This window comes from Phaeobacter sp. JH20_02 (assembly GCF_048056915.1).
Taxonomy (GTDB): Bacteria; Pseudomonadota; Alphaproteobacteria; order Rhodobacterales; family Rhodobacteraceae; genus Phaeobacter; species Phaeobacter bryozoorum.
The window spans coordinates 169,900-227,025 of record NZ_JAYMVP010000001.1; the positions used below are offsets into that span (position 1 = coordinate 169,900).

General features: G+C 61.1%; 47 protein-coding genes (1 of these 47 only partly in view). 28 read left to right on the plus strand and 19 right to left on the minus strand.

Going from position 1 to position 57,126, the window contains the following annotated elements:
• The 4 genes in view from VWY34_RS00820 to VWY34_RS00835 are tightly spaced (at most 3 nt apart) and all read right to left on the minus strand, a layout consistent with a single transcriptional unit that may run on beyond the window.
• On the minus strand, window positions 1-198 hold the start of the coding sequence (locus VWY34_RS00820; protein ID WP_416541783.1) for a dimethylarginine dimethylaminohydrolase family protein. 585 nt of this gene lie to the left of the window's left edge; 198 of the gene's 783 nt are visible here — the first part of the coding sequence; it begins with the start codon at window positions 196-198; its stop codon lies beyond the left edge, outside the window.
• 3 nt (window positions 199-201) lie between these two features.
• Window positions 202-1,857, minus strand: coding sequence for a 5-guanidino-2-oxopentanoate decarboxylase (locus VWY34_RS00825; protein WP_416544875.1), 1,656 nt, complete (start codon window positions 1,855-1,857; stop codon window positions 202-204).
• Window positions 1,854-3,041, minus strand: a complete 1,188-nt coding sequence (locus VWY34_RS00830; RefSeq protein ID WP_416544876.1) for a pyridoxal phosphate-dependent aminotransferase — start codon at window positions 3,039-3,041, stop codon at window positions 1,854-1,856. The genes VWY34_RS00825 and VWY34_RS00830 overlap by 4 nt, the downstream gene beginning before the upstream one ends.
• Window positions 3,038-3,685 (minus strand): TetR/AcrR family transcriptional regulator, encoded by a 648-nt coding sequence (locus VWY34_RS00835; protein ID WP_416535356.1) that lies wholly within the window; start codon window positions 3,683-3,685, stop codon window positions 3,038-3,040. Before VWY34_RS00835 ends, VWY34_RS00830 begins: the two co-directional genes overlap by 4 nt.
• A 104-nt stretch (window positions 3,686-3,789) precedes the next feature.
• Here VWY34_RS00835 and VWY34_RS00840 point away from each other — a divergent pair, with 104 nt between their 5' ends.
• From VWY34_RS00840 to VWY34_RS00855, 4 genes are read left to right on the plus strand one after another with little or no spacing between them, the layout of a single operon-like run.
• Complete coding sequence (locus tag VWY34_RS00840; RefSeq protein WP_416544877.1) at window positions 3,790-4,635, plus strand: ABC transporter ATP-binding protein; 846 nt, start codon at window positions 3,790-3,792, stop codon at window positions 4,633-4,635.
• A gap of 43 nt (window positions 4,636-4,678) precedes the next feature.
• A complete protein-coding gene (locus VWY34_RS00845) occupies window positions 4,679-5,458 on the plus strand; it encodes a transporter substrate-binding domain-containing protein (RefSeq protein ID WP_340547738.1) in 780 nt (259 codons plus the stop codon).
• Window positions 5,459-5,467: 9 nt separating this feature from the next.
• Window positions 5,468-6,220 carry an ABC transporter permease gene (locus tag VWY34_RS00850; protein ID WP_416544878.1) on the plus strand — a complete coding sequence of 251 codons (753 nt, stop codon included), beginning with the start codon at window positions 5,468-5,470 and terminating at the stop codon, window positions 6,218-6,220.
• Complete coding sequence (locus tag VWY34_RS00855; RefSeq protein WP_340547740.1) at window positions 6,217-6,993, plus strand: ABC transporter permease; 777 nt, start codon at window positions 6,217-6,219, stop codon at window positions 6,991-6,993. Before VWY34_RS00850 ends, VWY34_RS00855 begins: the two co-directional genes overlap by 4 nt.
• Window positions 6,994-7,075: 82 nt before the next feature.
• Here the strand turns inward: VWY34_RS00855 and VWY34_RS00860 are convergent, their stop codons facing one another.
• A complete protein-coding gene (locus VWY34_RS00860; protein WP_416535360.1) occupies window positions 7,076-7,759 on the minus strand; it encodes a DnaA N-terminal domain-containing protein in 684 nt (227 codons plus the stop codon).
• Between the two features lie 579 nt (window positions 7,760-8,338).
• Here VWY34_RS00860 and VWY34_RS00865 point away from each other — a divergent pair.
• The 3 genes from VWY34_RS00865 to VWY34_RS00875 all read left to right on the plus strand — a co-directional run bounded on the left by VWY34_RS00865 (window position 8,339) and on the right by VWY34_RS00875 (window position 12,506).
• Window positions 8,339-9,643 (plus strand): AAA family ATPase, encoded by a 1,305-nt coding sequence (locus tag VWY34_RS00865; RefSeq protein WP_416539646.1) that lies wholly within the window; start codon window positions 8,339-8,341, stop codon window positions 9,641-9,643.
• Window positions 9,640-10,782, plus strand: coding sequence for a ParB/RepB/Spo0J family partition protein (locus tag VWY34_RS00870; protein ID WP_416544879.1), 1,143 nt, complete (start codon window positions 9,640-9,642; stop codon window positions 10,780-10,782). Before VWY34_RS00865 ends, VWY34_RS00870 begins: the two co-directional genes overlap by 4 nt.
• Window positions 10,783-11,207: 425 nt before the next feature.
• The gene (locus VWY34_RS00875) at window positions 11,208-12,506 is read left to right on the plus strand and encodes a family 16 glycosylhydrolase (RefSeq protein WP_416544880.1); all 1,299 of its coding nucleotides are present in this window, start codon (window positions 11,208-11,210) and stop codon (window positions 12,504-12,506) included.
• A gap of 21 nt (window positions 12,507-12,527) precedes the next feature.
• Here VWY34_RS00875 and VWY34_RS00880 read toward each other — a convergent pair whose 3' ends face one another.
• Window positions 12,528-13,427: a sulfotransferase domain-containing protein gene (locus VWY34_RS00880; RefSeq protein ID WP_416541789.1), complete on the minus strand. Its 900-nt coding sequence runs from the start codon at window positions 13,425-13,427 to the stop codon at window positions 12,528-12,530.
• A gap of 177 nt (window positions 13,428-13,604) precedes the next feature.
• Between VWY34_RS00880 and VWY34_RS00885 the strand changes: the two genes are divergently transcribed.
• Genes VWY34_RS00885 through VWY34_RS00895 form a run of 3 tightly spaced genes read left to right on the plus strand, consistent with a single transcriptional unit; the run spans window position 13,605 to window position 17,440 of the window.
• Entirely contained in the window at window positions 13,605-14,870 is a 1,266-nt protein-coding gene (locus VWY34_RS00885; protein ID WP_416544881.1) for a glycosyltransferase family 2 protein, read from the plus strand.
• Complete coding sequence (locus VWY34_RS00890) at window positions 14,863-16,176, plus strand: glycosyltransferase family 2 protein (protein ID WP_416544882.1); 1,314 nt, start codon at window positions 14,863-14,865, stop codon at window positions 16,174-16,176. The genes VWY34_RS00885 and VWY34_RS00890 overlap by 8 nt, the downstream gene beginning before the upstream one ends.
• Window positions 16,160-17,440 carry an O-antigen ligase family protein gene (locus VWY34_RS00895; RefSeq protein ID WP_416548963.1) on the plus strand — a complete coding sequence of 427 codons (1,281 nt, stop codon included), beginning with the start codon at window positions 16,160-16,162 and terminating at the stop codon, window positions 17,438-17,440. Before VWY34_RS00890 ends, VWY34_RS00895 begins: the two co-directional genes overlap by 17 nt.
• A gap of 15 nt (window positions 17,441-17,455) precedes the next feature.
• On the opposite strand, the gene VWY34_RS00900 is transcribed toward VWY34_RS00895, so the two are convergent.
• Together VWY34_RS00900 and VWY34_RS00905 are read right to left on the minus strand one after the other, a co-directional pair.
• A complete protein-coding gene (locus tag VWY34_RS00900; protein ID WP_416544884.1) occupies window positions 17,456-18,238 on the minus strand; it encodes a hypothetical protein in 783 nt (260 codons plus the stop codon).
• A gap of 8 nt (window positions 18,239-18,246) precedes the next feature.
• Window positions 18,247-20,325, minus strand: a complete 2,079-nt coding sequence (locus VWY34_RS00905) for a GumC family protein (protein WP_416544885.1) — start codon at window positions 20,323-20,325, stop codon at window positions 18,247-18,249.
• 181 nt (window positions 20,326-20,506) lie between these two features.
• On the opposite strand from VWY34_RS00905, the gene VWY34_RS00910 reads away from it, so the two are divergent.
• Genes VWY34_RS00910 through VWY34_RS00920 form a run of 3 tightly spaced genes read left to right on the plus strand, consistent with a single transcriptional unit; the run spans window position 20,507 to window position 23,703 of the window.
• Window positions 20,507-21,577 (plus strand): glycosyltransferase family 2 protein, encoded by a 1,071-nt coding sequence (locus VWY34_RS00910; RefSeq protein WP_416544886.1) that lies wholly within the window; start codon window positions 20,507-20,509, stop codon window positions 21,575-21,577.
• Entirely contained in the window at window positions 21,574-22,524 is a 951-nt protein-coding gene (locus tag VWY34_RS00915; protein WP_416544887.1) for a glycosyltransferase family 2 protein, read from the plus strand. The genes VWY34_RS00910 and VWY34_RS00915 overlap by 4 nt, the downstream gene beginning before the upstream one ends.
• A gap of 3 nt (window positions 22,525-22,527) precedes the next feature.
• On the plus strand, window positions 22,528-23,703 hold the full coding sequence (locus tag VWY34_RS00920) for a glycosyltransferase family 1 protein (RefSeq protein ID WP_416544888.1): 1,176 nt from the start codon (window positions 22,528-22,530) through the stop codon (window positions 23,701-23,703).
• On the opposite strand, the gene VWY34_RS00925 is transcribed toward VWY34_RS00920, so the two are convergent.
• On the minus strand, window positions 23,650-24,696 hold the full coding sequence (locus VWY34_RS00925) for a glycosyltransferase (protein ID WP_416544889.1): 1,047 nt from the start codon (window positions 24,694-24,696) through the stop codon (window positions 23,650-23,652). The two genes, VWY34_RS00920 and VWY34_RS00925, sit on opposite strands and share 54 nt — an antisense overlap.
• Window positions 24,697-24,907: 211 nt before the next feature.
• Between VWY34_RS00925 and VWY34_RS00930 the strand changes: the two genes are divergently transcribed.
• A complete protein-coding gene (locus VWY34_RS00930) occupies window positions 24,908-26,068 on the plus strand; it encodes an ABC transporter substrate-binding protein (RefSeq protein WP_416544890.1) in 1,161 nt (386 codons plus the stop codon).
• A gap of 100 nt (window positions 26,069-26,168) precedes the next feature.
• Window positions 26,169-28,874, plus strand: coding sequence for a methyl-accepting chemotaxis protein (locus VWY34_RS00935; RefSeq protein ID WP_416544891.1), 2,706 nt, complete (start codon window positions 26,169-26,171; stop codon window positions 28,872-28,874).
• A 207-nt stretch (window positions 28,875-29,081) separates the two neighbouring features.
• Here VWY34_RS00935 and VWY34_RS00940 read toward each other — a convergent pair whose 3' ends face one another.
• Together VWY34_RS00940 and VWY34_RS00945 are read right to left on the minus strand one after the other, a co-directional pair.
• On the minus strand, window positions 29,082-30,380 hold the full coding sequence (locus tag VWY34_RS00940; RefSeq protein WP_416544892.1) for an MFS transporter: 1,299 nt from the start codon (window positions 30,378-30,380) through the stop codon (window positions 29,082-29,084).
• A gap of 123 nt (window positions 30,381-30,503) precedes the next feature.
• Complete coding sequence (locus VWY34_RS00945; RefSeq protein ID WP_416541802.1) at window positions 30,504-31,409, minus strand: LysR substrate-binding domain-containing protein; 906 nt, start codon at window positions 31,407-31,409, stop codon at window positions 30,504-30,506.
• Between the two features lie 139 nt (window positions 31,410-31,548).
• On the opposite strand from VWY34_RS00945, the gene VWY34_RS00950 reads away from it, so the two are divergent.
• The 3 genes from VWY34_RS00950 (at window position 31,549) to VWY34_RS00960 (ending at window position 34,743) form a co-directional block, all read left to right on the plus strand.
• A complete protein-coding gene (locus VWY34_RS00950; protein WP_416544893.1) occupies window positions 31,549-33,159 on the plus strand; it encodes a GMC family oxidoreductase in 1,611 nt (536 codons plus the stop codon).
• On the plus strand, window positions 33,156-34,325 hold the full coding sequence (locus VWY34_RS00955; RefSeq protein ID WP_416537928.1) for a mandelate racemase/muconate lactonizing enzyme family protein: 1,170 nt from the start codon (window positions 33,156-33,158) through the stop codon (window positions 34,323-34,325). The genes VWY34_RS00950 and VWY34_RS00955 overlap by 4 nt, the downstream gene beginning before the upstream one ends.
• 172 nt (window positions 34,326-34,497) lie before the next feature.
• Complete coding sequence (locus VWY34_RS00960; protein WP_416544894.1) at window positions 34,498-34,743, plus strand: DUF1289 domain-containing protein; 246 nt, start codon at window positions 34,498-34,500, stop codon at window positions 34,741-34,743.
• Between the two features lie 54 nt (window positions 34,744-34,797).
• Here VWY34_RS00960 and VWY34_RS00965 read toward each other — a convergent pair whose 3' ends face one another.
• The 4 genes from VWY34_RS00965 to VWY34_RS00980 form a co-directional block, all read right to left on the minus strand.
• On the minus strand, window positions 34,798-35,271 hold the full coding sequence (locus tag VWY34_RS00965) for a Dps family protein (protein WP_340547561.1): 474 nt from the start codon (window positions 35,269-35,271) through the stop codon (window positions 34,798-34,800).
• 106 nt (window positions 35,272-35,377) lie between these two features.
• Window positions 35,378-35,818, minus strand: a complete 441-nt coding sequence (locus VWY34_RS00970) for a hypothetical protein (RefSeq protein ID WP_416544895.1) — start codon at window positions 35,816-35,818, stop codon at window positions 35,378-35,380.
• Between the two features lie 140 nt (window positions 35,819-35,958).
• A complete protein-coding gene (locus tag VWY34_RS00975; RefSeq protein ID WP_340547563.1) occupies window positions 35,959-36,627 on the minus strand; it encodes a GntR family transcriptional regulator in 669 nt (222 codons plus the stop codon).
• 93 nt (window positions 36,628-36,720) lie between these two features.
• Window positions 36,721-37,746: a trans-3-hydroxy-L-proline dehydratase gene (locus VWY34_RS00980; RefSeq protein WP_416544896.1), complete on the minus strand. Its 1,026-nt coding sequence runs from the start codon at window positions 37,744-37,746 to the stop codon at window positions 36,721-36,723.
• Window positions 37,747-37,901: 155 nt separating this feature from the next.
• Here VWY34_RS00980 and VWY34_RS00985 point away from each other — a divergent pair, with 155 nt between their 5' ends.
• The 8 genes from VWY34_RS00985 to VWY34_RS01020 all read left to right on the plus strand — a co-directional run bounded on the left by VWY34_RS00985 (window position 37,902) and on the right by VWY34_RS01020 (window position 48,387).
• A complete protein-coding gene (locus tag VWY34_RS00985) occupies window positions 37,902-38,582 on the plus strand; it encodes a helix-turn-helix domain-containing protein (RefSeq protein WP_416549206.1) in 681 nt (226 codons plus the stop codon).
• 197 nt (window positions 38,583-38,779) lie between these two features.
• Window positions 38,780-40,366: an ABC transporter substrate-binding protein gene (locus VWY34_RS00990; RefSeq protein ID WP_416544897.1), complete on the plus strand. Its 1,587-nt coding sequence runs from the start codon at window positions 38,780-38,782 to the stop codon at window positions 40,364-40,366.
• Between the two features lie 70 nt (window positions 40,367-40,436).
• Complete coding sequence (locus VWY34_RS00995) at window positions 40,437-41,378, plus strand: ABC transporter permease (protein ID WP_416544898.1); 942 nt, start codon at window positions 40,437-40,439, stop codon at window positions 41,376-41,378.
• Entirely contained in the window at window positions 41,375-42,241 is an 867-nt protein-coding gene (locus tag VWY34_RS01000; RefSeq protein WP_340547568.1) for an ABC transporter permease, read from the plus strand. The genes VWY34_RS00995 and VWY34_RS01000 overlap by 4 nt, the downstream gene beginning before the upstream one ends.
• Window positions 42,242-42,254: 13 nt before the next feature.
• Window positions 42,255-43,253, plus strand: coding sequence for an ABC transporter ATP-binding protein (locus tag VWY34_RS01005; RefSeq protein WP_374015656.1), 999 nt, complete (start codon window positions 42,255-42,257; stop codon window positions 43,251-43,253).
• Complete coding sequence (locus tag VWY34_RS01010) at window positions 43,250-44,248, plus strand: ABC transporter ATP-binding protein (RefSeq protein WP_416544900.1); 999 nt, start codon at window positions 43,250-43,252, stop codon at window positions 44,246-44,248. The genes VWY34_RS01005 and VWY34_RS01010 overlap by 4 nt, the downstream gene beginning before the upstream one ends.
• A gap of 1 nt (window position 44,249) precedes the next feature.
• Complete coding sequence (locus VWY34_RS01015) at window positions 44,250-46,043, plus strand: aminopeptidase P family protein (protein WP_416558494.1); 1,794 nt, start codon at window positions 44,250-44,252, stop codon at window positions 46,041-46,043.
• A gap of 190 nt (window positions 46,044-46,233) precedes the next feature.
• Window positions 46,234-48,387, plus strand: a complete 2,154-nt coding sequence (locus tag VWY34_RS01020) for a methyl-accepting chemotaxis protein (RefSeq protein ID WP_416544904.1) — start codon at window positions 46,234-46,236, stop codon at window positions 48,385-48,387.
• Between the two features lie 830 nt (window positions 48,388-49,217).
• On the opposite strand, the gene VWY34_RS01025 is transcribed toward VWY34_RS01020, so the two are convergent.
• Window positions 49,218-50,762 (minus strand): lipopolysaccharide biosynthesis protein, encoded by a 1,545-nt coding sequence (locus tag VWY34_RS01025; RefSeq protein ID WP_340547573.1) that lies wholly within the window; start codon window positions 50,760-50,762, stop codon window positions 49,218-49,220.
• Window positions 50,763-50,848: 86 nt separating this feature from the next.
• Window positions 50,849-51,532: a sugar transferase gene (locus tag VWY34_RS01030; protein WP_416544906.1), complete on the minus strand. Its 684-nt coding sequence runs from the start codon at window positions 51,530-51,532 to the stop codon at window positions 50,849-50,851.
• A gap of 319 nt (window positions 51,533-51,851) precedes the next feature.
• Here VWY34_RS01030 and VWY34_RS01035 point away from each other — a divergent pair, with 319 nt between their 5' ends.
• A complete protein-coding gene (locus tag VWY34_RS01035; RefSeq protein WP_416544908.1) occupies window positions 51,852-52,910 on the plus strand; it encodes an aldose epimerase family protein in 1,059 nt (352 codons plus the stop codon).
• 91 nt (window positions 52,911-53,001) lie between these two features.
• Window positions 53,002-54,255, plus strand: coding sequence for a cytochrome-c peroxidase (locus VWY34_RS01040; RefSeq protein WP_416544910.1), 1,254 nt, complete (start codon window positions 53,002-53,004; stop codon window positions 54,253-54,255).
• 17 nt (window positions 54,256-54,272) lie between these two features.
• Here the strand turns inward: VWY34_RS01040 and VWY34_RS01045 are convergent, their stop codons facing one another.
• Both VWY34_RS01045 and VWY34_RS01050 read right to left on the minus strand, forming a co-directional pair.
• A complete protein-coding gene (locus VWY34_RS01045) occupies window positions 54,273-55,829 on the minus strand; it encodes a CRTAC1 family protein (protein WP_416544912.1) in 1,557 nt (518 codons plus the stop codon).
• Window positions 55,819-57,033, minus strand: a complete 1,215-nt coding sequence (locus VWY34_RS01050) for an ROK family transcriptional regulator (RefSeq protein WP_340547578.1) — start codon at window positions 57,031-57,033, stop codon at window positions 55,819-55,821. The genes VWY34_RS01045 and VWY34_RS01050 overlap by 11 nt, the downstream gene beginning before the upstream one ends.
• Window positions 57,034-57,126 lie beyond the last annotated feature (93 nt).

The window sequence follows — 57,126 nt, forward strand, 5'->3', positions numbered from 1 at the left end:
ATCGGGAAAGGCCTCAAGCGGAGGCAGCTCGATCACCTCGGCGCCCGTGCTTTTCAGTGCGGCAACATAATCGGCATGAGCGGCCAGCATCCGGTCCAGATCGGGCGTACCGATATCCTCGGCCCGCAGGCCGTCGGTGATACTGGACGCGGGACGGCGGGTGATGGCGCGGGAGAATTCATATGTTGGGTTTGTCATGTCTCAGTCCTTTGTAGCCTGTGTCGGCACGTATTTGGGCGTGATGATCTCGATGATGCTGGGGCCTGCCTGCGCGGCGCGGTCTTTGATGGCCGCGGCAACCTCTTGCGGATCGGCGGAAACCGCCCGATGCAAGATCCGGAAGGACCGCGCCGCCGCAGCGAAATCCGGCGGTGTCGGATCACAGCCCACCACAGCCACGCCGACCTCCTGCATCGAGCGGGCAATTTCCTGATAACCGTGGTTGTTCCAGACGACGAACGTGATCGGCAAGGCTTCATCCACGGCTGTCATGATCTCGGGCAGGGAAAACTGCGCGCCACCATCGCCGACGATACAGATAACCGGCGTCTGCGGTGCCGCAACGGCGGCGCCGATCGCGGCCGGAATGCCATAACCAAGCGCACCATAGCCGGTGGCCGCATTGAACCAGCCCCCTGGGCGGTCATGATCGTAGTAGAGATTGCCCGCATAGATCGGTTGCGCAGAATCGCCAACGATGATTGCCCCCGGAACTGCTGCGCGCAGCGCATTCAGCACCTCGACCTGCGCGCGGTAACCCTCGCCGATTTCCTCCCAGGCTGCCGCGCGGGTCAGACCCGCCTGTGTGAGGCCCCAGTCGCCGGAGGGGCTGGCAACTGACGGCAGATCGGCGAGAACCGCAGAAAGAACATCCGCCACATCCGCATGGATCGCCAGCTCAGCCGGGTGTCGGGCCAACTGCTCAGCGCAGAGATCAACCCGGATCAACCCCGGCATCTGTGGCATCACTCCGGTGGCATACATATCGTAATCGGTCGGCCCCAGCTCGGTTCCCAGCGCCAGCACCATATCCGCCGTCTCGATCAGCCCCCGCACCGAGGCGAGGCTGGGGCTTGCGGGCACCGACAGCGGATGGTCAAACAGCACCCCACGCGCATTAACGGTCTGGATCACCGGCGCGCCCAGATGCTGCGCCAGCTGGCGCAACTGATCGGCGCAGAACCGCGCGCCTCCGCCTGCCAGGATCACCGGGCGCTGTGCTGTCGACAGGCGCTGCTTGATTGCGGCCAGATCCGCGGCGGACGGCCCTGCCCTGTTCACATCAGTTGCCGACGACTGGCCGGTTTGGACCGCCGCCGCCCCTGCAACATCCAGCGGAACCTGCAGATGGGTCGGTCCCGGGCGTGACAACGCGCTGCCGTCAACCGGTGCAAAAACCTGATCGAGCGCCCGCGCCAGACCCTCCGGCGCCGCCACATGCTCCGACCTCAGCGCAACCAGCTGCGCCAGCGCATGTTGATCCGGCAGCTCGTGCAGATGGCCCAGCCTCTGACCGAGAGAGCCGCTTGCGTTGACCCCGGATATCACCAGCATCGGCACCGAATCCCCCCGCGCCTGCGCCATCGGCGTCAGCGTATTGGTCAGCCCCGGTCCGGTGATCACAAAAGCCACACCCGGTCGGCCGGAAACCCGCGCATAGCCATCGGCCATGAACCCGGCCCCCTGCTCGTGACGCGGTGTGATATGGCGCAGGTCCGAGAGCGCCAGCCCACGGTAAAGCTCTACCGTATGCACACCGGGAATGCCGAAAACATGGCGCACGCCCCGTGTTGCCAGCGCCTCAACCAGCGCTTCGCCGACGGTGTGCGGTGCCGCGTCTTGGGCGGGCCTGCTCATGCCACCTCCGCCGATCGCTGGCTGGCATGATCGACGATCCGCGTCAGCGCGCGGTCAAATGCCTCATCCTCAATCGTCAACGCCACCCGGACCCAGCTCCGCAGACTGTCACCAAATGAGGATCCCGGCATCACCGCAACCCCACCCCGTCTGAGCAGATCCTGCGCATAGGCATCGCCATCCATACCGGTGGCCGAGACGTCAATCATCGCAAACATTCCGGCCTGCGGGCTGTGAATCCGCAATGCCGTGTCGCGGTGCAGCCGCTCTGCAAGTTTCGCCGCACGCATGGCAAATCGCCTGCGCATCCCCGCCGCCACCGGTGATCCGTCGCGCACGGCCTGCTCGGTCATATCCGCGATGAAGGGCTGGTTACCAAACAGCATTGTTTCCGACAGCGGCAGCAAGCCGTCGCAGAAGGCTTTACTGGCAATGCACCAGCCACTGCGGAATCCGGGAGCGGCATGGGATTTGGAAATCGAGGAGACAACGATCACCCGCTCCGAGAAGGCCGCCCGCGCCAGCGGCGAGACAAACTCCGCCGCTTCAAACACCAGCTGTTCGTAGACCTCATCAGAGATGATCCAGAGATCATGCGCCTCGGCCAGTCGTCCAATCGCATCAAGGTCCTCAACTGTCAGAATTGACCCGGTCGGATTATGCGGTGTCGTCAGCAGGATGGCGCGACAGCGCGGCGTGATTTTCTCGGCGATATCATCGGCCTGCATCCGAAAACCATGCTCGGCCCGAAGCGTTACGGGCACCATATCGGCACCGCTTGCCCGGATCACTCCTTCGTAGGTGGCATACATCGGATCGCCGACAAGAACCTCGTCCCCGTGCTGGGCCACACCCATCAGCACCGCATAAAGCGCGGTCTGCGTGCCGGGAAAACACAGGACGTTATCCGGCCCTATAGGCCGCCCCGTGCTGGCGCTATAACGCGCAGCAAGCGCCTGGCGCAGGTTCGCTTCACCACGACCGTCCGAATAACCGGTCCGGCCAGACACCATCGCAGTGCTAGCGGTACGCATCAGCACATCCGGGGGTGGCACGTCAGGTTCGCCGATGGTCATTTCGATGATATCGGCCCCCGCGGCGATCATCTCCCGCGCGGTCAGATGCACAGCCCATTTGGCCCCGCCAAGCCCCGCAAGCCGCTTGGTCACATCGGTCATTCTCATGGCTCTTCCGCCTTATGCTGCAAATTCAGTCCCAGAATTGCGCTGACGGATTCCAATCCGATGGCAGGCAATTCGCCCTCGTCAAAGGCCTCCGGCAAGGCACCGCCCTCCATCCACAGCCCGTCGATCACCGCGTTGCAGGCCACCGCAAGATGATGCAGCCGCGCCGTATCCACCGGCCGCCCTGCCTCGTTCAGCGCGGCGGCGATCAGCTCGCCCAGCTTGTCGCGGAAATAATCATAGGTGCGCTGGTGGATCTGCCGCATGTCGGGATCCTGCTGCACCTTGTTCAAAAACCCCGCCCAAAGCGCCACGGCGGTCGGCTCTACAACGGGCGGGCGCAGCGATGACTCGACGAACCCCGCCAGACGCGACCGGGCATCGCCTTCGATCCCGGCGATCGGCGCATAGGTGAGATCGCTGATGGTGACCATGTGGTGTTCATAGGCCGCGGTCATCAGCTCTTCCTTGGAGGAGAAATAGTGTCGGATCAGCCCCTGGGTCACATTCGCGCGCTCGGCTATGTCGCGCACGGTGGCACCGCGCACGCCTTTTTCGGCCACCAGCTCCAGCGTTGCGGCAATCAGCGCGTCCTTGCGCTCCTCTGCGGTCGCACGCTTAAACTTCCGGCGTTCACCTGACACGGGCTCTCCAATGGCTGAATGGTTGCTGGGATGCAGTAATTATACACTTGCATAATTACGCCAAGTCAGCCTTACTACAAGCCGAAATATGAGGACAATAGAAAATGCCCGATCCGGCTGCCGCTGGCCCTGCCCCGCTTTCAACAGCCCCTTTCCTCGCGTCGGATGCCGGTGCCGCGAACATCCGGGCCACGGAACGGACCGAGGCGATCCGGGTGAGCGACCTGCACAAATCCTTTGGGTCTCTGGAGGTCTTGAAGGGTGTCTCCCTGACCGCCCGACAGGGTGATGTGGTGGCGATTATCGGCGGCAGCGGGTCCGGCAAATCCACCATGCTGCGCTGTATCAATTTTCTGGAAACACCCAATTCCGGCGAAATCGTCATCGCGGGCGAAACCATCACCATGCGCCCCGATGGAAGCCCCGCCGACCGCCGCCAGATCGAACGTATCCGCACCCGGCTGGCGATGGTCTTTCAGCAGTTCAACCTGTGGACCCATCGCACCCTGCTGGAAAACGTGATCGAAGTGCCGGTTCATGTGCTGAAAGTGCCCCGGTCGCAGGCCATCACCCGCGCCCATGAGCTGCTCGCCCGCGTCGGGCTTGGTGACAAGGCGGATGCCTTTCCCGCTTTTCTGTCCGGCGGCCAGCAGCAGCGCGCCGCCATCGCCCGCGCCCTTGCCGTGGATCCCAGCGTGATGCTGTTTGACGAGCCGACATCCGCATTGGACCCCGAATTGGTGGGCGAAGTGCTGACGGTCATCCGCGATCTGGCGGCCGAAGGGCGCACCATGCTGCTGGTCACCCATGAGATGAAGTTCGCCCGCGAGGTTGCCAGCCATGTTGTCTATCTCTTTGAGGGCCGCATCGAAGAGCAGGGCCCGCCGGCCGAAGTCTTCGGCAATCCAAAGTCGGAGCGGCTCAAACAGTTCCTCAGCTCAGTCGGATGATTTCGCCATTCGAACAAACAAATAACAAAACAGGGAGACAGTCATGTCCATGAAATCAAACCTCAAACGCACAGCTCTTGCTGCGACTCTGCTGGCGGCTAGCGGGGCAATTGCCCAGGCCGAACCGGTGAAGATCGGTGTCGCCGCAGAACCCTATCCGCCTTTTGCCTCGCTGGATTCATCCGGCCAGTGGGTGGGCTGGGAAATCGACATTATCAATGCCGTCTGCGCTGCCGCCGAACTGGACTGCGTGATCACGCCGGTTGCCTGGGATGGCATCATACCCTCCCTCACCGGCCAGCAGATCGACGCCATCATGGCCTCCATGTCGATCACCGAAGAGCGGTTGAAAACAATTGATTTCTCCGACCCCTACTACAACACCCCGGCTGTGATTGTCGCCGACAAATCCATGGACATCGAGCCGACCCCGGACTCGCTGGCGGGCAAGGTGATCGGCATTCAGGCCTCTACAATTCACCAGACCTATGCGCAGGAATACTTCAAAGATTCCGAACTGCGCGTCTACCAGACCCAGGACGAGGCCAATCAGGATCTGTTTGCCGGCCGTATCGACGCCACCCAGGCCGATAGCATCGCCATGGCCGATTTTGTCGGTTCGGACGCGGGCAGCTGCTGTGAGATCAAGGGCGCGGTGGCCAATGACGAGGCGATCCTCGGCAAAGGCGTCGGCGCGGGCGTGCGCAAAGGCGACGCCGATGTTCTGGCAGCCCTGAACAAAGGGATCGCCGCTATCCTGGCCGATGGCACCCATGCCGATATCACCTCGAAGTATTTCACGACCAGCATCTACTCCGAGTAAGGACATAACGTGACCGGACTCCTCGACCTGTTTGGTCTGGCCGAGAGCGCGCAGCTGTTGTCGCTCTCGCCGCCGGGATGGGGGGGCAACCTGTTACGGGGCCTCGCCAATTCGCTTCAGATCGCTTTTGGCGCATTTGGCATGGGGCTGATTATCGGGCTTTTCGGGGCCTATGGAAAACTCTATGGCGGGCCGATCCTGCGGGATCTGCTCGCCATTTACACCACCGTGATCCGCGCCGTTCCCGAACTGGTGCTGATCCTCATCCTCTATTATGTCGGCACCGATCTGATCAACAGGCTGGCCGCCGACCTCGGCTATGGCCGGGTCGAAATCAGCGGCGTTGTGGCAGGCATCTGGGTGCTTGGCATTGTGCAGGGTGCCTATGCGACCGAAGTCCTGCGCGGAGCGATCAAGGCGGTACCGCCGGGCCAGATTGAGGCCGCCCGGTCATATGGCATGCCTGCTTTCATGACCATGCGCCGGGTTACCATCCCGGCCATGATGAGTTTTGCAACGCCGGGGCTGGCCAACCTGTGGCTGATCGCGACCAAGGACACCGCCCTGCTGGCCATCGTTGGCTTTGCCGAGCTGACCTTGGAAACCCGGCAGGCCGCCAGCAGTACGCGGGCCTATTTCACCTTCTTCCTCGCGGCTGGGGCGCTTTACCTGATGGTAACCCTCTGCTCTGGCGTGATTTTCAACTGGATTGAACGTTGGGCCAGACGTGGGCAGCCCTCCCTGCGGGAGACCCGCCAATGAGTGTGCTGAAACCTCTGATGCAGCCTCACCGGCTTGTCCTCATGGCGCTATTCGCAGGCCTGATTGTCTGGTGCGCGGTTTCCCTGCGCTGGGACTGGATTCCAGCCTATGCGCCGCTCGCGCTCCAAGGGCTCTGGACGACGATATGGATCCTGGTGGTAACCAGTATCCTCGGATTTGCGCTGGCGGTACCGCTTGGCCTCGCCCAGGCGGTTGGCCCCTGGTATCTGTCGGTTCCCGCACGGGTTTTTTGCACCGTCATTCGCGGCACGCCGCTGCTGTTGCAGATATGGCTGCTCTATTATGGGCTGGGATCGCTGTTCCCGCAGTTCCCGTGGATCCGGTCCAGCGAGCTGTGGCCCTATCTGCGGCAAGCCTGGCCATATGCGGTGCTTGCCCTGACCCTGTCTTATGCAGGCTATGAGGGCGAGGTGATGCGCGGGGCCTTCTCAGGCGTTGCCAAGGGCCAGCTGGAGGCCGCCAAGGCCTACGGTATGCCACGCGGCACCATGTTCCGCCGGATCTGGCTGCCCCAGGCGGTGCGCAACGTCCTGCCAACGCTTGGGGGCGAAACCATCCTTCAGCTGAAGGCGACACCGTTGGTGGCCACGATCACGGTTCTGGACATCTACGCGGTTTCCTCGCGGGTGCGGTCTGACACGTTTATCGTCTATGAGCCGCTGCTGCTACTGGCGCTTGTCTATATGGTGATTGCCGGGCTGATCACCCTCGCCTTCAAACGGTTTGAGGACCGGATCCCGCAGCGGCAATAATCACCCGCCCAGCAAGATCAAAGAGCCCCCAGGGCCGCCTTGGGGGCTTTTCCATGTGCCTGCCGGTCCGGTTCACAGGCACCTAGGACAGGATGGTCAGCTGCTCCACATCCCCATCGATATCGTGACAGGCCGCCAGCAGCCGCTCCTGCAGATGTGAGGTGACGTAATTTCCGTGAAACCGGCTTGGCGCGCGTAGGATCAGACGGCCCCCTGCCCTGCTCTCCCGCGTCAGCGCCTGGATCCAGGCAGCGTAAATGGCCGGGTCCTCCTGATGCAGGACCGCCTTCGCGAGGCTCCACTCGCTGCCGTCGCTGATATCAGGTGCGGGCGCGGTTGTGCCGGTCATCAGCGGCACCACGTTTTTCTCCGGCTCATCGCTGCCACGCATCCGGTGATCGAAATCTGGTCCGACGGCGGCCCAGCAGCTGCGGGTGTCGTCTAGGATCCGCTCCAGATCAAAACCGTATTCCGTTACCCGCCCCCGCGCGCCCTGCCGTTTCACCACCAACCAGCCGAGTGCGCGCAGCTTGGCCATCTCGCGTTTCACCGTGCGTTCGTCGACGGACCACATGCGGGCAATCTCGCGCTGGCCGACTGCCAGCTCATTGCGTTGCCAGTTGTAGCGCGCGGTCATCAGCGTCATGAACCGCAGAACCAGTCGCTGCGGCCCCTTCTCCAGAGACAGGGCATAGGTCCCCATTGCGGTGAGGATATCGTATTTCAGTGCCGCGGCCTGACGCCCGACGGGTTTGCTGGCAAGCATGGCTGCCCTCTTGTCTCCATCCGATGGTGGATGGCTGCCTCTGTCGTCTCATGTTTTCCACGAGATCCTGTTGGGTTCATAGTCGGACCGGGTGGCCCGTGGGTTGCGCTGCGTCGCAACTCTGGGTCCTTTTGATCCGAACTCAACGTTCTTTGGTTGGTTTATCTGATTTGCGTCCAGCGATACGATTCTGTCAAGAGCGCTGTTGCCCGAGGGGCTGTTCCAATTCCATTTTTGAATCAAAAATAGGTATTCATGGTATTGGGTGACAGATAGGCTGTCCCCTATTGATCGAAAAATGTCCCCCAATATGCTGGGGCAGCTCTGGGCGCGTCCCCCTATATCAGGGTCGAGTATCCAGAAACCCCGTCAGCGGCGCGGGAGCCCGACCGAATCGCAATCGCCCGATAAACAAAGGGTATTGCCGCCTATTCCTGTCGACGTCCCCACGGGGACAGGACGCTTATTCCTACGATAATAGGTTTTGCGTTTTTTGCAAATTCGGCGTAAACGAGTTTCTAGGTAGAAAAAGCGTCCGCTTGGTGAATAAGGCCGCACTACAGAGATCGAGGAGCAGAGATGTTTACCCATCAAGACCTGGCGAATATGCAGGCACAATCCCTGAAAATGCAGAGTTGGATCCGGCAGCAGACCTTCTCTCCCAAGCTGGAAAAGACGCTGAGGCGCTTCTCCAGCTGGGAGGTGGCCGAGCTGATCTTCAAGGTGAACCAGTCCACGCTGCGTGGACGGCTGGCGGCCGATCCCAGCCTGCCCCAGGGCCATGTCGAGGAAGACGGGCGTCAGCGTTGGTATTCGCTTGAGGAAATCAATGAGCTGCGCCGTCGGCTGAAGGTGAACCGCAAATCGCTGATGCCAGAGCGACCGGCGGGCAAGCGGGCCTTGCGGGTGGCGATTTCCAACTTCAAGGGGGGTGCCGGCAAATCGACCGTAGCGCTGCATTTTGCCCATGCCGCCGCCTTGGACGGTTATCGTGTGCTCTGTGTTGACTTTGATCCGCAGGCCACCCTGTCCCATTCGATGGGGCTGAGCGATGTGACCGAAGATTATACGGTCTGGGGCATCATGGCGCGGGACCTCGTACGTGAGACCGAACGGATGAACGCCAGTGCGCGCGGCGCCGAGTCCGGCGCCGCCCTGCCCGAGCGGCGCCTGCCAGAAGCGATCACCGGCATGGGCTTGCAGGATCTTCGGATCAGCGATTTTGTAAAGCCGACGAGCTGGCCCACGATTGATGTGATCCCCAGCTGCGCCAATGCCGCCTTTGTCGAATTTGCATCGGCGCAGTATCGCCACCTCAATCCGGAATGGTCCTTCTTTGCAGCGGTGTCGCGTTATCTCGATCAGCTGCCGTCGGACGATTACGACATGATGATCTTCGACTGCCCGCCGGCCATTGGCTATCAGTCTATGAATGCGGTCTTCGCCGCCGATATGCTCTATATCCCGTCAGGTCCCGGATATTGGGAGTATGACTCCACCACCTCGTTCATCGGCCAGCTCTCCGAGGCGCTTGAGGATCTCTCGGCGTTCAACGGGGTTGTCCCTGCGGGGACGTTCAGCCTGCCGAAGGTGTTTCAGGAGGTCCGGTTCCTGCTCACCCGCTATGAATCCGGCAATGACCTGCACCGCGCCATGCGCGATGCCTTCGTCAAGGTCTTTGGCGACCGGATGACGGAACACCCGATTGAGATGACCCGAGCGGTGGAACAATCCGGGCGCTTCCTCAGCTCGATTTACGAAATCGACTACCGGGATATGACGCGCGAGACCTGGCGACGGGCGCGCGCGTCTTTTGACCAGGCCTATATGGAGTTCAAGGGCAACGCCCTGACCGCATGGGCCCAGCTGGAGGATGAGGCATGAGCAAGCGCAGAATGTTCGACATCGATTTTCCGTCGGATCCCACCCCCGCCACGCCCGAGGCAGCCTCCCCTGCCCCGGTGGACCCGCACCCCGGCGCCCCTGAGCTTGAGACGAAGTCGGCGTTCCGTTCAGGCGAGGCGCGCCGTGGCCCGATGGCCACCGCCATCAGCGAAAACGCCGAAGCGCTGCGGACACGGGCGGAGGTCGAGCAGAATATCCGGGCCGAGAACGATCGCCTGGCGCATGAATTCGTCCGGCTGAAGACCCTTGGTCTGGTGGTCGATCGGATCCCGCTGGATCTGATTTCGACCAGCAAGCTGATCCGCGATCGCGCCGTCAACCGGGATCCTGAGCTGGAGGAGTTGAAGGAGTCGATCCGCGATCTTGGTCTGTCCAATCCGATCCGGGTGGAAGAGGACGGCGAGGGGTATCAGCTGGTACAGGGCTTCCGGCGACTGTCGGCCTATCGCGCGCTTTACGAGGAAACGGGAGAGGAACAGTTCCGCCTGATCCCGGCCGGACTGGTGGCGCGGGGCGAGACGCTACAGGGTCTGTACCGGCGAATGGTGGATGAAAACCTGGTGCGCCGGGATATTTCCTTTGCCGAAATGGCGCAGCTCGCGCTCTCCTATTCGCAGGATCCAGAGACGGATTCAGACTCTGTAGAAGACTCTGTTGCGCTGCTTTATGCCTCAGCCGGGCGTCAGAAGCGCAGCTACATTCGCCACTTTGCAGAGCTGCTGGAGCTGATTGGAGAAGAGCTGTCCTATGCCGAGGCGATCCCCCGTGCATTAGGGCTGGATCTGAAGAAGCACCTGCTGGAGAACCCGGCCACGCTTGAGCCGCTGCGGCAACGCCTAAGGGAGCGGAGTTTTTCGAGCGCTGAGGAAGAGCTGGCCGTGTTGCGGCAGGTGCTCAAGGCCCCTGCATCGGATGTTAAGGAGGCCAGCACCAGCCAGCGCGCCGGCATGGCCAAGACCACGCTGCGCTGTTCTGTCCCTGCGGGGACGGTGCGGTGTCTGGCGCGGGACGGGCGGATTGAAATGGCGATGGAGCGTGATTTCTCGGCGGTTGACCAGCGTCGGCTTGAGGCCGCGATCACGGCTTTCTTTGATGCTCTGGACGGGGATCAGACCTAGCGCTGAGCTGGCCGACACGACGGTATCAATGAGGCTGTCCCTGCGGGGACGGCCTTTTTTTGAGCCAGGCTTCAGATGGGTGGATTGTCATTGATCATGCTCGCCGCGCTGCTGAAGGGAGCAGAGCATTATCATTGTCCCTGCGGGGACACCCGCCACGCCGCAAGTGCTGGTGAGATGACGCTCGTTGGCGCATCGGGGGATGTGCTGTCCGGTGACTTCTTGGCTGTCGCTCCGGTGGCTCTTGCGTGCTGCGCAATTCGACTAAAAAGCAACCCTCTAAAACTGGTCTTGAGTTTGCGTTAAACTGTCTGAATGGGGCATTAATGGGCGATAATTAAGGCACAATCCTGCCATCGTTCGCCCCGACAACCAAACCAAAGGCATGGCCGTTTTCCGCGGCACCAAGGTTTGGAGTGATCGACATGGCATCAACAGACAGCGCGCAGGCAGAAAAGACACCGGCGCTGGACCTGCGGGTCCCCGGCGAGATGCGTGACAGCGACGACTGGCTGGTGTCGACATGGAATGCCGGTCAATCGCGCGACACCACGTGGTCAAAGGATAATGTCCAGATCAACAGTGACGGCGCGGTTGAGCTGCATCTGACGTCGGATAATGGCGTTGGAGAGCGGCTTTTCACCGGTGGTGAAATCCAGTCCGAAGCGGCCCATGAGACCGGCATCTGGAGTTGGACTGCACAGGCGCCGCAGATGCAGGATGGCACGGTCTTTGGGATGTTCCTCTATCAGGAGGACTATCGGAACGATCGCTGGTTGGAGTTCGATTTTGAATTCGTTGGCGCCAATACCCGTCAGGTTCAATTGAGCATCCATATAGAGGCGGAGGATGGCAGCCGCGTGCGACTGGCCGATGGCCCCGCGGGGCCGCTGGTCGTTGATCTTGGGTTCGATGCCGCCGAGGGGATGCATACCTATGAAATCGAATTGACCGGCACCAGCGCGATTTTCCGCGTAGATGGAGAGGTGCGCGCCGATCTCAGCGGGGCTGATATGCCGGGTGGGCTTTGGTACTCCGGGGCGGTGAAGAGCTTTGCTGACCTTTGGGCGGTGTCCGACAATCAAACGGCTTGGGCCGGAATACCTGACCCGGATGCGCCGCCGCTGGTCGCGGTGATTGCGGATGTGTCCCTGCCGGGACAGGAAGATCCCGGCGAGCCGGAGTTCGACAGCGAACAGCGTGGCACGGAGCAGGCAGAGGATCTGTTCGGCGGCGCTGGTGCAGATCTGATCCACGGTGGCGATGGTGCGGATCAGCTGGTGGGCAATCGTGGTTCGGATCACCTCTATGGTGACAAGGGGCGGGACATTCTGCGCGGCAAGGACGGAGATGATTTCCTGTTTGGTGGTCGCGGCCGGGATCGTCTGGCGGGCGGCGGCGGTGACGATCAGCTTGACGGTGGGATCGGTCGTGATCAGCTGCGTGGCGGGGGCGGCGCGGATGTTTTTATCTTCCGCCAGGGCGGGACGCCGGACCGGGTCAATGATTTCTCCCTGTCCCAAGGGGACGTTCTGGATCTGACGCGGTTCAATCTGGATGGTGCGGATCAGCTGCGCTGGCTTGATGGTGGGCGTGGTCGTGGTACGCGCGATCTGTTGCAGGCCGAGGGCGAAGATGGCTGGGTGAATGTTGCGGTGATCGATGACCGGGCGGATGCGCTGACACTGGATCTGCTGATAGCTCAGGATGCGATCCTGTTCTAGACATGTGTGTACAGTAGTGGCCTACCGTGTGACCGCAGCCCAGCTCTCCCAGGGCAGGCTGTCACGGCCCAGCAGGGCGGGAAGTTGGCGCAGATCCTCCGCGAAACAGCTGCGCAGGTCTGCGATATCGCTGTCGCGAAGGGGCGGCACCACATCACGCATGTTCTGGCTGTTGGCACGCAGCACTGCGGAAACCGGCCCGGTGGATTTTAGCCGGGCCAGGCTATCCTCCAGCCCGGCTTTGCGCAGTTGATCACCACCTGCACGAAGCAGGCTGCGAAGAGCAGGGAGCCGGGCGCGGTCGCTTTCGTTTCGTCGCTCATGCAGCACCGGAGAGCTGTGGCTATCGTCGAGCCCGGCAAAACGATAGACCGTCTGGGCAGCCGCGACCGGATCGGCGCTGATTTCCTCTGCCAGCAGTACCAGCACGCGATCATGGCCGAGGGTGTCGAGCCAGCGCCCCAGATGGCGGCTGTAGAGCCCCTGTTCCAGATAGGCCGGATTGTTCGCCAGCCCGTCGTGAAAGGGCAGGGGAGGAATATGGCCCTTGATCACCTCATGCAGGTGGTTGGAATAGGCGCGGGTGACCGGATCGCGCAGCAGGCAGATCACCTTGATGTTCGGATCAAAGGCATTCAGCCGGTCGGGGCAGCGCGGGTCATAGAAATATGAGGGCGATGCCTCAAATCTCACCGTCTTGTCCGCGCCATGGCTGAAATGGCTGCGATACCATTGATAGCCGCGATCGAAATAGGCACTGAAGAAATCCAGTTCCTTGGGATCCGATACGGCGGCATCAGGATGGGCACCGAGGGCCGCGTGAATGAAGGTGGAGGCGCATTTCTGTGCGCCAATACCCACCAGCGTTGGACCAGCCTGTGCCGCGCTGTTACCGGATGGCGCAAGGGGGGGCGTGGTCATGGCGGGTCTTTCCTGTCGGCGTGGCGATTGCGGCGGTACTGAGCGCCAGTCTTAGCACCTCGGATCGGCTGTGCCACGGGAAATGACCCCGTGCATTCCGTCAAACGCCGCTGCCCGGCATCTGGCCTCACCCTGCGGGGACATGCTAGATATGCCGGCAGAAGAGTGGGCAGCATCATGCAGGAACCGGCAGGGCAGGGGCGGATGATTTCGATCATCATGGCCAATCATCAGGGCGCGCCATATTTGCCGGACGCGCTGCGGTCGGTGGCGTCGCAGACCCATGCCGACTGGGAGTTGATCGTGGCCGACGACGGGTCCAGTGACGGATCGGTGGATATCCTGCGAGAGGTTGCACGCCAGGACCCCCGCGTGCGGGTGCTGCTGCATGAAACACCCAGCGGTCCTGCTGCCGCCCGCAATCGGGCGCTGGCGGCGGCCCGTGGCGATTGGCTGGCAATCTGCGATTCCGATGACATAATGCACCCGGACCGGTTGCGGCGCCTGCTGGCCGCGGCAGAGGCGCTGGATGCGGATGCGGTTGCGGATGACATGGTGCATTTCGCGACGGAGCCGCTGGCTGGTCCGCGCAGCGTTCTTGGCAGTGATGCGCCGGAGGTGCCGCGACAGATCGGGCCTGCGGATATGCTGCGGGTGCCGGAACCGGGCACGTCTGGTGCGCAGCTGGGCTATCTGAAGCCCCTGATCCGCCGTCAGGCGCTGGCGGCCTTGCGTTATGATGAGGCGCTGACGATCGGCGAGGATCAGGATTTCTATCTGCGATTGCTGTTGCAAGGAACGCGTATGTGGCTGCTGCCGGAGGCGCTTTATCTTTACCGCCGACATCCGCATTCCCTGTCACATCGATCGACCCGACGGCAGATTCTTGCGGCGCTTGCTGCGATGGAGGCGTTGCCGGGTCAATTGAGTGCATCACAACATATTGAATTAAAACATATTATAGAAGAGAGGCGGCAAGTGCTACAAGACCGTCTGGCCTTTGAGACGCTGGCAGAGACGCTGAAACAGCGGCGGTTTGGGGCGGCGCTGCGCCAGATCCTGCGGCATCCTGCGCTGGGGGTTCGACTGGTGCAGATCGCCTGGGCGAAGATGCGCAGTATTGGCAGGGGGCAGGGCGGCGGCCAAGCTGGACAGGCCGGTGAGGCTGCGGCGGAGCGGGTCCATCTGATCGGCCCTGCCGATGGGCTGCCGCCGCAGGGAGAGGGTCAACATGTCGTTGTCCCGGACCCCGGCGCCGATGGTGGCCATAGCAGTCTATGGGCGGATCTGTGTTATCGGGCCTCGCGCCGTGTGCTGACTGTGACCTATGGCGACGAGGCCGGGCTATCGGCGGCCTGGCGGATCCCGGCCGCCGCGCATATCAAAGCGCGCGGGGCTGTGGTCTCTGATCTGATGCCGCCGCAGGGCTGCCGGGATGGCTGAGCCGCGCCCGCAGATCTCGGTGATTATGGCCACCCGCAATGCCGCCGCTCATCTGCCGCTGGCGATCCGGGCGGTACTGGCACAGACCATGGCGGATCTGGAGCTGATCATCATTGATGACGCCTCCGACGATGACAGCTGGGCGGTGATCCGTGCGGCTGCGGCCAAGGATCCGCGCATACGGGCGCAACGGCGGCCGCACTGCGGCGGTCCGGCTCGGGCACGTAATGATGCGCTCGGCCTTGCACGCGGGGACTGGGTGGCGATTTGCGACAGTGACGACAGCCAGCATCCCCGGCGATTGGAGTTGATGCAGGCAGCGGCGCGGGATCTGGGGGCCGATGTGGTCGCTGATGACCTGATCCTGTTTTCAGAGCGACCGATGGTGCGGGGAGAAACCATTCTGGGTGGTCATGCACCGCAACACGCCCGTGCGCTGACGTTGAAGGATCTGGTCCTGAGCGGGGTTGACCCTCAGGGCATCAGTCACATCGGATACCTTAAGCCATTGATCAGAAATCAACTTCTTCGCGATCTGCGTTACGACCCCGCGCTGCGGATCGGCGAGGATCATGACCTTTATCTGCGTCTTCTGCTGGCGGGTGCGACGATGTGGGTGCTGCCGATGGCAGCCTATCTCTATCGTCGGCACCCGGCGTCGGTTTCGTATCGCAACGTGCCCGAGGATCTGGCCGCACAGATCCATGCGCTGGATGGTCTGGTTGCGCAGGATAGGCGCGAGGAGCTGACACTCCACGCGGGCATTCGTCGGCAGGCACTTCTGCGGCGTCAGGCACAGCTGGAACTGGCGCGGGAGGTTCGCAGCGGTCGGCTGGGCCGCGCCGCCTGGCACGCCGCGATGTGCCGCGATCATTGGCCATGGGTGTTATCCGTCCTGCGCAACCGGCTGGAGCTGAAGCTGGTGGCCGGGATCTCGCGCCTGTGGTGTCGTCCGCAGCGCTGGCGACTGGGCCGTGACGGCAGGGCAGGGGGGATGAGCCTGCCGACAGACAGCGCAGGCGAACTGGACCTCAGCGCCGCGGCGGCGCCGATCTGGGCGCGCCTGTGCTGCGCCGCCTCGCGCAGGCGCATTGATGCGGAGGTGAGTGATGCCCTGGGCAGGTCTGCCCTGTGGATGGTGCCGGCGGTTCGACCCCCAGGGGAGCAGAGCTGCGGTGTTGCCGCAGAGACGCGGGCGGGCGTCGCGGCTGGGCGCGCGGCTGGATTGGCGGAGGGGGAGCAGGTAGCGAGGGATAATGGCGGGCGTTTGAGGCGGCATATGGGACGACATGACACTCACGGTTGAACCACCGCAAGACATCGGGCAGCCGAAGGTGTCTGTGCTGCGGCGCGGAGCTGGTCGCTGGTGGTTGACCCGTGGCCATCTGCGCATGGGTTATCTGATCCTAGCGGCCATGTCGGGCACCGGGGTGGTCTATCGGCTTGGGTTCCAGTCGCCCGGCTGGATGGCGCTCTATGTGCTGACGATCCTGTGGTATCTGCGGGACTGGCGGCAGAGCGCTGCCATTCTCTGGCAGGCGTGGCCGGTGCTGATGCCCTGCGTGATTGCAATGGCCTCCACCCTGTGGAGCATCAACCCGCCGGTCACCGCCTATCGTAGTTTCCAGCTGACGATGACAACGCTGATTGCCGTGCGTATCGCCTCTGCCATTCCGGCGCATCATACGATGATTGTTGTCAGCCTGACCTCGGCGGTCGGCGTGGCGCTGTCTTGTCTGAATTCCGTCGTGACCTTCCTTGCTCCGGCCTTTCATCCAAACGGGGCGCTGAAGGGCATCTATATGCACAAGAACTCCCTCGCCAAGGCGACGGTGAATGCAGCGCATGGGCTGGTGACGCTGGGGTTCTACTGGCGGCTTTCGATCCTGGGTATTCTGGCGGCGGCGCTGATGATCCCGGTGCTGGGCATGGCCCAATCGGCGGGGGCCTATGTGACCTTTGCCATTCTGGCGATCTATGTGCCGGTACTGTGGATCCGTCGCTGGGGCGGGACAGCGCGGCGGGTGGCGCTGCTGTTTTCGCTGATGGTGCTGTTCCTGGTGCCGCTCGCGATCTATATCTCAGGCATTGACGCTTTGGGGCTGCTGCTGGAGCGGCTGGGCAAGGACAGCACCCTGACCGGGCGCACGGTGATCTGGGCCTTTGGTCTGGAGGAAATCGCCAAAGCGCCGATTGGCGGCGTTGGGTTTGGGGCGTATTGGTCGGTGCCATCTTACGCACGGCTTTATATTGAGGCCTATGTCGACGAGGGACTCTATTGGTTTCATAACAGCTATATCGAACTGATGGTGGGCAATGGGCTCCTTGGGGCGGTGACGTTCTTTGGCCTGCTGATCGCCGTCGTGCTGCGCTGTTTTCGCTGGTATTTGCAGGATGGTAGCGTGACCTCGGGGTATTATCTCTTCTATGTGCTGATCAATCTGGTCGCGGCGCTGTCGGATAACGTGATCTACAACGAGCATTCGATCCGGCACATGCTGATCGCGATGGCGTGGATCTATGCCGGCCGAGCGCTGGGGCGCTGGCGGGATGTGCCACCCCGGATCTGACTGTGCTTTTGGGGTCTAGCCTGCGTTCTGGTTCTCATCCGGCGCCGGATCGAGCGGTAGCCCCATTGCGGCCTCCAGTGCGGGGTCAAGCTGGCTGAGGATCCAGGTGCGGTCGTCCGGCGTGATCAGGTGGCCGGGGGTCTTGGGTTTTACGTCACGGTCGGACCATGACCAGCCATAGTGTCCCTGCGGGACCTGCAAGCGCCTGTTCGGGGGCACCGGGCTTTCGCCTGCGATGCGCGCAATGATGTCTTCGGGGCGCCGACTGATGGCAGCATGGGTGGTGTAGATCACCCGTGCACCGCGCCGGGGCAGGGACAGCAGCGCCTCTGCCTTGGCGCGACGCAACGCCAGCAGATTGGCAAAGGGCGCGCCGGTGATCGGATGCAGATCCTGGTTCAGCGGTTGACCTTTGCAGGGGCTGGTCTTTGGTAGGTCAAACCACGCCGGCACGTCGATCTCGCTGCGCCATTCGGCGCGGATAAACTGCGAAAACGGCAGATCACGCAGCGCTGGCAGGCTGTGCCAGGGCTTGCCATACATGCTTTCGAGCCATTGGAACGGATCGCGAAAGATCACGATATAGAGCACATCCGCCGGCAGCGCGATGAGGTTCGGGAAGGCATGTTTCCACATGTCATAGCGCGGGCGTGCAGCGGCGAAGTTCTGCTGGATCAGCTGGTCGAGAAAATTGGTCCCGGAACAGCGCTCACCCAGCACCTGATAATTCAGCACAGGTCGGCCGAGGCAGCGGCGACCTGCTATCCTGGCCTTGCGCAAAAGGGGGGACAGCTGCATCGGCTCTCTCAGCTGTGGTAATAGCGGTCGCGCGACCGTCTGGTTGCCCCGTAGAGCGGCTGAGCGGTGCCTTTGACCTTGGTCAGCACAATGCCGTCGGGACTGCGCCCGCCCTGTTCCAGCTGTCGTAGGGCATTGGTAAAGACCGATTGCCGGGTGGTGTTCCATTGCGCCAGCAGGATCAGAAGGTCCGCGTGCAGGCCGATGATCCGCGCATCGGGCACAACGGAGATGGGCGGGGTGTCAAAAATGATGATGTCCCAGTGATTGCGCGCCACCGACACAAGCTCGGTCAGCCCGCCCTGGCTGAGCAGATCCGCGGCACTGCCGGTTACGGTGCCGGCAGGCAGGATATCCGCCTGCCCCAGCGCACCGGGAAGCACCGCCGCTGCCAGATCACATTGCCCGGTGAGGACATCAAAGAGCCCCGGCTTGCTGTTGCCACTGGCCAGCGGGTCAGACAGGGAATGGCGGCGCAGGTCGCCGTCGATCAGCAGGACCGATTTACCGATCTGCGCCATATTATGTGCCATGGCCGCCGACAGCGTCGACTTGCCATCGCCGCTTTCGGCGGAGGTAAAGACAACCACCTGCGGCGGGACATCTCCCCGCGCCATCAGCAGCGTGGTGCGCAGATTGCGAACAGCCTCGCCATCGCGGGTCTGCGGGCCAAGCGCGCCGGCCTGTTCGGGCCGGATTTTCTGCGAAAACTGGTCCAGCACCGCAATCACAGGCACGGACGTCAGGCCTGCGATCTGCGCTGGGGAATGCAGGCGCGCCCGGGAGAGCTGCAAAACGACAACGAGAACAGTGCCGAGAAACCCGCCAAGGAAGACCGACAGGATAAGGATCCGGCCCTTGTTGGGCAGGGCAGGCTGGTCCGGGGGGAAGGCGCGCGAGATCACCCGGCTGTCGGCGCGTTGCAGGCCGATCTGCATGGAGGTTTCACGCAGCCGGTTCTGGAAGTTTTCAAACAGCAGACGGCTGGCTTCGGCGTCGCGTTCGGCCTGCACAACTTCGGTCAGCGCATCGCTCTGGGTGGCGATGGTGATCTCCAGATCGGCCATCGAGCGGCGGATTGCCTGTTCCTTGGCTTCGGCTTCGCGCAGATCACGAGCGACTTGCGCCAGAACCGCGCGCCAGCCAGCCAGCGGATCATCAGCGCGCGCCAGAAGCGCGCTATAGCCGTAGCGGCGGGCGGCGGCGCGCTGCTCCTCGGCTGTTTGCAGGCTGCTCAGTTCGGATTGTTTGGCCCGTTGCGCGGCGACATCCTCGGCCCGCTCGGTCAGCGCGCTGCGCAGGGAAATCAGGCGGTTCTCCAGCCCGATCAACTGTGCGGGGCTGGTCACATCGGCCTGCGCCCGGATGTCGGCAACCCGCCGTTCGTTTGCTTCCAGCTGGCCGCGCAGCTCGGTCACCCGGTCCGCCAGCCAGCCGGTGGCCTGTTCGGTGACGTTCAGCTTCACCGCCACCTGATTTTCGACATAGGTGTCGGCGAAGGCATTGGCGATATCAGCCGCCTTGAAGGGGTTCTCGCTCAGCACCCAGATCGAGAAAATATAGGTGTCCGGGATGTTCACCACCCGCATGTTGGCGAGCAGCGTCTGGATCACCTTTTCGCGGACAAAGGCCGGATCTGGCGGAATGGTCGTGTCATAGACGGGCATCCCAAGGAGTCCCTTGATCAGATCTTTCAGCGTCTGGACGGGATTGAGGCCGGGATCGCGCAGCATCATGTTGAATTCCGGGTCGGAAACAAGATTCAGCCGGTCGACGACCTGACCCGCCAGTTCCCGACCGCCAAGGATGTGAACCTCGGTTCGGATCACCTCATCCGTGGCGGAAAGGCTGCTGACCACGCTTTCGATATCGACCACTTTTTCGTCGCGGGTGTCCAGCACCAGCTGTACCTCGGCACCGTAGAGCGGAGTGGCGGCGAGATAGGCTCGCCAGATGCCCAGAAACAGACCGAGCAGAACACAGGCAGCGATGACCCAGCGGCCGCGCCAGATGATTGCAAAAATGGCGCCGAGATCGAGCACCTCCTGGCCGTCATCCGCGGCAAAGGACGTCTTAGGCGTGGACACGTTGGTTGACCCCATCGTTATTGGTTTGCCCACGGCCCGCCCTGCGCTGCGCGACGCCGCAGGGGTGGCAAGTAGGTGGCAGTGCCAAGTTCATCAGACTGCGCGCAAAAATCAATCTGTCGCAACATAATCGGATCCTTTAGACAGGTCCATAACACGGAATGGAACAAAGACCATGGGCATGAGCGGTCAGAGAGGCAGGGAGGGCGCCAGCGCTGCACTCAGGGGCATTGATGTGCGGGTGCTGGTGGTGATCCCGACCCTGAATGAAGCGGCTGCGATCCGTCCCTGTCTCGAAAGCCTGCTGCGCGACCCGCTGCTGCGCGATCCAGATCGGTCTGCGCTTGTGGTGGCGGATGGGGGCAGCGATGATGACACGGTGGCCATCGTCGAGAGCTTGGCCGAGACAGCGCCGATCAAGATACATGTGCTGCATAATCCGGACCGGATTCAGTCCGCAGGCATCAATCGGGCGGTTGCTGAATTTGGCGGCGGCTTTGATGTGCTGCTGCGCTGTGATGCCCATGCGATCTATCCGGCGGATTATGCAACCGCACTGTGCGCGGCGCTGCGGGAGGACGATGATCGTGCGGCGGTCGTGGTGGCGATGCAGTCCGAAGGACGCAGTGAATTCGGCAAGGCGGCGGCCTGGGTCGTGGATACGCCCTTCGGATCGGGTGGTGCGGCACATCGGGGAGGTCGGACCTCGGGCTATGTGGATCACGGGCATCACGCGCTGATGGATCTGCACTGGTTCCGCCGGGTTGGCGGTTATGATGCGAGTTTCAGCCACAATGAGGATGCTGAGCTGGATTGGCGGTTGCTGGCGGCCGGAGGGCGTATCTGGCTGGCCGGTGATGTGCGGCTTGGCTATGTGATGCGCAGCACGCCTGCCGCGCTATGGCGGCAATATCAGAACTATGGCGCAGGCCGTGCGGCAACATTGATCAAACACCGAATGCGGCCACGGCTGCGGCAGATGGTGCCGGTTGCCAATCTCCTCCTATGTGGACTGGCACTGGTCGCGGCACCCTTCTGGCCCTTGGCTCTGATCTGGCCGCTGGTTTACCTGACTGTGGTGATTGTGGTAACGGGCATCGCCTGTCTGCGGCTGGGGGGGGGCGGGATCTGGTCCGGGGTGGCTCTGGTGCTGATGCACATGGGCTGGGCGCTTGGTCTGGTGCGGGCGATGGCGCGGCATTCTGTTCAATCGGCCCTGGCGGGTGCGGCGGGGCGCAGGGTGAAGCGATGAGCGAACGGATTTCGATATTACTCTGCACCTATCGGCGCCGCAGCGTGGTGGACACATTGGAGAGCCTGGCAGCTTTGCGCGCACCGCAGGGCTATACGATAGATATCATCGTTGCGGACAATGATACCTCGCCGTCGGCGGATCACTGGGTGCGCGGCTGCGCGACCTCCTGGCCGGTCAGCTATGTCCACGCGCCGTCACGCAATATCTCTCTGGCCCGCAACGCCTGTCTGGCCATGGCGCGCAAGCGGCGGTCGGATTGGGTTGCCTTTGTCGATGATGATGAGGTGGTTCCGCCCGACTGGATCGAACAGCTGATACGCCGCGCCATGGAGACCGGCGCGGATGTGATTTCAGGGCCGGCCATCGCACGTTACCCGCAGCAGGCGCCGCAATGGATGGTTGATCAGGACTGGCACAGCAACTGGCCGGAACTTCGCGCCGGCAATGGCGGTGGGGTGCAGTTACAGACCGCCCATAGCTGCAATGCGCTGATGCGGTTTGCCGGTCGCCCCTGGGAGGGGCTGGAGTTTGATCTCTCTCGCGGCACGAGCGGCGGCGAGGATACCGCCTATTTCTTTGCGCTCTCACATCTGGGCGCGCAGTTTGCGATCTCGGCCGATGCGGCCGTCTTTGAGGTGGTTGCGTCGGATCGGTTGCATCTGGGCTGGTTGGCAAAACGGCGGTTCCGCATGGGGCAGAGCTATGCGGCCAGCGCATCGGGGCTGCTGGCACGGACAAAACTGGCTGGGGCGGCGCTCGCCAAGGTTGCCTATTGTGTCGTTGCGACCCTGCCTGTCCTGCCTGTCGAGCCGCGCCGGAATTTCTGGCTGTTGCGGGGGCTGCTGCACCTGGGCGTGCTGGCGGGATGTTTTGCCCTGCCACAGCCGCAGATCTACGGCGGAGCAAAGGATCAAGAGCCGTCGCCGCAGCGGATCCGTGGCTGACATATGGCGCAGTTGCTCTGTTTTGCCTCCGATCTGACTGACGTGGCCCAGCTGAGACGGCTGGAGTCTTTTCAGGCGCTTGGGCATGAGGTGATCTCGGTGTCCTCGCGCAAGGGGCCGTTGCCGCAGGTGAGCTGGCAGAACATTGATCTGGGCGAGATTGGTCAACACGGGCTGTTGCGCCGGGGGCGTCTGGCGCTCTCCACTGCGTTGCGTGACCCGCGGCTGCGGCCATTGGTGCAGCAGGCCGATCTGCTGGTGGCGCGCAATCTCGATATGCTGGCGCTGGCCGCCGCGCTGCGGCGGCGGGGCGGCAGCGCGGCGCCGCTTGCCTATGAGGTGCTGGATATCCATTCGCTGTTCGAGGGCAGCGGCCTGAAACCCCGGATCGCCCGCTGGGTCGAGCGGCGGCTGATCGCGGCGGCGGAGGTGCTGTGGCTGTCCTCGCCCGGTTTCCACGAAGGGTATTTCGTGCCGGTACAGGGTTTTGTTGGGCCCTGGCAACTGGTGGAGAACAAGATGGTCGTGCCGGACCGCATGTCACGACCCGTCGCGGGAGGTTTTCATGGCGCGGCATTCGGGCCGTTGCGGCTGGGTTGGATCGGCGCCATACGCTGCCGACCGAGCTTTGAGCTGCTGCTGAGCGTGGCGTGGCAAATGGGGCCGACGATCGAGGTGCATATTCACGGCAAGATCCACGACCATGTCTTGCCTGATTTTCATGACCGGATCGCGGGACACGGCAATGTCACCTTTCACGGGGCCTACGCCTACCCGGAGGGTCTGGCTGCCTGCTACCGCGGCTGCGATGTGGTCTGGGCGCAGGATTTGTGGCAGGCGGGTGATGCCCGCGCCGGTGGCAATTCGGATCTGCTGCTGCCGAACCGCATTTATGAGGCCGGCTGGCACGGCTGTCCGGTGATCGCCGTGGCGACGACGCAGACCGGCCGCAAGATTGAGGAGACAGGGCAGGGCTGGACCCTGCGCCGTGCTGATGCCGCCGAGCTGGTCGGGCTGTTGCAGCAGCTGACGCCGGACCGGATCGCCGCCTGTCGCAATCGGATCGCGGCGCTGCCCGAGACGATGTTCCGTCAGACCGCCGATGATGTGACGGCGTTGCTGGCTTCAGCCGGGATCGGCGTTCCGGGCCAAAGGCGCGAGACCGGGCCGAAGAGATGAGGCCGCGTCAAAGAGCGGCTCGTAGAGTGACATAAAACGCTCACCGCCGCGCTGGAGAGACAGGTTCTCCAATACGTAATCGCGGGGGCGATAGTTTGGCAGCGCCGTCCAGAAGCGATCAAACTGTTCTTCCATATTGTCGATCTGGAACCGCATCCCGCAGCGGTCATCGAAATAGGGCACCGAACTGGGGGTGACGTCACCCTGTGCCAGGATCCGCTGTGAGGGGTCGACCAGCACCCCCTCATCCCAAGCAAAGACTGGCAGGTTCGCCGACATGGCTTCCTGATAGGCGAGCCCTTGGGTTTCGTGTTCGGTGCAGAAAAGCACCGCACGACTGCGGCTCACCAGATCGCGGTACTGCGCGGGCGTATGATGCCCGTAGTCCAGTTCGCGCCAGCTGAGCCCGCGCGCGGTCAGCATGTCACGCAGGGGCTGGAGCAGATCGCATTCGCGGGCGGTTTCGCGATGCCAGCGGACCTTGTTGTAGAAGAGCAGATCAATGCTTTTGCTGTGACCCGACATATCAGGCCAGGCATCAGTGTCGATGCCCACGAACATCGGTGCGAATTGTGCGCGTGTCTCTGCTGGATTGAGCTGGATCGGCCAGGCTGACGGGTAGGTCACGACTTTCAGGTTCACCTGTTCGCGAAGCGTTGCAAGGTCGCTGCTGTCCGGCACGCGCCCGGGACCGTAAATGGCAGGGTTGCTCAGTCCAAAACGGGCCAGCGGCGGCAGATATCCACTCAGGCCGATCGGGTGATCCGGATGTCCGCGGGCAAAGTCGAAGTCATTTATCACCACATCGTGACCGAGACGCCGAAGGCTTTTGGCAAGATTCGTGAAGGCGACGTAGAAGCCGGTTCGCGGTTGTGCGCCTTTCATCAGGCGATAGCCATAGCGCAGGCGCTCACGCAGCTGCGACAGGATTTGGCCGTGTGGGACATCGTAGGCTTTCAGATCATAGCCATCAAAGAACAAAGGGATTTTCACGATGGCAGGTCCTGGGCGCTGACCGGAAATAAGGTGCTGTCACCCTAACAGTCGTGCGGGAAGAGGTCGATGGTCTGGGCGCTTTGGTCTGTGGTTTCGACCGATTGTTAAAATGCTTTGCATATTTTGCGCAGGGTTATTTTCGCCCGGAGGGCCTTTGTTAACGGGTTCAGGGCAAGCTGCGCCGGTGTTTTGAAAGGTGGAGTATACGATGTCGCTAAGAAAACTAACAACCGCAGCGGTACTGGCCATGGCCCTGCCGACGCTTGGACTGGCTCAGCAGGGCGTGTCAGAGACTGAAGTTCGATTTGCACAGGTCGCCGCACTTGAGGGTCCGGCTTCGGCGCTGGGGCAGGGGATGCAGCTTGGCCTGCAAGCCGCGTTTGCCGAGGCGAATGCTGCGGGTGGTGTTCACGGACGCAGCATCGTTCTGGACAGCATGGATGACAGCTATGAACCTGACCGATCGGCCACGCTGGTCAAACAGGTGATTGCTGATGATCAGCATATTGGCCTGATCGGCGCTGTTGGCACCCCGACCGCATCGGCAACGCAGCCGATCGCGACCGAGGCTGGCATGCCGTTTATCGGCCCCTTCACCGGTGCTGGTTTCCTGCGCGATGCAAGCCACGGGAACATCTTCAACGTCCGTGCCACATATGCGGCGGAAACCGAAGCCTGGATTGCCCATCTGGTGGATGAGCTGAACATGAGTTCCATCGCGCTGCTCTATCAGGATGATGGTTTTGGTCGCGTAGGCCTGGCTGGTGTTACCGCGGCACTGGAAAAACGCGGCATGACCCTCGCCGCCGAGGGCACGTATACCCGCAATACCACCGCTGTGAAGAAGGCGCTTCTGACCATCCGCAAGGCCGAACCGGATGCGGTTGTGATGGTTGGCGCCTATAAGCCGGTTGCCGAATTCATCAAACTGGCGCGCAAGCTGAAGTTCAATCCGACCTTCGTGAATATTTCCTTTGTGGGGTCCGACGCGCTGGCGAAGGAACTGGGCGAGGCCGGTGAAGGTGTGATTATCAGCCAGGTTGTGCCGTTCCCATGGGACACTTCGCTGCCAGTCGTGGCGCAGTACCAATCCGCACTGAAGGCGGTGGATGCCGCAGCCGAGCCGGGTTTCGTGACACTTGAAGGGTATCTGACAGGTCGTCTGGCCATCCACGCTCTGGAAGAGGCAGGTGCCGAGCTGACCCGTGAAAGCTATCTCGCGGCCTTCGCCGGGCTGAGTGAGGTGGATCTGGGCGGAGTCACCATGCGCTTTGGTCCGGATGACAACCAGGGCATGGATGACGTCTTCCTGACCCATATCGCCAAGGATGGCAGCTTCCAGCCTGTCGTGGCAGGCGGCGAATCCTGAAAAAGCGCCAGATTGAGGCATGTCTGATGCCTCAATCACCCGGCCTCTGCCGGATTTCTGTGCAAAACCGAGTGGTTTTAATGGACTCATGGGGCGAATAATGACGAAGCAGACACGTAAACGCGCGACACGGCGGTGGAATCCGTTGTCCAGTATTCGCGCCAAGATGTTTCTTATCCTACTGGCGATGGCCGGTACTTCGGGGGCCATCGGCTATGCGGTGACGCGGGCGTTTGAACAGGTGGCCGGAGATGTGCATGTCCTGTCCGGGGAAAAGCTTCCTGAACTGGAACTGAGCGGTCAGATGACCGCTGCTGCGGCCCGAACCAAGGACGCGATGGTTGCGGTGATGCTGGCTGATACGCTGAATGCGCTCGACTTTGCCAAGAGCGATGTGACAACGGCGGTTCGCGCGCTTGATAGCGCGGTGGAACAGCTGCCCGAAGTGCTCCGTGATGAATTCAAACCAGATCTGGTTATGGTCGAGGAGGCGCTGGATGCCTCCATTGACGCCCGTACCATTGCTTTCAAGAATGCTGCGGCAGTGATCGCGATGACGGCCGAGCTGCAGGAAATGAGCAGCGCCATGCAGGTCACGCTCGCCGAGATGGCAAAGGAGGCCTATTCGAACCTCACCAAAGGCGGTGAGCAGACGATGTCTGCAGTCGATGCGACTTTGACCGATCTGGTCGAGGTGAAATTTGCCACCCTGCAGTCGCTGTTGCAGGCGCGTGCGGAAATCAACCTGATTTCCGGTATCGCCCTTGCCATCGGCGATACCAAGGACCGTGCCATGCAGTCGATCCTGACCGATCTGGCCAAGGCATCGGATGGCCGTCTGAACGAGGTGATCAACACGCTGGAGGTCGAGGCGCCTGGTGTCGTACCGATCTTTGCCATCCGTGATGCTGCTGCGGTGCTGCAGAAGGCGGTTTCGCGCGCGGGTGCTCAGTCCAGTGCCCTGCGTCAGGAAGTGCTGAGTGCGCGCCTGTCCAGCGATACCGAACTGGCCACTGCCGTCGATGACATGGTGTTTGAGGTGACATTGGCGGCTGACGATGCCAGCACCGACAGCAAGAAGGCAATTCAGGGTCTGCTTGCGAATGAGGTCGGTTTTCTCAACACATTGCTTGAGATCAATACCTGGATCAGCAATTTCCAGGTCGCAGCATTGGATGTCGTGACCGCGCAGGGTCTGGTGCAGACCCGCGCTGCTGCCGAACCGATGGAGCGAGCCGCTGCCGCTCTTGCAGACTACAAGACTTTTGACGAGGGACGGCTGGCCGCGCAGCTCGACGAGATCATCACGCTGGCGGCACCCGATCAGGGGCTGGCGGTTTTCCGAATTGCCTCGCTCACGGCGGATGCGGATGCGACCAAAGCGGCCAATGCAACCGCCAATGCGGTGCTTCAGATCGCGAGCCGTGCCTCGCTTCTTGGCTCCGGCAGCCGGGGTGAAATTGCCTATATGGCCACCGACATTGCAGCGACCGTAGACGAGGCTCGCGCCAATATCGAACGGATGCTGATGGTGGCGGGCGGGCTCCTGATGGTGGCGCTGCTGCTGACCCATTTCCTGGTCCAACGACCGCTCAACGCGATCAGCCGGACCACCGAGCGGCTCGCCGATGGTGATCTGAGCCCGATCAAGGGATTTGAGCGCACCAGCGACGAGATCTACCGCATTGCACAGGCATTGACGGTGTTCCGTGACGGGTTGGTGGAGAAAGAGGAACTGTCCAAGGCCACCGAGGAGGAGCGCGCGATCCATCAGGCGCAGCAGACCGCTGCCGTCACGGCGATCGGTCAGGGTTTGGCCCGGCTTGCACAGGGCGACCTTTCGGCGCGGATCAACGAAGAACTGACCGAGGGCTACGCCCAGTTGCAGGCGGATTTCAATCAGACGGTTGAGACCTTGAGCAGAACCGTGATGGATATGGTGGATGTTGCCTCTTCCATTCGCAATGGCGCCGATGAGATCAGCCAGGCCTCCGATGATCTGTCGCGGCGGACCGAAAGCCAGGCGGCGACGCTGGAGGAGACTGCCGCTGCCCTGGATGAGCTGACAGCCAGTGTGAAATCCGCAGCTGAGGGCGCGCGGTCGGTTGAGACCACCACCCAGGCCGCAAAGAGCGAAGCGATCGAGAATGGCAGCGTTGTCAGCAGCGCGGTCTCTGCGATGACGGAAATCGAGGAGAGCTCCAAACATATCGCGCAGATCATCAGCGTGATTGATGACATTGCGTTCCAGACCAATCTTCTGGCTTTGAACGCCGGTGTCGAAGCGGCGCGCGCTGGCGAAGCGGGTCGTGGGTTTGCGGTTGTTGCCTCCGAAGTGCGTGGCCTGTCGCAGCGCACATCCGAGGCGGCGCGGGAAATCAAGACATTGATCAGCGAGAGCTCGAAGAAGGTCGACTACGGCGTCGAACTCGTCGGCAAGGCTGGCACTGCGCTGAGCGGCATCGTGGCACAGGTCGGGCAGATCTCGCAGCAGGTCTCCGATATCGCCGATGGCGCGACGGCTCAGTCCACCGGGCTGCATGAGATCAATATCGGCATGTCGCAGCTGGATCAGGTGACCCAGCAGAATGCGGCGATGGTGGAGCAATCCACCGCCGCCAGCCATATGCTGCGCGGGGATGCGACTAAGCTGGCGGAGCTGGTGGCGATTTTCACCGTAGCAGGAGACGGGTCCGAGACCCCGGAGGCGGTGGTCGATGCCGCTGAGCAACACACGTCCGGTGACGGCTGGGAGGAGCAGGACATGTGGGCTGAAGAGCCGGAAGATTGGCAGAACACCGGCTAAGCCTATCCTGATTTAGGTGTCGATTCATCTGTGACCGCAGCCGCCTTTGCGCCGCTGCGGTCGCGGTTTTTGGGGGGACGTTTCTCGGAGCCGCTAAAGACCCGTGTCAGGATCGCGAAGAGAGCGCCGTCGCATCCGGCCTGTATACTGGCAGCGCGCGCTACAGGGCGTAGAGATCGGATCCGCAAAGCCAATAAGACTCATCGCCTAGCGGCGCGGATGTAGATCATCACCAATCGCGGCATGTCGGTGCTGTCGCCCATGGCCATGCTTGGCCAGATGCGGGTGATCGTCGGGCAGTTCAGGGTGATCATGTGCCACCATATCGGCATTTCCGCGCCATAGCTTCGCGGCGAGCAAGAGACCGACGGCGGCAATCAGCCCGAGCACCAGAAAGGTCGTATTGAAACCGGCGCGGGCGCCGATCTGCCCTGCCAGCGGATAGGTCACCAGCCAGCAAGCATGGCTGAGGGCAAACTGTGCGGCGAAGAGCGCCGGGCGATCTTCTGCATTAGCCGAGCGTCGCAGCAACCGCCCCGTTGGCGTCAGGGCCAGGCTGAAGCCAAAGCCAAGTATCATCCAAAGAACAACCAGAAGCAGGAAGCTATTGGCCAATGGGCCGAGAAAGAGCCCGAAGGTGAGGATGGCGCCGCCTGCCAGCATCGGCGGACGGTCCGGCATATGGTCCAGCATCCGTGGCAGCAGCAGCGCGGCCAGCATCGACCCGCCGCCAAAGGCCGCAAGGGCAATGGCCACCTCGGGTTCCTGCAGGCCGAAGCTGCCTTTCACCAACACAACCGTGTTGACGATGACCATCGAGGAGGCCGCCGCAACGACAAGGTTCAGTGCCAGCAGGCCCCGCAGTCGCGGCGTCGCAAGATAGAGCCGTATGCCACGCGTCGTGCGGGCCCAGATCGTGCGCGGTTTGCCAGGCTGGGGTGATGGGACCGGCACGGATAGCACCAATAGGGCAGAGGTCAGAAAACCGATGACCGTACCTGCAAACAACATCGGGAAACTGACCACAGTCAGCAGCGCAGCTGCAAGTGCTGGCGACAGCAGGCTTTCCAAATCATAGGCAAGCCGCGACAGCGAGAGCGCGCGCGTATATTCTGCCTCATCCGGCAGCACATCGGGAATGGTCGCCTGAAACGTCGGCGTGAAGCCCGCAGAGGCGGCCTGCATCAGGAAAATGAGGCAATAGATCTGCCAGATCTCGGTGACAAAGGGCAGCGCGAGCGCCGCACCAGCGCGGATCAGGTCGAGCGAGACCAGCATGGTGCGCCGGGGCAGCCTATCGGCCAGGGCGGCCGCGACTGGAGCGAGGCCGACATAGGCCACCATCTTGATCGCGAGGGCCGTGCCGAGAACAACGCCGGCGTCCTCCCCTGCGATCTGCCATGCCAGCAGGCCAAGCGCGACCGTCGCCAGCCCGGTGCCAAGCAGCGCAATGACCTGTGCGGCCAGCAGGTGACGATAGGTCCGATTTGCAAGAACAGTGAGCATTCCGACCTATTCATATATGTTGACTGGAGTTACCGCGCGGCGCAGCCGCCAGATCTCTCGTGATCAGGGCGCGGGATTGCCTGGTTTGGCTGGCCTGTCGGCGTGGTCTGTTTCCCGCTGACCCTAGCCCGCCGCAGGCGGTGTGGCAATCGCGGCGGCGACACGTTCGGCAGTTAGATGCGCCTGGGTTTGCAGCCAGTCGACAAGCGTGCTCACCTCAGGCCGATGGCTGTTTCGATCCGAGGGCAGCACCAGATGATGGCCATGCTGGGTCGACAGGGCAATATCGCTGGCGCGGCGCAATGTGCCGCGCTCAAGATACGGCTGGGCAAAGACATCAGCAACCAGAGCAACGCCCAGACCACGGTTGGCCAGTTCAAGTGCAATCAGCGATTGGTCGACCTTGTAGGCTGGTTCGGGGACTGTAACGCCGGGGGCGTGCAGCGCAAAGAAATGGCGCCAGGTGTCGACAACGCCGGTCATTTCGATCAGTGGCAGTCTGTCCAATTCGGGGCAGGGGGAAGTGCCTAGCAGGCTGGGTGTCGCCACTGCAATGACCGTGTTCTGGAGCAGCGGCAAGACGGGGCCATCGCGCCAGCTGCCATCGCCATAGCGAATGTCGACATCTATCGACTCGCCCTGCGACAGCTCACTCCATGATGACGACAACACCCGAAGCCGACTGGCGGGATATTGTTTTCTGTAGTCGCCCAGCAATGGCATCAGCCACAGGAGGTTCAGAGACGTGAGACAGCGCAGGGTCACCTCCTGCTCGGTCCCTTTGCCAAAGAGATTGCAGGTGGTCGCGTCAATATCGGCAAAAGCCTTGGCCACCACGGGCAGATAGGCATGTCCCAGCCGTGTGAGGCTGAGCAGCTTGTGGTCGCGGCGGAACAGCTTGTGGCCAAGCTGCGCCTCAAGCCCGCGAACCTGATAGCTGACCGCAGAAGGTGTGAGGCCCAGCTCCTCCGCCGCCAGGGTGAAGCTGCCGTGCCGCGCACTGGCATCAAAGGCACGGAGCCAATTCATCGGAGGAAGATCGCTGTACATAGGCGCAGAATACCCATGCTGCGAATTTTTTTAAGGTAGCGACGAACTATTTTTCGTTTCCGCTTTGCGATCAGCTTTGTCACGATCTGACGATAAAGACTTTGCGAACGGTCAGGCAGTGACGCGATTTGACTACATTATTATTGGCGCAGGGTCTGCGGGATGTGTGCTGGCGGAACGGCTGAGCCGCTGCGGCCGCCATAAGGTGCTTGTCCTTGAGGCTGGCGGGCGTGGGCGGTCCCCCTGGATTGCGCTGCCTCTGGGCTACGGCAAGACGTTTTTTGATCCTGCGGTGAACTGGAAATATGAAAGCGAACCCGAGGCGACGCTCGCGGGGCGGCGCGGATACTGGCCGCGTGGCAAGGGGGTTGGTGGTTCGGGCGCAATCAATGCTCTGGTCTATGCCCGCGGGGTGCCGCAGGATTTTGACGATTGGGAGGCCGCGGGCGCGACGGGCTGGAACTGGGAGACCGTGCATCAGTCCTTTGAGGCGATGGAAACCCAAGTGGCGCCCGATGGGCGGCGGCAGGGAAGCGGTGCGCTGCATGTGCAGGATGTATCGGACCAGATACACCCGGCGAACCGGCATTTCTTTGCCGCGGCGGCTGAACTGGACCTGCCGAGTACCGGCAATATCAACGATCCCGGTGGCGAAGGCGCGGCGGTCTATCGGATCAACACAAGCGCTGGTCGCCGGATGCATTCGGCGCGGGCATTTCTGGCACCCGCGCTAAAGCGGATGAATGTGACCTTGATGACCGGTGCGCTTGTGGAACGGATCATTTTTGACGGTCGTCGTGCCGTTTCGGTACAGCTGCGGCGGCGCGGCAGATTGATGACTATATCGGCCGGGCGTGAGATCATTCTGTCCGCCGGGGCTGTTGCCTCGCCCTGTCTGCTGCAGCAATCGGGGATCGGTCCTGCGGATCTGCTGAGCAGGCACGGGATCGAGGTGGTTCAGGAGCAGGCCCATGTTGGTGGCAATTTGCAGGACCATCTGGGGATCAACTATTATTTTCGCGCCACAGAGCCGACCCTTAACAATGTGTTGTCGCCCTTGAGCGGAAAGCTCCACGCCGCCCTGCAGTATGCGATACGCCGCAGGGGCCCGCTGGCGCTGTCGGTGAACCAATGCGGCGGGTTTTTCCGCAGCGCGCCGCATCTGGGCCGCCCTGACCAGCAGCTCTATTTCAATCCGGTGACCTATACCACTACGCCTGACGGCAAGCGTGAGGTGATCCAGCCGGATCCGTTTGCCGGGTTCATTATCGGCTTTCAACCCGCCCGTCCGACCAGCAGGGGCCGGATCGACATTCGCAGCGCCGACCCAACTGCCCCTCCGCTGATTCAGCCCGGCTCTCTCGCGACTGAGGAAGACCGCGCGCAGGTTATCGCAGGGGGGCTGCTCTGCCAGAGGTTGACAGGCACATCGGCATTGACCCGGCTGATCGAGGCTCCAATGGGGCCTGATCTGCGGCAGATGACAGATGCCGACATCCTGTCGGATTTCCGCGAACGCTGTGGCACGGTGTTTCATCCGGTCGGGACCTGCCGTATGGGGGCGGATGCAAGCACCGCCGTTCTCTGCCCCAAGCTGAAGCTGCACGGGTTTGACGGGCTGCGGGTCGTGGATGCCTCGGTCTTTCCCAATATCACCTCGGGCAATACCAATGCTCCGACTATGATGCTGGCCCATCGGGCGGCTGATCTTATTCTGGAGGCCGGATGAATACGCCCTATTCAGCCTCGGGTGCGGTGCCGCTGCAGGATGATCGCGGACAACAGGACATCGGGCCGCGCATTTGCCGGATCGAGACATTCTGCACGCCCTTGGTGGGGTTTGTCCGGGTTACCTCGGAGGATGGCCAGCAGGGTTGGGGGCAGGTTTCGACCTATAACAGCGATCTGACCTGCGAGATCCTTCATCGGCAGGTGGCGCCCTGGGCCTTGGGCCGGGGTATGGATGCACTTGAGGCGGTGATCACCGAGATCCCGCTGCGCGAGCATAAATATCCGGGAACCTATCTGCGGCGTGCGATGGCGGGCTTTGATACGGCGGTGTGGGATTGGCGCGGCCGGGTGGCCGAAAAACCAGTGGCGGTGTTGCTGGGCGGCTCGCCGGGTCCGGTCCGGGCCTATGCCTCTTCGATGCGGCGCGATATCACACCACTGGACGAGGCGGACCGGCTCAAAACCCTGCGTGACAGCCACGGGTTTGACGCATTCAAGGTGCGGGTCGGCGCCGAATGCGGCGAAGACCGGGATGAATGGCCGGGGCGGACGGAGACGATCATTCCGACGATCCGGGCAGCATTGGGAGATCAGGTCTCCCTGCTGGTTGATGGCAATTCCGGGTTTTCCCCGAAACGCGCCATTGAGGTAGGCCAGCACCTGCAGGACCATGGGTATGAGCATTTCGAGGAACCCTGCCCCTATTGGATGCTGGAGCAGACGGCGGAGGTGACCCGCACGCTGGATCTGGATGTGGCGGGCGGTGAGCAGGATTGGGATTTGCAGGTCTGGCGTCGTATGATCGAGATGCGCGCGGTTGATATCATCCAGCCGGATATTCTGTATCTGGGCGGGATGACGCGAAGTATGCAGGTTGCGCAGCTGGGTGCGGCGGCGGGGCTGCCCTGCACGCCGCATTGCGCGAACCTGTCTCTGGTCACCCTTTTCACGATGCATATGCTCCGCGCCGTCGATCTGCCCGGGCGCTATCTGGAATTCTCTATCGAGGGCGATGACTATTATCCCTGGCAGCGGGATCTGTTTGTCACTGATCCATTCCGCATCGACAACGGTCAGGCGACGGTCACTGATCAGCCCGGCTGGGGCATCGAGATCAACCCGGAGTGGCTGTCAAAGTCGACATATAACTGTAGCGAGATTTAGATGTGCCCTGTGCGCTTCTGACGGCCGGTTGGTTCGGCGTCAGGGCGCTACCGAGCTGGCGCGCGAGTGGGGGTGTCGAGAAATTGACAAAAATACTCGTCTTTGCGGTTGCAGAGTGACCCGTGTCGCCCCATTTGTGGGCCAAGATGCCCGGTAACGCATAAGGTTCGATATGCCCAAGACTCCCAGCCCCTGCATTGATGTCTGCAAATTCAAGCGTGAGGGACATTGCATCGGCTGTTCGATGACCAAGGCCCAGAAGTCGCTGTTCAAAGCGTTGAAGAAAGACAGCCACAGGCGCGCGTTTGTCAGGATGCTGACCGCGCAGCAGGGCCAGCTGGGAAAATACACACATTGGGACCTTGCCTACCGCAGGAAACTGGCAAAACGAAAAATCGCGGCAGAGGAGATCCTCTGACCGCGATTATATGTCTTTGCCGGTCTGGGTTGTTCACCCACCGCCGTTGTCGTGTCAGCCCGCCAGATGCGAGCGCAGGAACCAGGCAAATTTTTCATGGGTCTGGCCGCGCGCAATGCACAGATCCTCGGTCAGCGTATCACCATGATCGGCGGCCAGCGCACCGCAGCCTGCAAGGGTCGCGGCGAGGGTTTCCTGCGCTTCCATCATGATCCGGATCATTTCCTGATCGGTCGCATGGCCGTCGTGTTCGGCAACTTTGGAGCGTTTCAGCATCCCGGCCAATGTGCCCTCGGCATGGGCATCCAGTGCACGTACGCGCTCGGCAAGGTCGTCCTGCCCCAGAAAGTGATCTTCGTAGATCTTCTGGAACAGATCATGCAGCGGGCCGAATGCCATGCCCTTGACGTTCCAGTGGAAATTCTGGGCCAACATCGTGGTGACAGCGGTTTCTGCCACGGATTGGTTCAGAGCATCGGCGATTGCGGTTTTGGCATCGGTCGAGAGTGCAGCAGCGGTCTGTGTCATCATGTTCCCCATTGTTCCATAAAATAGCTGGCTGGCAGGAAGCTGGCTTGCTGTGACACACAACATAGCCATCCGGGGGCATATGGCAAGAGTTTTTAGAACGATTCTAAAACTTAGGAAATTGCTCGGAAATACGGCCCAGAAGAAACCCGATGTAGCGCCGCCGCGCCGGGTCGATTTGCGACCGCAGCAAGAAGCCGAGGCTGTCATAATCCTTTGCTGATACACAGGACAGGCAGCGCATCACCCAAGCTTCGTCGAACGAGACCTCTGCCGTGCCGGGGCGAAACCATTTGATTCGACGTGGCATTGCCTCTGGCAGGCATTTCACAAAAGTATCGACATAGGTGCGTCTGGCATCCTCTCCATCGACACAGAGCAGCGCGCAGGCTTCGAACAGATCGGTCCGCGCAGCGGCGCGGCAGCCCATCGCCGCAAGACGCAACGTATTGAGTGCATTATATTCCTGCTCATCGAGCAGGGGGATACTGCGCAACCGGTCAGGGGTCGTCACCTGCGGCAGGGACAAGGTCTGCACTGGCATCATGGGTGATGAATCCGTCTATCTAGAGGGGCACTCGGGCACCCCGGTCAATTCCTGACTAAATATATTGGTTTTATGGGCGCTCACAAGAGATGAACAGGCGCGCCAGTAAAATTCGCGCTGTATGCCCTGCGGCGGGCGTATTAGCTGCGGTTCTCCGCAACCAGCGCCAGCAGCTCTTCCTTGGTGCGGGAAATATGTCGGGTCAGGGCGTCGCAGGCGGCCTCGACATTGCGGGCCTGCGCCAGTGCGAGGAGGTCGCGATGCTCGGCCTTGGCGGGTTCGCGCTGTTTCATCACGCTGAGATGCATGCGCACAAACCGGTCGGAATGAAGGCTGAGCCCCTGTAGCATTTCATTGGTCAGCTTACGTTCGGCAGCAGCATAGAGCGCAGAGTGGTAGCGGTGGTTCAATGCGCCCCAGGTTGCCACGTCATCAGCATCATAGGAGGCGTCCATTTCATCCAGGATCTGGCTGCATCTTGCGAAGTCAGTGCTGGTCATCGCAGGGATCGAGCGACGGAACAGATCGACCTCGACCAGGATGCGCAGATCAAAAATCTCCGCGATTTCGCGCAGCGAATGTTTGGTGACTGTTGCCCCGCGGTTATTCGCAAAAAGGACCAGCCCCTCGGCATCGAGCCGCTTCAGAGCTTCGCGCACCGGCATCCGCGAGACATCGTATTCCTCTGCCAGTGCCTCTTGGCGGATCGGTTCACCTTCGGCAAGTTCACCACTCAGGATACGCTCGCGCAAATCGGCGGCGATCACGTCGGGAAGGGTGCTGCGGGAGATGGCGCGCTTGGCTGCCATGGGAGCCTCATGGGTCGGGGTTACGTAGGTGCCAATCTGGCGGTTGTTGTTCGGGTGTGCCCTGCTGGGCCGCGCGGATCAAGGGGCAGGGCATCACGCCCCCCAGGTGTCGCTCAGCCTGTAGCCACCGGGCCAGGGGTCATCGGGGTCCAGCATGTGCTGATGTATTCCCGTGATCCAGCCACGACCACTGATTTCCGGAATGATGGCGGGCTGGCCTCCGACGGTTGTCTGGTCGGCGATCCGGCCCTTGAAACTGGAGCCAATGATCGACACTGCCTCAAACTCCTCATCTGCGGTCATTTCCCCTTTGGCCAGCATCAGGGCCATTCGGGCCGATACTGCGGTTCCGGTGGGTGAACGATCCACCTTGCCGGGCTGGATGGCCACGGCAGAGCGACTGCGCCACCCGATGTCGGTGCGCTCCAGCGGGCCGCAAAATGCACAGAAGGAAATATGCGACCAGTCGGGATTGTCTGGATGGCTGAAACCCAGCTGCTCATTTGCCGCATCCAGAATGCAGGTTCCGATCTGTGCCAGGGCCTTGGCCTCCGCGTCGCAGATGGTCAGATCCAGATCGGCGGCCTGTACGACCACAAAACTATCGCCGCCATAGGCCGTATCCACATAGAGCGTACCGATCCCCGGGACATCCAAGGCAACGCCAATTGCCCCTGCAAAACTGGGAACATTGCGGACAAATATCCTCTCAGCTTTGCCATTTCTGCATTCGGCGCGCACCTTGACCAGCCCCCCTGGCGCTTCCAGCGTCAGATGCGTTTCCGGTTCCTGCATGGGCAGAATGCCCCCATCCAGCAGCACGGTCGCAACGCAGATCGAATTCGATCCGGACATCGGCGGCGTGTATTCCGGTTCCATAATGATAAACCCCATGTCGGCGTCGGGATGTTTGGGGGGCACCAGCAAATTGACGTGCCGGAACACGCCGCCGCGGGGTTCATTGAGGACAAAGTTGCGCAGGGTCTGGTCCTGCGCGATGAATGTGCGCTGATCCCAGAGTGTGGCGCCCGGCGGCGGTGCCACGCCGCCGACGATGACATCACCCACTTCGCCCTCGGCATGGGCGGAAATGACATGTACGGTCCTAGTGCTGCGCATCTCGGTCTCCTGCGGTCCCGGCGGGCTTGGGGCGGGCTGAAAGGTGGTCAAGGCAATCGATCGCCTGTTTCTGATGTAGCACTACAATAAATTTTAGTATATGTTTTCCTGAAGCCCACATCACAGATCATGACCAAACAGGTTCGGCTGATTGGATGGGTCACTTTGGTCAGCGCGGTGTCGGGCTGCCGGAATTTCAGGATACGGATATGGACGCCTCAGAGACGCGCAAGACAGAGACCATAAAGGCAGGCGCCAGCAAGAAAACGCGCAAGAAGGACAATTCCGAGCAGCTTGGACACGCGATCCGCCGCCGCCGCAAGGCGATGGGGATGACAATGGTGCAGGTTGCCGAGGACACTGAACTGACGCCCGGATTCATTTCTCAGGTTGAGCGGGGCATCAGCACGCCCTCGCTGTCCTCGCTGTTGTCCATCGCTGCCGCCCTGCAAACCAGCGTCGAGCAGCTGTTGAGTGTTGAGGAAGAGTTTAGAGAGTATATACATAAGGATAACCGGCAGACCTACGCTCTGGGAACCAACGGAAGATTGTATGAGAAGCTGGGGCCGGGGTTTTCCGGCGCGCTCTGCTACCCGTCGATCATTCACCGCCCACCTGGTCATGTCTCGGAGAAGATGTGCCATGAGGGCGAGGTGTTCTGCTACCTGATCTCGGGGCAGCTTGAATATCATCTGGGGGATTCGGTGCATATCATGTCGCCGGGGGATACGGTTCACCATGACTGCTCGAAGCCGCATTATTCGATCGTTCTGAGCGACGAAGAGGCGGTTGAACTTTGGGTGAGCACCATGCCGATGAAGAGCTCTGCCCGCTGAAGGATCAGGCGCAGATGCGCATATCTCTACCCTCCGGCCTTGGGGCTGATGCGGCAAGTCCGGCGTCCATCTGCAGTTGAGCCACCGGAGATTTCTACCGCAATCAGAACTTTTGCTAAAAATAATTTTAGTAATTTTAAAACCCGCGCTATGCTTCTCCACATGAGACGGAGAATCGATCTGGGAGGATCTCACAAATGACAAGAAAACTGGTGGCGGCCGCAGCTGCCCTGACCACGGCACTGACCGTACCGGCGCTGGCGCAGGATCGCGGCGGCGTGCTGAACTTTGCCCGTTACGACGGATCGACCTTGATCGACCCGATCTATGCGGATCGCAATCCGGATATCTGGATGGTTGGCAGCCTGTTCGACACGTTGCTGCGCCCCAGCGACGACGGAAATTCGGTCGTTCCTGGCCTAGCCGAGACATACAATGTCTCTGAAGATGGCACCACGGTGACCCTGACATTGCGCGACGGGATCAAATTCTCCGATGGCACACCGCTGACCGGAGAGGACGTGGTGTTTTCGCTGGATCGTGCTCGCAATGCTGATCTGAGCCCGTGGGCGGGTCTCCTCGGTACATTGGATACAGTTGCCAATAGTGGAAACGAGATCACCCTGACCCTCTCGGCACCGGATCCGACGATCCTGTCGATGCTGGCAACCTTTACCACCGGCATCGTGTCCAAAGCCGCGTTCGAGGCCGCCGAAGGCGCAACGGATCAGGAGAAGTCAGCCGCCATCTTTGCTGCAAAGAGTGCGGGCGTTGGCACTGGCCCCTTCTATCTCTGCGGGTTTGAGCAGGGCACATCGATGGATTTCTGCGCCAATGAGCACTACTGGCGCAGTGGCTCGGACGGCAAACCGCTGCCCTATCTGGACGGTGTGCATTTCGAGATTATCCCCGATGATGCCACCCGTATCCTGAAGCTGCAGGCCGGTGAGATGGATGCGGCGGAATTCATCCCGTTCTCGCGCGTGGCCGAGCTGGAGGCGGATCCGAACATCGAAATGAATCTGTTCCCCTCGACCCGGATTATCTATTCGCCGATCAATACCCGCCCGACGCGGGCAGATGGATCGCCCAATCCGCTGGCGGACGAGCGGGTGCGTCAGGCGCTGAACTATGCCACCAATAAACAGGCCCTGATCGGGCTGGTGCTGCAGGGGGCCGGCAAGCCCATGACCTCGCCTCTGATGGCGGCGGCGACCCAGCTGGCGACATCGACTGATCCGCTTTATGGCTATGATCTGGACAAGGCAAAGGCCTTGATTGCCGAGGCCGGTCTTGAGCCTGGAACCGAGATCACCTTTACGACGCTGGCCGGATCGGCGGATGACAGCACCATTTTTGCGGCACTTCAGCAGATGTGGGCGCCTTTGGGCATCGAGCTTAAGGTGGAGCAGGTCGACAATGCCACCCGTGGCGCGAAGAACCGGTCGGGTGAATTTGATATCCATACCTATGGGTGGGTCAATGATGTGAATGACCCAAGTCAGGTCACTGGTTGGCTCGGTTACTTCCCCACTGCGAAGGCCGTTGGCACAGGTTGGGAGAACGAGAAGTTCAACAGCCTGTTTGAGGCCTCGGCAACGGAAATGGATTCGGGTGCGCGTGCTGGTCAATATGCCGAGATGCAGTCGATCTATGCCGAGGCGGCGCCGCTGCTGTTCATGTACGAGACCCCGTTTGCGGTGGCCCTGTCAAAGAAGGTCAGCGGCTACGTGCAGACACCGCTGGGCAACAACCTCTTTGAGGAAGCGTCGATCAGCCGCTGATCAGTTTCGCCTTGCAATGTAAAAGCGCCGTCAGCCCTGGGGCTGGCGGTGCAGACGAACGGATGCCGGAATGGCCACTATTCAATATATTCTCAAGCGCCTGTTGCTGATGACCGTGACCTTTTTTCTGGTCATGATCATCATCTTTCTTCTGGTGCGCCTATTACCCGGAGACCCGGCAATCGCCATCGCGGGGGATCGCGCGTCGGATGCAGATCTGGCCGCTATTCGCGAACGGCTGGGACTGAATCAGCCGCTGGTGGTCCAGTTCTGGCAGTTCCTGTCCAATACCGTTCAGGGGGATCTGGGGCGCTCGATCCTGATGCGATCGCCGGTGATAGATGTGATCGCCAGCCGCCTGCCGACGACCCTGTTTCTTACGGTTTATGCCGTGGCATTGTCGGTGCTGATCGCGGGGCCGCTGGCCTTTGTTGCTGCACTGAACCGGGGGCGCTGGCCCGATGCGGTGATCCGCACCGTCTTTCAGGTCGGCCTGTCCATGCCGGTGTTTTATATCGGATTGATCTTGCTGACATTTCTAGCTGCGCAGCTGCGCTGGTTCCCGGTGGGGGGCTATGGCGACAGTTTTTCCGAGCGGCTCTACCATCTGTTTTTACCATCGGTGGCAGTCGCGCTTTATACTTCTGCGATCATCATGCGGAATCTGCGGTCGGCCATCGTTGAGGTGGTGGATGCGGAATATGTTGAATTTGCCCGTGCCAAGGGACTGTCGGCCTGGCAGATCCTGGGGCGGCATGTGTTGCGCAATGCGCTGATTTCCACAGTCACGCTGCTTGGCCTGTCCATCGGCAACCTGATGAGCGGAACCCTGGTCACCGAAACGGTGTTTGCGGTGCCGGGCGTTGGCCGGTTGATGCTGGAGGCAATCTTTGCCCGTGATTATCCGCTGATCCAGGGGCTGACCCTGACATTTGCAGTGCTGGTGTCGATCGTGTTCCTGATGACCGATCTGATCCAGAGCGCCCTAGACCCGAGGATGCGTCTGACATGACCGATGCCACAGTTCTGTCGCCCGAGGCGACGCGACCGCAGCAGAGCCGGTGGAAGATCGCGCTGCGCAAACCGGGGTTCATGATCGGTGTCGCGATTATCGCAGCCTCGACGCTGCTGGCCATCGCGCCGGGGCTCTTCGCCCCATATGATCCCAATTTCATCGATTATAACGCGGTGCGGCAGCCGCCGAGCTGGGCGCATCCTTTCGGCACCGATATGCTGGGGCGCGACAGCCTCAGCCGGGTGATCTCTGCCTATTCAGTGAATATGCAGATGGCCGTTCTGGCCACGGTCTTTGCCATGCTGATCGGGGTCACGGTTGGTGCGTTGGTGGGCTATTATCGCGGCATTGCCGATATGATCTTTGGCCGGGTCGTGGATGCCGTCATTACCTTCCCGTTTCTGGTCCTGGTGATCGCGGTTGTTGCGGTGCTGGGGCCGGGGCTTGTCAATATGTATATCGCCATCACGGCGGTGGGCTGGGTCTATTATGCCCGGCTGATGCGCGCCGAGGTGATCACCCAGATGGGCAATGACTATGCGGCGGCCGGAATTGTCATGGGATATTCTGACCGGCGCGTGATCTTTCGCCACCTGCTGCCCAATGCGATCACCCCGGTGATTGTCTACTGGATGACCGATATGTCGCTGGCCATTCTTCTGGGATCATCGCTTGGATACCTCGGTTTGGGGGCGCAGCCACCGCAGGCTGAATGGGGTGTCCTGATTGCCGAAGGGCGCAATTTCATCACCACGGCCTGGTGGCTCAGTCTGATGCCGGGCATCGCCATCGTGCTGACCGGGATCGGGTTCTCGCTGATCGGCGACGGGCTGGCCGATCTGTTGCGGCCTCGCGGTTAAGGGGAAAGAGAGTATGAGCATGAAAGAGACCCAGCCGATACTTGAGGTCCGTAACCTCTGTACGACGTTTCGACGCGGCGGTGTGATGCTGCCTGCGGTCCGCGATGTCAGCTTTGATGTGCGACAGGGTGAGGTTCTGGGGCTTGTCGGCGAAAGCGGCTCGGGGAAGAGCGTCACGCTCAGGTCGATCCTGGGGCTGACCCGTCGCCATGGAGAGGTCACAGGCGAGGTGCGCTGGCAGGGGCGGGATATTTCCCGCCTGTCGGATCGGCAGCTGCGCCAGGTGCGCGGCGGTGAGGTTGCAATGATCTTTCAGGAGCCGATGACGTCGCTCAACCCGCTTTTGACCGTGGGCCTGCAGCTGACCGAGACACTGAAGGCACATACCGATCTGCCGCGTGCGGCGCGTCGGGACCGGGCGGTCGAGATGCTGGATCATGTCGGTATCCCGGCGGCTGCTTCTCGGTTGCAGGATTATCCGCATCAGTTTTCGGGCGGGATGCGGCAGCGGGTGATGATTGCCATTGCGCTGGCGGCGCAGCCGAAGCTTTTGTTGGCGGATGAACCGACCACAGCGCTGGATGTCACCATTCAGGCGCAGATCCTTGATTTGATCCTGCGCCTGTCTGAAGAGATGAACATGGGCGTGATCCTCGTTACTCATGATCTGGGGGTCGTTGCGCAGACCTGCGAGAATGTTGCGGTGATGTATGCTGGGCGGATCGTCGAGCAGGGGGCGGTGCGGCAGGTGCTGCGCACGCCGCGCCATCCCTATACGGCCGGATTGATGCAGTCGGTGCCACAGGATGTGCCGCCACGGACGCCGCTTTACTCTGTGCCCGGTACGCCACCTAGTCTGGAGATGCTGCCCCGAGGCTGTGCCTATGCGCCCCGTTGCGATGCACGGACTGAGGCCTGCCTGAATGCGCGCCCGCCATTGGAGGCGATCAGTGCCGGGCGTCGCGCGGCCTGTTTCAATCCGGTTCCTGCGGTCCAGGGAGAGGTGGCATGACTGATCCGGTGATGGAGATCGACAATCTCAGCCTGACGTTTCATCTGCCGCGCAGCCTGATTGATGTGATGCGCAAGCAACCCGGTCGCGCCGTACGCGCGCTGAACGGCGTCAGCCTGGCGCTGAGGAAGGGAGAAACCCTAGGTGTTGTCGGAGAATCCGGGTGCGGAAAATCGACATTGGCGCGCTGCATCGTCCGGCTTTACGAGCCGCAGGGTGGCAGCATTCGCCACCATGGGCAGGATATATTCGCCGACGGCGCGCGCAGCGACCGCAGCTATAACCGGCGCGTGCAGATGATGTTCCAGGATCCCTATTCGTCGCTCAACCCGCGTATGACCTGCGGTCAGATCCTGAGCGAAGCCTTGCAGGTCCATAAGATGCGCCCCTCCGACGAGATCCCGACACGAGTCGCGGAGCTGCTGGATTTGGTGCGGCTGCCCGCAGATGCGGCGCAGAAACTGCCGCATGAGTTCTCCGGTGGCCAGCGTCAGCGGATTGCCATTGCCCGTGCGCTGGCGGTGGAGCCTGAGGTGCTGATCGCCGATGAGCTGGTATCGGCGCTGGATGTCTCGGTTCAGGCGCAGGTGGTGAATCTTCTGCTGGAGCTGCAGGAGCAGCTGGATCTGACCATCCTGTTTGTCGCCCATGATTTGCGGCTGGTGCGCCATGTCTCCCACCGTGTCGCAGTGATCTATCTCGGCCGCATCGTGGAAATCGGCGACAGCGAGCGCCTGTTTGCCAGTCCGGCGCATCCGTATTCACAGGCGTTGCTGAGTGCGGCCCCGTCGCTTGATCCCGATGACAAAGGGGATGCGATCCGGTTGGAGGGAGAGCTGCCGTCGCCGCTGAACGTGCCGCCAGGGTGCCCGTTCCATGTGCGCTGCGCCCACGCTTCGGAAATTTGCAGGCGGGATGTCCCGCACCTGCGTCCTCTTGGCGACCGTGGCGAGGTCGCCTGCCATCTTGCGGAAGAGATCAATCAAAATGGATGACATGTTGAGCGGGCCCCCTGCCGCTGCCCGCATTGCCGATCTGCGCCGCGAGCTGCGTGCCCGCGATCTGGATGCCTTCATTCTGCCCCGGTTTGACGCGCATCAGGGGGAATATGTGGCTCCCCATGACGAACGCCTTGCCTATGTCACAGGTTTTACCGGATCGGCTGGAATGGCCATCATCACGGCTGAGACCGTCGCCGTGTTTGTGGATGGCCGCTATACCGTGCAGGTCGCAAATGAATGCTCAGGACCGCTGTTTTCGCGGCTTCACATTTTTGAACAGCCACCGGAACACTGGCTGGGCGCGGTTGCGCAGGCAGGCTGGCAGATCGGGTTCGACCCGATGCACCTGCCACCCGGCTGGTTCGATCGGTTTGCCGCATCCGCTGTGCAGGCCAGTGCGACGATGTTGCCGCAAGGCGACAATCCGGTGGATGCGATCTGGTCGGACCAGCCGCCAGCGCCGACCGGGCGGATCAGCGTTTTTCCGATGCAATGGGCCGGGCGGAGCAGTGCCGAGAAATGTGCGGATCTTGCAGCATATCTGAGCGAGCAGGACGCCGCATGTCTGGTTGAGACACAACCTGACAATATTGCCTGGCTGCTGAACGTGCGTGGGGATGACGTGGCCTTCAACCCGATGCCGCAGTCCTTTCTCATTGCCGAGAGAAACGGGACGGTCACTTGGTTCGTTGATCCGGCCAAGCTGGATGATGAGGTCAAGGATCACCTGCCGGACATCGCGACCGCCCAGCCGGTCTCGCAGTTTCTTGGCGCTCTTCAAAGCCGATGCAACGCCGGAGAACGGATCCTGTTTGATCCGGATTTTTCGCCGGTTGCGGTGCGTCATACTATTGCCGACGCCGGGGCGACTGCGGCTGCGGTGGCCAGTATATTGACCCGGACCAAATCCGTTAAGAATCCGGTCGAAATCGCCGGTCTGCATGATTGCCATCTGGAAGACGGGGTGGCCTGGGTCGAGTTCTCGGCCTGGTTGGCGCAGACGGTTCCTGCGCGCGCGGCGGCTGGTGAGCCAGTGACCGAGCGTGAGGCGGAAGCACAGATCCTGTCCTGCCGACAGGCGCGTCCGGGTTTTCTGACCGAGAGCTTTCAGACGATCTCAGCCGCGGCAGGCAATGCTGCAATGTGCCACTACGCGGCCACCAACGGGCGTAATGCTCCGATAATGCCACAGAATCCCTATCTGCTGGACAGCGGCGGCCAGTATGACACCGGGACCACCGATGCCACGCGCAGCTATGCCTTCGGGATGCGCCCCGACGGCTATGACCGGGCGTATACGGCGGTGTTTCGCGCGTTCCATGCGCTGGCCACGCTGCGGTTTCCCCGGGGTACGCAGGGCCATCATATAGATGCGATCTGTCGGCGACCGCTCTGGGACCTCGGCTTGGATTACGACCATGGCACCGGTCATGGCATCGGACATCGGCTCTCGGTGCACGAGCACCCGCAACGCATCGGCAAGCCCTATAATCCGGTGGATCTGGTGCCTGGCATGGTTGTGTCGATCGAGCCGGGCTATTACGAGGCCGGGCGTTTTGGCATCCGGATTGAGAACATCTTTGAGGTTATTGAAGAAAGTGATGGGTTCCTCAGCTTTCGCAATATGACGCTTGCACCAATACAAACCGACATGTTGATCCCGGCAGATCTGAGTGAGGACGAACGCTGTTGGCTGAATACGTATCATCAGGATGTGCTGCAGCGGTTATCGCCCTTGGTCAGCGATGCAGCGGGCCGGTGGTTGTCGGCGGCGACGGCCCCGATCTAGAGGTCTGTCTCTCGCTTTGCTGCGCGGCGGCCAGTCCTCGTTCGGGGCTGGCCTAAAATATATCTTCAATCTAATTGAAAACTGCTGGGTAAACCGGTTGGGGGACTGCCCCCGGCGCGGTGGGTCAACACTTTGTTCAGGCGAATATGCGAGAGGTTGTGCAAGACGAGCCTTCCAAGTGGAGATATGAATGCCAGCTCTGTTCAACACAATATCAGGCAAGCTACTTGCCGCGACCACGGTTGCAATTACCGGGCTGATGCTCTGCTTCAGCGTATTTACGGCCCTCAATGAATCTGCACAGGTCAGGGAGCGGGTATTGGAGGGCGCGTCGCAGCGAGCCTCAGATATCGCGCAAAGCCTGTCGTCTCAACTGGTCGAAGCGACCTCAGCTGCGGCGGCGCTAGGCGGCGCGCTATCCGGATATATCGAAGATGGCGATGCAACCACCGCCGATCTGATCAAGATCATGGAAGGCGTCCCCGGCCGCTATGATCTTGTATTCTCTTCCTGGATGTCAGCGATTCCGGACGGCGCCACCGAAGATTACATTACCGGTGAAGAGGGGCGAAATGCCGATGGTATCTTTGCCGCCTACTGGACCAAAGCGGAGTCCGGCGGGCTGAATTTCGAGACGTTCAACGTTGATCCCAATGACACATCCGAGTGGTATCGCCTGCCGATCGACAGTGGCGAGAGCGTCATCACCGAACCTTATCTCTCAAATGAAAACCGCCTGCTGACATCGGTGTCGGTGCCTGTGAATGCACAGGGCCAGATCGTCGGTGTTGCCGGTGTCGATATCGTGCTCGATAATCTCGGTGATTTTGTCCGGGGGCTGTCGGTTTATGAAGGCGGCAGTGTGATGCTGCTGGGCCAGGGCGGCAAATGGTTGTCACATCCTGACCCGGAAATGCTGATTCAGGCCTTTGAAGGGGAAGAGGTGGCAGATTTCCAGGCCGCTGTCGAAACCGGAGAGGTGCAGATTGTTTCGGATCGCGCTGATGGGTCGACACGCCTGTTCTTTCCTTTCACCGCCTACGGCATGAACAAGACCTGGGTTGTCGTCTTGGATGTGCCACGCCATGTCTTCGTCAACCCGGTAAAGGCAAGCATCTACGAACAGCTGATCGCCAATGTTCTCTTGCTGGCGCTGACGCTGGCCACCATCTTCTTCTCGGTGCGCTCGCTTGTCCGGCGTCCCCTGGGGCGAATGCTTGGGGTCATGAAGGATCTTACCGCCGGGAAGGTGCATCAACCCGTTGATATTCCAAAGCGTAAAGATGAGATCGGGGCGATGGCCCTGTCCATCGAGACCCTGCGCCAGGGTTTGGCATCCAAGGAGGAGCTGGAAGCAAATCAGCTGCGCGATCAGCAGCAGCAGCAGGCGGTTGTTCAGGCCCTTGCCCAGAATTTGCAACAGCTGGCTTCCGGGCGGCTGGATGTCAAAATCCACGATGAAATGCCCAGCCAGTATGAGGGGCTGCGCCAGGACTTCAACAATACTGTTGAACAGTTGAGCAAGCTGATCACCTCGGTCAATGACTCGGCACGTTCGATCGATACCGGATTGACGGAGATTTCCTCGGCAACCAACGATCTGTCGCAGCGCACAGAACAATCCGCGCTTCAGCTGGAAGAGACTGCGGCGTCGCTGAGCGAACTCACGCAGAACGTCCAGCATGTCGCCAGCGGCGCGCGCGAAACTGAGGCATTGGTCACATCCGTGAATCAGAGTGCAACAAACAGCTCCGCGGTTGCCCGGGAGACGGTTGATGCGATGGATTCGATTGCCGCCACCTCCGAGCAGATCACCCGGATCACCGGTATGATTGACGATATCGCGTTTCAGACAAACCTGCTTGCCCTGAACGCCGGTGTTGAAGCCGCGCGGGCTGGCGAAGCCGGCCGCGGGTTCTCGGTTGTTGCCGCCGAAGTCCGCAGTCTTGCGCTGCGTTCGTCTGAATCGGCGCTAGAAATCAAGAAGCTGATTACCGCCTCCGCAGCGCAGGTGGCCCATGGCGTGGATCTGGTCGGCAGGACCAATTCCTCTCTGGAGACCATTATGAATGCCATTGGCAGCATTTCGGAACATGTTGGCGATATTGCCAAACAGGCCGACGAGCAATCCAGGGGCATTTCGGAGTTGAATGGCGCGATGAGCACACTGGAAGCTGCCCAGCAGCAGAATGCCGCCATGTGCGAGGAGACCGCCGCCGCCTGCAGTTCGCTGGACCATGAGACAACCAATCTGTCGCGGCTGGTCACAGCCTTTCAGACTGGAGATGCTGGCCGCCAGCCCGTGCAGAGTGCGCAGCACCACAGTTATACGGCTGCGGCCTAGGGCGCTGACTTAGACTGCTCTGGAGGCGCGGGCGTCACTGGGTGTCCAGGCGGGGTCGGTGAGTCCGAGAGTAGCTCCGCCAAATGCTTGAGAGCCACCACTCCTTTGAGTGGTGGCTCTCGTCTTTGATGTCCGCTGTTGCTGCCGGTGATGGCCCCGTGTCGGATCTTTGGGTCATTCCTGAGCTGGATGGTTTGCAGTCCGGCAGCGTTTCCGTGATCTGAGTTTCCTGCAATCAGCGAGGTCGCAAGGATGACACGCTAACGCCAACTCTGGTTGATTGAAGTGGTTTGTTGCGGGGCGGCGCAAAGCAGGTTTGACGATCCAGATCCCTATCATGCCGGGTAGTGGTGCAGCACCCGATTGAGATCATTCAGTCTGGAGCATCCATTGTCCGCTGCCCATCAGCGTGCGAACGACCAGCGGATGTTTGATCCTGACGGGGCGACGATCCTGAGCTGGCTCGCGGTCTGTTGGCACCCCTGCGGTGGGAGCGGTGCCAACCGGAAGCCTGTCAAAGCAGATGGGCGGGTGTTGCTTCAATACCGCGCGGCTCTTTCAGCGGTTTCCATGGTTCTGGGCGGCAAGGCAGCCTCTGCTTCCTGAGTGTCCGATGCTGCACCGTATCGCCTTTGACCATGGTACCGGCTTTTGTCCGCTGCGCGCACCGAACGGCCTAGCTCCTCGAAACCTCGACATGGCGTCATGAGATGGCTGGCGTCGGCTGGAAAGGTGCTGCGGATCATAGTTTGGCTGCGAAGGCCGGTAGGCCTGCGACTTGAGATGCGGGTGCAAATCAGAATGCTGACGGCAGTCGCCGGTGGAAACGTCTACTGGTGAGCGCCAGGCTCAATTGGATTGCTATCTCTTCTGTTGCGGATCTTTCCCAGGATTTGCTGCAAGCGGTCGCCGCCCACGAGGAGGATCATGATCAGATAGGTGGGGATTGCGACCGCAAGTTGAGCCATAAGCTGTGGGGTGCCATACATCGGCGGCCCCAACTCACGTAGCGCGAAGAGCGCAATGGACATCATTGAGACAGAAATCAGCGCGGGGCGCAGTGCATCGAAGATATAGGTTGTCGCCGAGATTTCGAGGGTTTTCAGAGTTTTGCGCGTGGCGACCGGCCAGAGCAAGAAGGAAATGCCAACCAATGCGGACATGATCCTGTTCAGACCCTCCGGGGCCAGCAGCAGGATCGCTGCAAATCCAGACAGGCTGACGACACATTCAAATCCGAACCACCAACGTGCATGACCGGAGAACCTGAGCAAAGAGGCCTGCATGACGCCGATACTCATCATCAGGCTGAGCATTGCAAAACACTGGAGCGGGTAGATCGCGGCGAGCCATTTGCTGCCAAAGACGAAGGGTATCGCCGTCGGGGCCACAATGATGAAGCCGATGAATAGCGGCAAGGCGGCGGTTGCAGCGGCGAAGCTGCTGAGGATAAACGCTTCCCGCTGTTGTTCTTTTTCAGTTTGCAGACTGGCAAATAGGACCCTTGTGACAGGCAAGAGCGTGCCAATGGTAAGCTCCTGCAGGATTTCACACATTCTGCGGGCGAAAAAGAAGATGCCGAGCACTGCTGGGCCGGCGACGATCCCGAGCAGGATCTGGTTGATCTTGGTCGGTTCGATCATCCGGCCACCCATCGTCAACAGGGTAAAGCCGCGCAGATCCGTCAAAGCGGCCCTCGAGAGCTGTAGCCCAGGGCGCCAGCCAGCGGCCCAGTAGGAGACGACGCAGCCGACAATCGCGGTAATGACCTGTGCCCAGACCAGTGCCCAGATGGCATATCCTTGCAACACGAGCAGCAGGCAACCTGCCGCGCCCAGCCCATTTGCAAGGGTTGTCCGCAACGCAATATGACGAAACTCCATCCGCCGGTTCACCAGTGCCGCGGGAATATTTCCAAGTGATACGAACAGGATACGGAGCGACAGCACAGGCAATATGATCGCAAGTGCCTCGAGTTTGGTCCAGGACGCGATCATCGGCGCACAGAGAACCAGGATCGCAATAGTGGCCAGTGCGATCACCATCGTCAGCCAGAATGCGCTGTCCAGATGGCTCTGCCTCAGGTCGCTGCGTTGAATGATGGCGTCTCCAAGCGGCAGCGGCACCAATGTCATGACCCAGATGACGATCGAGGTGGCCAGAGCCACGGCGCCAAAATCGGCGGGCTCCAGCAATAGAGAGGTCACCAGGAACACAACCACGGTCAAGCCGTTGCTGACCATGATGTTGACGAAGGACCAGAACACGCCAATCAGCGCCAGGCGGCCGCGGCCCTGCGATATATGGCTGAGTGTCGAAGCATCGGTATTGCTGTCGTGCATTCTGTTGGTCCCGCTTTTGCAGTTAGGGAGCATAATCTGCCGCGGCTGTCACCCTTGGTACAGACCCTGATCCCTATCGCCGTTGGCTGAACATTACCGCAGAGGGCTTAATGGCCCGTTTACCGTCCGGTGCGCGCAATGACTGAGCGGCCGGTCAGCAGGATCAGTTTGATATCAAAACCGAATGTCCGCCGCTTCAGGTAATCAACGTCAAAGGAGACCCGATCAGCATAGCTGACATCGTTGCGACCTGATACCTGCCACAGCCCGGTGATTCCCGGTCTTTGGCTCAGATATGCAGAAGCGGCTGGACCATATCTGTGCAGTTCGCAGCGCACGATCGGGCGCGGCCCGACAAAGCTCATATCACCGCGCAGCACGTTCCAGATCTGTGGCAGCTCATCAAGACTACTGCGGCGGAGGAACAGGCCAAAGCCCGTGACCCGTGGATCGCGGCTGAGCTTGCGGTCGCGGGCCCATTCGCTGGCCGCTTGAGCGTCCGACTTGAGATGCTCGGCCAGAATATCCTCCGCGCCGTGGATCATGGTACGGATTTTCCAGCAGGTGAAGGGTATTCCGTCCTTGCCGATACGAGTATGACCGAAGAGCCCTGGCCCGCCATCGCGTCGGCTGATGAGCCAGAGGAGCGCGATAACCGGGGCGAGGGCGGGCAGAAGAGCCAGCGCAAGTGACAGATCAAGAAGGCGCTTTCCGATTCTTGCATAAATATCGAAGCGCGGTTCTGCCGCCTGACCGCTGTCTGATGGCGCGCGCAGGTGGTCAAAATTCGTAATGTCGCTCATGCCTTACCCCGATCTTCAGCCTCGCGGTGTCGACATTTATGTCGACAGGGTCGCTGGCCGATTTTCTGGCTGCGATCTCGTCCGCCTTTCCTAAGATTTGATTCAAATTCGTGGCAAGATTTTGTCGTAAACAAAGTCATGCTGGGGCGTTCTCAAGACGGGGTATGCAGATCGGCAGCCAGGCTGAACAAGCGTTCCCGAGCTGGTGATGCGGCCGAACAGTTGAATTGACAGCCGCCGTTCGGCGTATTAATTTGATCGGTGAAATAAATATCATCACCAGGACTTCCGGGGTTCTGCACCCAAAGGACGCCCCTGTATGCCATCATCCAGCCAGCCTCGCTCCAGAGCCTTACAGCAGCACTCGCATCTGCGGGACGATGCTGACGAGAGATTGCGTTGGCTCGATCTGGAGAATGATCATCTGCGGCTAAGGGTGATGAACCTTGGCGCCATAACGGCCTGGCTGGATCTGCGCGATGGTGAAATCTGGCAACCCATGGTGCTGGGATATGCCGATATGGCGGCCTATCTGGGGGATCCGTATTATCTGGGTGCCATTGTTGGCCGGGTGGCCAATCGGATTGGCGGGGCGGGTTTCCACCTCGCGGGTCGCGAGGTTTCTCTTAATGCCAATGAAGGGAGCAACCAGCTTCACGGCGGCGCGCAGGGGCTTGGACGGGTGTTCTGGGATATGCGGCGGCTGGGGGCCGGGGCGGTTGAATTGCGCCACTTCTCCGCGGATGGTGAAAACGGCTATCCGGGCGGTGCCGATATCCGGCTTAGGATTGCCGTGTCCGGCACAACGGTCAGCTATTATATGACAGCTTCGGTGGACCAGCTCACCCCGATTAGCTTGGCGCAGCACAACTATTATACGCTTGGTATCAAGGGCGATATCTGGGAGCATCGCCTGCGCAGCAGCGCCGAGAGCTATCTGCCGCTGCGCCGGGATGGGGTGCCTACGGGTGAAATTGCACCAACCAGCGGCACCAGATTTGACTATCGCGCTGGCCGGAGCTTTGCCGCGCTGGATCCAGAGCGGCTTGGCACGGATATCCATGTGAATTTCCCCCCGAACGCTTCGGGTGATATGCGCGAGGTAGCCCAGCTTGGCGCCTCCAATGGTGTTGTCATGCGGGTTTTTTCAGATCAACCGGGTGCGCAGATTTACACGGCGAGTCATCTGAACAGTTCCTGCGCCGCGCGGGATGGACAGCGGTTGGCACCCTTTTCTGCCGTCTGTATCGAGCCGCAGGGTTTGCCGGATGCGGTAAATCAGCCCCATTTCCCGAGTGTTATGGTGGACCCCGGTCATCCGTATCGCCAGAAGTTGCTGCTGAAATTTTCCGTAGCGGAGAGGGAGCAAGATGGCTGAATACCGGCGTCGATATCGCCTGTGTGGCGCGATTGCGATCTGCATAACGAACGCGACCTTCGCCTGTGCTGGTAGCGCTGAGGAACAGTCCATGAATTTGGATCTGGGGCCGCGGCCAAGCTTTGCCCCGCAGATACAGGCAGAGGTCGAGCTGGGCCAACTGCTGTTTTATGATCCCATTCTATCGGGCAACCGCAACATCAGCTGCGCCAGCTGCCATCATCCACGGTTTGGCACAGGTGACGGCGTCTCCCTGTCGCTGGGCGAGGGCGCAACCACGCTTGGCCCTGAGCGGCGCGCGGATCCGGACAACCGTCCTGAACAGCGTATTCCGCGTAATGCGCCTGCGCTCTGGAATCTTGGCGCTGATGATATGGATGTGATGTTCCACGACGGCCGACTGGAGGCTGACCCCGCATATGGGTCGGGTATCCGCACGCCGTTGGAAGGTGATATGGTCGCAGGATTCGATTCCGCGCTGGCCGCACAGGCGATGTTTCCGGTGCTTTCGGCAGATGAGATGGCTGGCCACTACGGCGAAAATGATGTCTCGCGCGCGGTACGTCTGGGTCAGCTGAGCCATCCCGGTGGGGCATGGGATATCATCGCGGGCCGGGTCGCAGAGATCCCCGAATATCGGCAGCGTTTCGATGAGGTTCTGGGAGCGGAAGAACCCATCCGCTTTACCGATATCGGCAATATGCTGGCGGCGTTTATCCGGTTTGAATGGCGCGCTGATGACAGCCCGTTTGATCGTGCTCAGCTGCATGGAGAGGCCCTGCCCACCACAGCAGCAAGGGGGCAGGAGCTTTTCTACGGGAGCGCCGGATGCAGCCAGTGCCATACAGGCTGGTTGCAGACGGACAATAGGTTTCATGCAATCGCGATGCCGCAGCTTGGTCCGGGCAAGGCCGCCCGATTTGAAACCCACGCCCGCGACGAGGGGCGGTTGCGGGTGACTGGAAACCCGGATGACGCTTACCGCTTTCGCACCCCGTCGCTGCGCAATGTCGCGCTGACAGCGCCCTATGGGCATAACGGCGCCTATGCCACTTTGGAGGCTGTTGTGCGTCACCATCTGGATCCCGTCGCGGCGCTGATGTCTTATGATCGCAGCCAGGCGGTCTTGCCCGGTCTTGATGGGGTGTCGGATTGGGCCGTCATGGATGATCCGGTCGAGCTGGAGCGTATCGCGGCGGCGAATGATCTGGATCCGATTGCGCTAAGTGACGGCGATATTGCCGATCTCGTGGACTTTCTGGAAGCGCTGACCGACAGCGCCGCAGCCAAGGGGCGGCTTGGGGTGCCGGATAGCGTTCCATCGGGCCTGCCGGTGGAACGCTGATCTACCGGTCCAGGAGTCTATTGTGTTCGGGTAAGATGCTGGTTGGGCGTGATTTCTTGCCAGATTGTGGTTTCCCCATCCGGCCAGATAACGCGCAACCGCAGATCATCGCTCTCTCCCAGACCGAAGTGCAGATCCCCGGCAGAGCCGCCCGCATGGCCGCCGCCCACAGTGATCTCGCGGGTGTGTATCCTTATGCCTGTGTCCAGCTCGACGAAGGCACCAATTGCCTGCGTGTTCGGGGCAGTGCCCTTGAGTGACAGGCTCAGCCAGTTTCCGGATGGGCTGGTGGTGTTCTGGTAGAGTTCCATTGGCGCGCGCCGGTTGATCACGGCAAGGTCAAGCTGCCCATCGAGATTGAGATCGCGCAGCACGGCGCCGCGAGAACGTTCCATGCTGGCAATACCCGCAGCGGCGGCCATGTCGGCAAAACGCCCATCTGCCCCTTGAATCAACAGGGTATTCGGGTCGCGCATGGCGGCATCGGGCATCTGTTCGACATTTCCCTTGGTGACAAAGATATCGTCATGCCCATCGTTGTTCACATCGCCAAAATCCGCGTGCCACCCAGTGGATGGTCGCCCGTCACCGCCGCTGGTTGGGCGGTGGGCGGTGGTGCCGTAATCATAAGTCACATCGCGGTAGGCGGGGCCGGTGCCGCTTGGATCAAACAGCTGTAGTTTCTGATCTCCCATCGAGGTGAGGTAGACATCCGAAAACCCGTCACCGTTCAGATCGCGAGACGCTATCCCCATCCCCCAGAGGTGAAAGGGCAGCCAGCCGTCGTCCTGCTGGTAGAGCTTTGGCGGCGTGGTCATTTTCCACATCTGCTCCTGCCCACCCCGGACATAGTAATGTCGGTCGTTGCTGATCCGAAGATCGGCCCGACCGCGGGCGGTTGCCCCAACGCTTCGGTGCCAATTGGTGAACAGCATGGACAGCGCGCAGTACCCTGGCTGGAGCCGGATGGCCGGGCCGTAGCGGTCACCATCGGGTCGATACAGCAGTGTGTCATCACAGGCCTCAAACGGACCCTCGGGGTCGCTTCGGTCGACATAGGTGCCAAAGGCAAGCGTCGGCAGCTGAGCGCCCGGCTCCCAGGTGGCCGAAAACGCGGTGCTCCAGTGGTCACCACTGGTAAACCCCAGACCATCGAAGGGTTCGAACTGACAGTTTCCGGTTCCACGCAGCAGCTGATCCGCGCCAACGCGCAGCAGGGCAAGATCGAGAATACCGTCACCATCAATGTCGAGCGGGTAGACGCCGGTGACACCTGTCTGTGCGAGGGCGGCCGGTGTAGCGGATGCAAACCGCAGCGTGGCGCCTGGTGCCTCGCTCTGGTTGATCATCAGCTGAACCCGGTTGCTGCCGCCCGCCGCCACCAGATCAGGGAATTTATCGTCGTTGCAATCCAGCGAGGCGAGCCCTCCACCCACGAAATGCTCCCAACCGCCATCATAGACATGCGCGGGAACTGGTTGGGAGCGGAACACCGGAGGCTCGGGGATGTCCGCCAGCGCGATCTGCGGCAGGAGCCAGATCGGCGCGAGGATATATGAGAGTTTATCCCGCATGGCTGGCAACTTCGCGGATGGTCAGTGCGGAGACTTCTTCAATCGCATAGGCGGCGGCCCCTTTTGCCCACATCTTGTTGCCCCAGCCATGGACGCGCACTTCGGGCAGGGGGCCGTCCACCTGAACCACCCAGCGGCGCATTTCCTCCACCACTTTGTCGGAGGACAGGTAGCCAAAGGCCAGCTGCGCACCCGCCAAAACGATCATCTGCGGGTCGAATATATTGACGATATTGGCCAGTCCCATGGCAAACATGCGCCCGGCGCGGTCAAGGATGGATTGCGCCATGGTGTCGCCGTCACCGACGGCAGCATAAAGCGAGGCGAGATCCTTGTGCCGTTCGACGCCACTGGTGATATTCGCCTCGCGCAGCAGGGCGTAGTCGCCGACGTAAGCTTCCAGACAGCCGCGCTGGCCGCATTGGCACAGCGCGCCTTCGAGCTGCACCTTGATATGGCCAAATTCTGCGCCGCAGCCCCGCGCGCCGCGATATATCTGATTGTCGATGACGATGCCCATGCCGACACCATGTTCGACGGTCACCACGACAAAGTTGCTGCGGGTGTCACCTTCACCGAAGAGATGCTCAGCCTTGGCGACCAGGTTGGCGTCGTTGTCGATAAACACCGGCATGCTCAGATAGCTGCCAAGAAGGCTGCCTAGATCGATATTCCGCACGTTGAGCGACGATGACCAGTAGATGAAATTGCGCTCGGCATCCATAACGCCGGCCATGCCAATGCCAACTCCGGAGATGTGCGCGCGGGTGAACCCGCCCTTGGCGCAGCTCTGGTCCAGGGCTTCGACAATTTTCTCGCAAAGGGCCTCTGGCGACATCTGACCGCCACGCAGGGGCATTTCGTGGCTGACCAGCTCTGTGCCTTCGAAATCGGTGATCAGGGTCGTGATGGCGTGATGCGACAATTTCAGCCCGGCGATCCGATGGGCGCTGCCGCAGATTTTGAGGGCGACCCGTGGGCGGCCGCGTTTGGCACCGCGCGCTGTATCCGGGCTGACTTCCTCGATCAGCCCTGCGGCCAGCAGTTCGGCGGTGATCGCCGTGACGGTGGCGGGGCTGATGCGGGTGGCCTGAGCGATATCGATTCGTGCGATTTGCCCTGCGGCCCGGATGGTATCGAATACCTGAAGGCGACTGCTTTCACGCAGTTCGCCGGAATGTGAAAGCCTGTCCGATTTAACCACCGTATTTCCCCCTTATTATCAGGCGACTTATCGCAGGAAAGCGCCGCCCGACAAGATATCTGGCCTCATGATACATTATTTAATTTGAGTTTC

Coding starts and splice junctions, on each gene's coding strand:
- VWY34_RS01040 (WP_416544910.1), top strand. CDS start 53,002: ATGAATTTGGATCTGGGGCCGCGGCCAAGCTTTGCCCCGCAGATACAG.
- VWY34_RS00975 (WP_340547563.1), bottom strand. CDS start 36,627: ATGGCAGCCAAGCGCGCCATCTCCCGCAGCACCCTTCCCGACGTGATC.
- VWY34_RS01020 (WP_416544904.1), top strand. CDS start 46,234: ATGCCAGCTCTGTTCAACACAATATCAGGCAAGCTACTTGCCGCGACC.
- VWY34_RS00970 (WP_416544895.1), bottom strand. CDS start 35,818: ATGATGCCAGTGCAGACCTTGTCCCTGCCGCAGGTGACGACCCCTGAC.
- VWY34_RS00880 (WP_416541789.1), bottom strand. CDS start 13,427: ATGACCACGCCCCCCCTTGCGCCATCCGGTAACAGCGCGGCACAGGCT.
- VWY34_RS00995 (WP_416544898.1), top strand. CDS start 40,437: ATGGCCACTATTCAATATATTCTCAAGCGCCTGTTGCTGATGACCGTG.
- VWY34_RS00990 (WP_416544897.1), top strand. CDS start 38,780: ATGACAAGAAAACTGGTGGCGGCCGCAGCTGCCCTGACCACGGCACTG.
- VWY34_RS00935 (WP_416544891.1), top strand. CDS start 26,169: ATGACGAAGCAGACACGTAAACGCGCGACACGGCGGTGGAATCCGTTG.
- VWY34_RS01045 (WP_416544912.1), bottom strand. CDS start 55,829: ATGCGGGATAAACTCTCATATATCCTCGCGCCGATCTGGCTCCTGCCG.
- VWY34_RS00855 (WP_340547740.1), top strand. CDS start 6,217: ATGAGTGTGCTGAAACCTCTGATGCAGCCTCACCGGCTTGTCCTCATG.
- VWY34_RS00845 (WP_340547738.1), top strand. CDS start 4,679: ATGTCCATGAAATCAAACCTCAAACGCACAGCTCTTGCTGCGACTCTG.
- VWY34_RS00885 (WP_416544881.1), top strand. CDS start 13,605: ATGCAGGAACCGGCAGGGCAGGGGCGGATGATTTCGATCATCATGGCC.
- VWY34_RS01030 (WP_416544906.1), bottom strand. CDS start 51,532: ATGAGCGACATTACGAATTTTGACCACCTGCGCGCGCCATCAGACAGC.
- VWY34_RS00900 (WP_416544884.1), bottom strand. CDS start 18,238: ATGCAGCTGTCCCCCCTTTTGCGCAAGGCCAGGATAGCAGGTCGCCGC.
- VWY34_RS00830 (WP_416544876.1), bottom strand. CDS start 3,041: ATGAGAATGACCGATGTGACCAAGCGGCTTGCGGGGCTTGGCGGGGCC.
- VWY34_RS01015 (WP_416558494.1), top strand. CDS start 44,250: ATGTTGAGCGGGCCCCCTGCCGCTGCCCGCATTGCCGATCTGCGCCGC.
- VWY34_RS01010 (WP_416544900.1), top strand. CDS start 43,250: ATGACTGATCCGGTGATGGAGATCGACAATCTCAGCCTGACGTTTCAT.
- VWY34_RS00915 (WP_416544887.1), top strand. CDS start 21,574: ATGAGCGAACGGATTTCGATATTACTCTGCACCTATCGGCGCCGCAGC.
- VWY34_RS00840 (WP_416544877.1), top strand. CDS start 3,790: ATGCCCGATCCGGCTGCCGCTGGCCCTGCCCCGCTTTCAACAGCCCCT.
- VWY34_RS00910 (WP_416544886.1), top strand. CDS start 20,507: ATGAGCGGTCAGAGAGGCAGGGAGGGCGCCAGCGCTGCACTCAGGGGC.
- VWY34_RS00890 (WP_416544882.1), top strand. CDS start 14,863: ATGGCTGAGCCGCGCCCGCAGATCTCGGTGATTATGGCCACCCGCAAT.
- VWY34_RS00870 (WP_416544879.1), top strand. CDS start 9,640: ATGAGCAAGCGCAGAATGTTCGACATCGATTTTCCGTCGGATCCCACC.
- VWY34_RS00860 (WP_416535360.1), bottom strand. CDS start 7,759: ATGCTTGCCAGCAAACCCGTCGGGCGTCAGGCCGCGGCACTGAAATAC.
- VWY34_RS00875 (WP_416544880.1), top strand. CDS start 11,208: ATGGCATCAACAGACAGCGCGCAGGCAGAAAAGACACCGGCGCTGGAC.
- VWY34_RS00940 (WP_416544892.1), bottom strand. CDS start 30,380: ATGCTCACTGTTCTTGCAAATCGGACCTATCGTCACCTGCTGGCCGCA.
- VWY34_RS01035 (WP_416544908.1), top strand. CDS start 51,852: ATGCCATCATCCAGCCAGCCTCGCTCCAGAGCCTTACAGCAGCACTCG.
- VWY34_RS01000 (WP_340547568.1), top strand. CDS start 41,375: ATGACCGATGCCACAGTTCTGTCGCCCGAGGCGACGCGACCGCAGCAG.
- VWY34_RS01005 (WP_374015656.1), top strand. CDS start 42,255: ATGAGCATGAAAGAGACCCAGCCGATACTTGAGGTCCGTAACCTCTGT.
- VWY34_RS00945 (WP_416541802.1), bottom strand. CDS start 31,409: ATGAATTGGCTCCGTGCCTTTGATGCCAGTGCGCGGCACGGCAGCTTC.
- VWY34_RS00965 (WP_340547561.1), bottom strand. CDS start 35,271: ATGACACAGACCGCTGCTGCACTCTCGACCGATGCCAAAACCGCAATC.
- VWY34_RS00985 (WP_416549206.1), top strand. CDS start 37,902: ATGGGTCACTTTGGTCAGCGCGGTGTCGGGCTGCCGGAATTTCAGGAT.
- VWY34_RS00920 (WP_416544888.1), top strand. CDS start 22,528: ATGGCGCAGTTGCTCTGTTTTGCCTCCGATCTGACTGACGTGGCCCAG.
- VWY34_RS00825 (WP_416544875.1), bottom strand. CDS start 1,857: ATGAGCAGGCCCGCCCAAGACGCGGCACCGCACACCGTCGGCGAAGCG.
- VWY34_RS00930 (WP_416544890.1), top strand. CDS start 24,908: ATGTCGCTAAGAAAACTAACAACCGCAGCGGTACTGGCCATGGCCCTG.
- VWY34_RS00865 (WP_416539646.1), top strand. CDS start 8,339: ATGTTTACCCATCAAGACCTGGCGAATATGCAGGCACAATCCCTGAAA.
- VWY34_RS00895 (WP_416548963.1), top strand. CDS start 16,160: ATGACACTCACGGTTGAACCACCGCAAGACATCGGGCAGCCGAAGGTG.
- VWY34_RS01025 (WP_340547573.1), bottom strand. CDS start 50,762: ATGCTCCCTAACTGCAAAAGCGGGACCAACAGAATGCACGACAGCAAT.
- VWY34_RS00960 (WP_416544894.1), top strand. CDS start 34,498: ATGCCCAAGACTCCCAGCCCCTGCATTGATGTCTGCAAATTCAAGCGT.
- VWY34_RS00955 (WP_416537928.1), top strand. CDS start 33,156: ATGAATACGCCCTATTCAGCCTCGGGTGCGGTGCCGCTGCAGGATGAT.
- VWY34_RS00980 (WP_416544896.1), bottom strand. CDS start 37,746: ATGCGCAGCACTAGGACCGTACATGTCATTTCCGCCCATGCCGAGGGC.